The organism is Curvibacter sp. PAE-UM (genome assembly GCF_001432305.1).
In the GTDB taxonomy this organism is placed as follows: Bacteria; Pseudomonadota; Gammaproteobacteria; order Burkholderiales; family Burkholderiaceae_C; genus Hylemonella.
Window position 1 is genome coordinate 3,537,134 of record NZ_KQ483358.1, and the last position, 56,482, is coordinate 3,593,615.

A 56,482-nucleotide genomic window follows, 5' to 3' on the forward strand; every position below is an offset into this window, starting at 1 on the left:
GCATCAGGCTGGCCACGGCGGCCACGGCACCGGCGGTGCCTGCACCTGCAAAAAGGGTGCGTCGTGACAATTTCCCTTGGGATTGACTCATGCTGGGTCTCCTGAAAGGTTCCACTTAGGAACAGAACTACATAACGAAACTTGCTGGAATTTAGCAATGCCACGGTGTTTCAGCAAGCGAGGTCTCCCTTGGTGCGAGCCGACCCTCGCCACGATGCGCACAGGGGAGATTTTTTAATTCGCACATCACTGATATAGCCATGCACTCCTGGCACTCGAACGAATTTGCAGCACACCGCATGAATCAAGGGCTTGTGTACTTGCTGCACCGCAATAATCATCTGGTGGCACGACAAGCTGACGACAGGTTTGCGACAACTTGTCGCAAGTCAAATCACACAGATAAGAATGGTTCGCAAGCCTGCCACACGGCGCGCTGTTGTTAGCGCATCAAAACCTTGATACCCGACAAAATCACTCAGCTGTGATCGATAGAATTGCGCTACTTTCATCGCCTGACCGTGACCACAACGCCCCCCATTCCCGACGCAAACAAGCTGGCCGACGGCTGGCCCTACTGGTCCATCCTGGTCGTCGACGACGAGCCGGGCATGCGCAACTTTCTGGTCAAGACGCTGGCGCCGCGCTGCCAGACCGTGATGGAGGCGGGCAGTGCGGAAGAAGGCGCCGAGCTGCTGCGCGGCAACCACGTCGACCTCATCATCCTGGACATCGCCCTGCCCGGCATGAACGGCGTGGCCTGGCTCAAGGAACTGCGCGAGCACGGCTACACCGGCCAGGTGATCCTGATCACGGCCTTCGCCGACCTGGACACCGCCATCGAGGCGCTGCGCGCCGGCGCCTCGGACTTCATCCTCAAGCCCTTTCGCGTGCCGCAGATCCTCAACGCGGTGCGCCGCTGTTATGAGAGTGCCCGGTTGGCACGCGAGAACTTCGTGCTGCGCCACGCACTGTCGCGCAGCCAGTTCGCCGACAACGGCCTGGTGGGGCATACGCCGCAGATGACCGAACTCTCCGCCTCCGTACGCCGCATCGCCACGGTCAACAGCACCGTGCTGCTGCAGGGCGAATCGGGCACGGGCAAGGAGCTGGTGGCACGTGCCCTGCATGCCCTGAGCCCGCGCGCGCAAGGGCCCTTCGTGCCCGTCAACTGCGCCTCGGTCTCGCCCGAGCACATGGAGAGCGAGCTCTTCGGCCATGCCAAGGGCGCCTTTGCCGGCGCCACGCGCGCACGCGACGGCCTCTTCTATTACGCCCAGGGCGGCACGCTCTTCCTGGACGAGGTGGCCGAGCTGCCGCTGCCGCTGCAAGCCACGCTGCTGCGCGCGCTGGAAGACCTGAAGATCCGCCCGGTCGGCAGCCAGCAGCTGGTGACGATGAACGTGCGCATCATCGCCGCCACCAACCGCTCGCTGCAGCAGGCCGTGGCCGAGGGGCGCTTCCGCAAGGACCTGTACTACCGCCTGCAGGTGGTAGAACTGGCGCTCCCCGCCCTGCGCGAACACAAGGACGACATCCCCGACCTGGTACAGCACTTCATCGCCCGGCTCGCCCCCGTGCTGGGCGCCGCGCCGCTGCAGATCACACCGGCCGAGATGGACTACCTGATGCAGTACGACTGGCCCGGCAATGTGCGCGAGCTGCGCAACCTGATCGAACGCTCGCTGATCCTGGGCACGCTCAATGTCTCGGCGCTCTACACCATGGGCCAGCGCTCCGCTGCCGCGCCCGCCGACAGCGGCGCCGAGCGCGGCGTGACCGACCTGCACACGCTGGAGCAGCAGCACATCCGCGCGGTGCTCGATTCGGTGCACGGCGACAAGACGCAGGCCGCGCAGCTGCTGGGCATCTCGCGCCGCACGCTGGAGCGGCGCTGCGCCGAGTGGGCCCTGTCGTGAGATGGCTCGCCCGCTTGCCGGCCGCGCTGGCGCCGCGCTGGCTCACGCACTCCATCCGCAACAAGCTGCTGGCCATGGCGCTGCTGCCGCTGCTGGTGGTGCTGCCCCTGCTGGTCGGCGCGCTGCTGATCTGGGGCAATGCCGCCTACGACCGGCTGCTGATCACCAAGGTGCGCAGCGACCTGGCGGTGGCACGCGGCTACTTCGAGCAGGTGTTGTCCGAGGTGGGCTCCGGCACGCACGCGGTGGCGGCCTCGCACGCGCTCTACCAGCCCTTGCAGCGGCGCGACCTGCCGGCCGTGCAGGCCCTGTTGGCACGCGAGAGCCGGCGCCTGGGCTTCGACTTCATCAACCTTTACCAGCTTGACGGCCGGCTCATCACGGCCGACTGGCTGCCCTCGGCCACCCCGTCCACCGAGATGCGCACACCAGCGCATGGCGCAGGGGCCATCCACGCCCGCGTCAGCACCGACCAGGCCAACCTGGCGCGGCTGGAGCCGGCCGAACTGCTGGCGCTGGCCCCGCATCTGGCGCCGCGCATCCACATCCCGCTGATCCCGACACGCAGCGCCATTCCCACCACACGCAACGTGGAAGACCGCGCCCTGGTCATGCTGGCCACCACGCCCGTGCGCGGTGCCGACGGCAATATCGTGGCGCTGCTGCGCGGCGGCGTGCTGCTGAACCAGAACCTGCCCTTCATCGACCACATCAACCGCATCGTCTACCCCGAAGGCTCCCTGCCCTTCGGCAGCCACGGCACGGCGACGCTCTTCATGGACGACGTGCGCATCACCACCAATGTGCGCCTGTTCCAGGACGAGCGCGCCATCGGCACGCGCGTTTCGCAAGCCGTGCGCGAGGCCGTGCTCACGCATGGCGAAACCTGGCTGGACCGCGCCTTCGTCGTCAACGACTGGTACGTCTCGGCCTACGAGCCGCTGCTGGACGCCGCCGGCGAGCGCACGGGCATGCTCTACGTGGGTTACCTGGAAGAGCCCTTCCGCTACGTGAAGTACGGCATGCTGGCGCTGATCGTCGGCATCTTCCTGGTGGTGATGGTGCTGGCCGCGCTGTTTTCGCTGCGCTGGGCGCGCAGCATCTTCCGCCCGCTGGAGCAGATGAACCTGACCATGCAGCGCGTGGAGGACGGCGACACCGGCGCACGCGTGGGCCTGGTCACCGCGCGCGACGAGATCGGCGCGCTGGCCGGCCACCTGGACGAACTGCTGGACGTGATCGACGAGAAGACCCGCGCCCTGCAGCGCTGGGCCGAGGAGCTCGATGCCAAGGTGGTCGAGCGCACGCAGGAGCTGGCGCAGAGCAACGCCTCGCTGCAGCAGGCGCAGCAGCAGCTGGTCAAGTCGGAGAAGCTCGCCGCCATCGGCCAGCTCACCGCCAGCGTGGCGCACGAGATCAACAACCCCATCGCCGTGATCCAGGGCAACCTGGACCTGATGCGCGAGACCCTGGGCGCGCAGGCCACCCCGGTCAAGGCCGAACTCACCCTGCTGGACCAGCAGGTCGAACGCATGCGCCTGATCGTCACCCAGCTGCTGCAGTACGCACGGCCCACCGAATACGCGGGTTACGTGGAAGCGATGGACGTGAACCAGACGCTGGAGAACTCGCTGGTACTGGTGGCCCACCTGCTGGCGCGCACCCGCATCGACGTCGAGCGCGACCTGCTGGCCACGGCGCGCGCCGGCGTGAACCGCCAGGAACTGCAGCAGGTGGTGATCAACCTGATGATCAACGCCATCCAGGCCATGCCCGAGGGCGGACGCCTGCGCCTGCGCACGCGCAACCGGGAGGACGGCAAGACCGGCGTGCTGCTGGAGATCAGCGACAGCGGACCGGGTTTGAGCGAACGCGTCAAGGAGCGCCTGTTCCGCCCCTTCTTCACCACCAAGAACGACGGCAACGGCCTGGGCCTGTGGATCAGCGTGGGCCTGGTGGAACGCTACGGCGGCAGCATCGAAGGCCTGAACCGGCGCGAGCTCGGCGAGGCCGCCGATGGTGCGGTCTTCCGCGTCTGGCTGCTGACCGAGCCGCTGGTTCCGCAGGATGGTCCGACGGGCCCGATGGAAGCGCGGCGGGCCTGAACGGGAAGCCGGCTTTACGCCAGCATGTCGAAGCCCTGCATCTCGACGCTGAGGAAGGCGCGCGTGAAACCGGCCAGCGCCGCGTAGAAACGTGCCGAGGGGTTGCCCTCGATCGCGTCGCACATGGGGTTGACCCAGGGCTGCAGGTGCGCCGCAAAAAACTCGCGCTGTTTCGTCAGGTTGGCCACGGCCACGTCGTCGCCGGCGATCAGGTAGCGCATCACCTCGCAGAGGTAGGCGATGTGGTCCTCGGTCTCGGGCATGGTCTCGTCGCGCGCCAGGCCCAGGGCGGCCAAGTCATCGCGCAGCTTGGCCAGGGGCTTCTCGTTGAGGAAACCGCTGAGGTAGTGCGAGCCGAAGAGGTAGACCTCGGGTTTGCCGACGCCGCCGAACAGGGCGTTGTATTCCCTTGTGACCGTCTGCAAGTCCAGATCGCGCGCCGCACCCACCAGGGCACGCCAGGGTTCCTCCAGGAAACCACCCTCGGCCGGCGCTTCGGTGGCGGCCACCCGCAGTTGCTCCAGCAACTCTGCGCCCGGGGGGGCGTAATACAGCGCGGCCAGCAGGCCATAGACCTCGGCGCGGGCGGTCTCTTCGTCGAGCGTGCCGCCCTGGGCCAGCAGGGCGTCGTTGGATTCTGGTTGATTGCTCATGGTCGGCTCAAAGGTCGGTGATCCTGGATTCGTTCGGGTTGCTGTAGATGTCGATCACGCGGCAGTCGCCGCACATCTTCAGCCGCTCCAGCGCTTCGCCCTGGAACATGGAATGGCCGGCCAGCTTGCCCAGCATGGCCTCGATGCCCTTGAGCGTGCCGAAGGGCTTGCCGCAGCGCACGCAGGCGTAGGGCTGCATCTCGTTGATCACCACGGCTTCCTTGCGCTGCGGCGTCAGACGCAGCTGCGGAATGAGCGACAGCGCCTTTTCCGGGCAGGTCTTGACGCACAGGCCGCATTGCACACAGTTCTTCTCGATGAATTTCAGCTGCGGCGCGTTGGGGTTGTCCTGCAGCGCGCTGGCCGGGCAGGCGTTCACGCAGCTCAGGCACATCGTGCAGCTGTCCTTGTTGATGGCCAGCGCGCCCAGCGGGGAGCCCTGTGCCGGCAGCGGAATCAGCTCGGGTCTGGGTTCGGCCAGCGTGGCGTGCGTCAGCAGATGGTCCAGCGCCAGTTCCAGCGTCGCACGCTTGTCGGCCTGCACGGCAAAACCGGCGGGCTTGGCCACACCCTGCGCGGCCGCAAGCTGCAGGTCGGCGTCCAGCGCCGCCAGGTCGCGCGCATCCCGCGCATGCAGGATGCGGAAGTGTTCGCCCTTGTAGCCCAGGCCGGTGAGGATGGCCTGCGCCACGTCCATCTGGGCGCGCACGGCCTCCAGGTACTGGGGCGCTTCCTCGCCCGCCATCAGCACCCAGACATTCGTCGCACCATAGGCCACGGCCGAGAGCCAGACATCCAGGCCCAGGGAGGCGGTGTGCCAGACCGGCACGGGGATCACGCGCGCCGGCACGCCCAGCATGTCCGGGTCCACGCGTGCGGCGCGGCCCAGGTCACCGATCATCCGGGTCCCCGCCTGCTGGCTGTGCAGCAGCAGCGCGGGCTGTTTGCCGCCGGCGCGCAGGTAGGTGGAGAGCAGGGTCTTGAGCTTGACGCCCTGCTCGCCCGCACGCGGGTAGGCAAAGGTCAGCGCGCCGCTGGGGCAAACCGTGGTGCAGGCGCCGCAACCCACGCAGAGGTTGGGGCTCACCTTGATCTGCTGGTGTTCGTAGTCCGAACTGATGGCCGAGGCCGAGCAGACCTCGATGCAGGCGTTGCAGCCCACCTTCTCGTTGCGGCTGTGCGCGCAGAGCTTCTGCTTGTAGACAAAAAACTTGGGCTTCTCGAATTCGCCGACCAGACCGCGCAATTCGATGAGGGTGCGCTGGTTCTGGCCGTCCCACTGGAAATAACCCTGGGGCTTGGCGTGCTGGGTGAAGGCCGGCGTACTGCGCAGGTCCAGCACCAGGTCGTAGGTTTCGCTGTCGGCCTGCGGCTCGCGGGTGAAGTCGATGGCCCCGGCCACGCCGCAGGCCTTGACGCAGGCCCGGTGTGATTTGCACAGAGCGCTATCAATTTGATAGTCGAAGCCGATCGCGCCTTCCGGGCAGGCGTCGATGCAGGCATTGCAGCGTGTGCACAGGTCCAGGTCGATGGGGTTGTTGCGCTGCCACTTGAGTTCGAAGGCGCCCAGCCAGCCGGTGAGCGCCTCGATCCTGCCGGCCAGCACGGGATAACGGCGCTCCTGCAAACCGCCATCCGTCCCGGGGCCGGTGCTGAAGATGCTGACGTCCAGGGTGTCGGCCAGCAGCTCGGCGGCGCGCTCGGCGGCGTCCAGCGCGCCGATGATGAGCAGGCGCCCGGCGCTCTTGTAGGTGACGGTGGGCACGGGCTCGGGGTCGGGCAGGCGCGCGGCGGCCAGCAACGCGGCCATCTTCGGGCCGGCCTTGGCCGCGTCCTTGCTCCAGCCCCCGGTCTCGCGGATGTTGACGAAACGGATCGGCACCGACTTGGCGCCCTCGGTCTGCTCGGAGATCTCGCCGAAGAGGCGGGCTTCCTGCGTGCAGGCCACCACCACGTCCTCGCCCTGTCCCAGCGCCTGCTGGAAGGCGCCGGCCTCGCGCCGGCACAGGGTGCTGTGCAGCGTCAGGTTTTCATTGAGGACCGCGCCCAGACCCTTGGGGTCCAATGGCATGGTCTTGTTGCAGTCGCAAATCAGGGTCGACATGGTCTTGATCGTTCAGTTGGGCCGTGGCGGCAGGAGGCGGCAAACCGGTGTTCGCTGCCACCGTGGGTGGATTATCAGTTTGCGCAGCAGGCGCCGGGCTAGGGGTCAGCCCTGCCCCGGGCTTCTTGTCTTGCTCTTCCTCGTCATCGAAGAGGTTCAGGAATTTCGCACTGGCCATCTGGCGCAGCATCGATTCCGGCAGCGGGTCGGGGATGGAGTAGTCGTCGATGTAGACGTCCATGCGATCCATCACATTGAAGTGCGGATCGGTGAAGAGCTGCTTCATGGCCGCGTTCCTGACCTCGGGGTCCACGTCGGCGGCGACGAAACGCCTGAAGTCGGACTGCGGCGTCAAGGCCTGCGCGTCCTGCAGCGTGGGCGGTGGCGGCTCGACCACGGGCGCGGCCTGCGGTGCAGCGGCCACGGGCTCACTGCGCGCGGACACTGGAGGCACCGGCGTCGCGACGGGCACAACCGGCTCTGCGATGGGCTTGCCCTCGCGCACCGCCTGCTTGCGCTGCGCCCAGCGGCCCAGGAAGCCGTCAGCCATGCTCGCCCCCGCCGAATTTCTTCTCCGTGCTCACCGAGGCCGGGTTGCCGAAGCGGTCGGTCAGCGGCTTGAAGCTGTCAGGCCGCTTGCGCTTCTTGGGTTCGATCTTGTAGTGCTCGTCGGCAAAGGCCTGGAACCAGGCCACCACCTCGGGCGGCGCCGGCACCTGCTCCACCGTCTCCTGCGCGTCGAGCCAGCGGCCGGCATCGTGGTAACTCACCGACACGGCGGCCGGGCGGGGAATCGGTTCGTCGGACACCGTGGCTTCCTCGTCCATGCGCCAGAGCACGAACCAGCAGGGTGCCGGCGTGGTGGCGTTGAGGTAATAGCCCTCCGCATCGTCGCGGAAGAGTTCCACCGTGAAGTTCGGGTGCAACCAGTGCTCGCCGCTCTCATCCTGGCGCAGCCGGCGCGGTTCGGTGCCGAAGGCGGGCTCGTTCATCACCACGTCGGCCAGCTCCCAACGCCAGGTCTGCCAGCGGCTCATGGCGCCGGCTATGCGCACCTTGCGCATGATGACGGCGACTTGAAGAGTAGGCTGTTTCGTGTTCATGACAGCCGCCACTGTAGCGGATAGGAAAGACCCTGCATAAGAGTCCGTTGCGACAATTTGTCGCACGCCCTGCTCATCCGCGCCAGGAAGTAAAAGGGCCTTGCGGCATGCCGCAAGGCCCTTGTCTTGTCCCGCCGGAAGCGGGCATCACAGGACCGCTCAGCCCAGCATGGCCTGCGCCGCACCAAAGCCCTGCGTCTTGGCCGGCGTGCCGCCGCGGCGGATGGCCACCGCGCAGTACTTGAACTCCGGGATCTTGCCGAAAGGATCGAGCGCGGCGTTGGTGATCAGGTTGGCCGCCGCCTCGTAGTAGGCGAAGGGGATGAAAACGGCGCCGCGGGGCGTGCCGTCGTCACGGCGCAGGTGGATGGCCACCTGGCCGCGGCGCGAGGCCACGGTCACCACGTCGCCGGGCGACAGGCCCAGCTCGGTCATGTCGTCACCGCACATGGAGGCGGTGGCGATGGGCTCGATGGCGTCGAGCACGCCCGAACGGCGCGTCATGCTGCCGGTGTGCCAGTGTTCGAGCTGGCGGCCGGTGATGAGCACGAAGGGGAACTCGGCATCGGGGCGCTCGTTGGCCGGGATGATGTCGGCCGGCACCAGCTTGACCTTGCCGTCGGCCGTGGGGAAGTCCTCGATGAAGACGGTGGGCTGGCCCGGGTCTTCGGCACTCAGGCAGGGATAGGTCACGCTGGATTCCTTCTCCAGGCGCTCCCAGGTGATGCCCGAGATGACGGCGTGCATGGCCTGGCGCATCTCTTCGTAGACCGCGGCCACACCGGCGTGCTCACCCGGGTAGTTCCAGTCCTGGCCCATGCGCTTGGCAATCTGCTGGATGATCCAGAGATCCGGCTTGGCTTCGCCCGGCGGTGTGACGGCCTGCTTGCCCATCTGCACCATGCGGTCGGTGTTGCTCACCGTACCGGTCTTCTCGGGCCAGGCGGTGGCGGGCAGGATCACGTCGGCCAGCCAGGCGGTCTCGGTCATGAAGATGTCCTGCACCACCAGGTGCTTGAGTTCGGCCAGCGCGTGGCGGGCATGGTTCAGGTCCGGGTCGCTCATGGCGGGGTTCTCGCCCTCCACGTACATGCCATGGATCTTGTGCGGATCGCTGTCGTCGACCAGGGCCTTGTGCATGATCTCCACCACGGTGTAGCCGGGGCGGTTGTCGAGCTTGGTGTTCCAGAACTTCTCGAACCACTGGTGCACTTCCTTGTTGTCCACGCGCTGGTAGTTCGGGAACATCATGGGGATCAGGCCGGCGTCGCTGGCGCCCTGCACATTGTTCTGGCCGCGCAGCGGGTGCAGGCCGGAGCCGGGCTTGCCGATCTGGCCGGTCACCGCGCACAGGGCGATCAGGCAACGTGCGTTGTCGGTGCCGTGCACGTGCTGGCTCACGCCCATGCCCCACAGGATCATGGAGGCCTTGGAGGTGGCGAACTCGCGCGCCACTTCGCGCAGCTTTTGCGCCGGGATGCCGCAGATGGGCTCCATGGCCTCGGGGCTGTAGCCCTGTACGTTTTTCTTCAGGGCTTCAAAGTTGCTGGCGCGCTTCTTCACGAAGTCCTGGTCCACCAGGCCTTCTTCGATCACCGTGTAGATCATGGCATTGAGCATGGCCACGTCGGTGTCAGGCTTGAACTGCAGGGTGCGCCAGGCGTGTTTGCCGATGTCGGTGATGCGCGGGTCGGCCAGCACGATCTTGGCACCGGCCTTGGCGGCGTTTTTCATCCAGGTGGCCGCTACCGGGTGGTTGGCCGTGGGGTTGGAGCCGATCACGAAGATGAGACCGGAATGCTCCACGTCATTGACCTGGTTGGACACGGCACCCGAGCCCACGCCTTCGAGCAGGGCCGCCACGCTGGAGGCGTGGCACAGGCGGGTGCAATGGTCCACGTTGTTGCTGCCGAAACCCGTGCGCACCAGCTTCTGGAACAGGTAGGCCTCTTCGTTGCTGCCCTTGGCCGAGCCGAAACCGGCCAGGGCCTTGAGGCCGTACTTGTCGCGCAGGGCCTTGAGGCCGCCGCCGGCCAGGTCCAGCGCCTCGTCCCACGTGGCTTCGCGGAACATGGTACCGATGATGGACGGGTCCTCGCTCATCTGGCGGTTCAGCTCGTCGATGGCCTCCGGATCCTTGGGCACGCCGGCCTTGCGGATCAGGGGCTTGGTCAGGCGCTGCGGGTTGTGCGCGTAGTCGAAACCGAAACGGCCCTTGACGCACAGGCGGTTGTGGTTGGCCGGGCCGTCGCGCCCGTCCACGCTGATGATCTTGTTGTCCTTGACGTTGTAGGTGATCAGGCAACCGACACCGCAGAAGGGGCAGACCGAGTCGACCTTCTTGTCGACCTGCTGCGAACCGATGCGTGTCTTGGGCATGAGGGCGCCCGTGGGGCAGGCCTGCACGCACTCACCGCAGGCGACACAGGTGCTGTCACCCATGGGGTCGTTCAGGTCGAACACGATCTCGCTACTGGACCCGCGCATGGCGTAGCCGATCACGTCGTTCACCTGCTCTTCACGGCAGGCGCGCACGCAGCGGTTGCACTGGATGCAGGCATCGAGGTTCACGGCCATGGCCGGATGCGAGATGTCGGCCTTGGGCTGCTCGCGGCGCAGGGCCTTGAGTGCGGGGCGCACGGTCACACCCACCTGGTCGGCCCACTGCGACAGCTCGCCATGTTGCAGCGACTCGTCCTGCTCGTCCCACTTGTAGCCGGTATCGGGCATGTCGGACAGCAGCATTTCCAGCACCATCTTCTGGCTCTTGACGGCGCGTTCGCTCTTGCTCTGCACTTCCATGCCGGCGGTGGCGCTGCGGCAGCAGCTGGGGGCCAGGGTGCGTTCGCCCTTGACCTCGACCACACAGGCGCGGCAGTTGCCGTCGGCGCGCATGCCTTCCTTGTAGCAAAGGTGCGGGATCTCCATGCCCATGCGCTTGGCAACGGTCAGGATGGTTTCACCGGCGTAGGCCTGGGCCTTCTTGCCGTCGAGCGTGAACTCGACGACCTGGGGGGTGACTTCGTTGAGCTTGGCGGGTGCGTTCATGCTTGGGCTCCCAGTTCTTGCGGGAAGTATTTCTGGACACAGCGGATGGGGTTGGGCGCGGCCTGGCCCAGGCCGCAGATGGAGGCGTCGGCCATGACCTGGCACAGGTCTTCCAGCGTCTCGTTGTCCCACTGCTTGGCTTCCATCAGCTTGACGGCCTTGGCCGTGCCCACGCGGCAGGGCGTGCACTGGCCGCAGCTCTCGTCGGCGAAGAAACGCATCATGTTCACGGCGGCTTCGCGCGCCGTGTCCTTCTGGCTCAGCACGATGACCGCCGCAGAACCGATGAAACAGCCGTAGGGCTGCAGGGTGTCGAAGTCCAGCGGGATGTCGCCCATGCTGGCCGGCAGGATGCCGCCTGAGGCGCCACCCGGCAGGTAGGCATACAGCTCATGGCCATCGAGCATGCCGCCGCAATACTGGTCGACCAGTTCGCGGATGGTGATGCCGGCCGGCGCCAGCTTGACGCCCGGGTGCTTGACCCGGCCGCTGACGCTGAAGGAGCGTAGGCCCTTGCGGCCGTTGGCGCCGAAGCTGGAGAACCAGCTCGGGCCCTTCTGCACGATGTCGCGCACCCAGTAGAGCGTCTCGAAGTTGTGCTCCAGCGTGGGCCGGCCGAACAGGCCGACCTGGGCGATGTAGGGCGGGCGCATGCGGGGCTCGCCACGCTTGCCCTCGATGCTCTCGATCATGGCGGACTCTTCGCCGCAGATGTAGGCGCCGGCACCGCGGCGCAGCTCGATCAGCGGCAGCGGGCAGGGCGGGTTGGCCTGCAGGGCGGCCAGCTCGGCCTCCAGCAGGGCGCGCGCGCCGTGGTACTCGTCACGCAGGTAGATGTAGCAGGCGCCCACGCCCACGGCGTAGGCGGCGACCAGTAGGCCTTCGAGGAAACGGTGCGGGTCGCGCTCCAGGTAGGTGCGGTCCTTGAAGGTGCCGGGTTCGCCTTCGTCGATGTTCACGGCCATCAGCTTGGGCGCAGGCTGGTCACGCACGATGCGCCATTTGCGCCCGGCCGGGAAACCGGCGCCGCCCAGGCCGCGCAGGCCCGAGTCTTCCATGGCCTTGATGACGGCTTCCACGTCCTGCCGGCCAGCGAGCAGGTCGGCCGCCAACTGGTAGCCGCCCTTGGCCTTGTAGGCCTCAAAACCCACGAAGTCGGGCGAGACCTGCTGCTGGCTGGGTGCGGGGGAGATGGACTTGAGGGCCAGCGCTGCCGGCTCGAAAGCCGCCTTGCCGCTGGACTTGGGGTGCGTGCTGGCACCGGCCTTCACGGCCTTGGCCACGCTCTCGGGCGTGGCGCGCAGCACCGGGTTCTGGTGCACCACGGCCACCGGGGCCTGCTCGCAGCGGCCCACGCAAGGCGCGTGGAGTACGCGCACATCACCGCCCAGGGTGGTCTGCAGCTTGCTCATCAGGCTCTGGGCACCATGCATCTCGCAGCTCAGGCCGTCGCAGACGCGCACGGTCAGGCCGGGGGCTTTTTCGTCGCCCCTCACCACCTCGAAGTGGTGATAGAAGGTGGCCACTTCATAGACCTCGGCCATGGGGATGTTCATTTCCTTGGCCAGCGCCACCAGGTGGCGGTCGTGCAGGCAGCGGTAGGCGTCGTTGAGCTTGTGCAGGTGCTCGATCAGCAGGTCACGGCGGTGGCCGTTGGCCGGCCTGGCGCCGATCAGGGTGATGACTTCGGCCAGCGACTTGTCGTCGGCCTGGCGGCCCTTGAGCTTGCTCTTGCGGCGGATGCGTTCGCGCAGGTCGTCGACGGTGGCGACGGCCACGGCCTGGACTTCGCCTTTGCGGCCTGGATGGTTCATGGGGTTGTCCCTCGGTTCATAACTGTGGGCGCAGTGTCCGCCCGGCCCCTGCCGCGGTCAAATTGCATGGAGACATGTTGTCATTCAAAATATAAATGATGCAGCGCAGCAAATTGCATATGCGGTGATCAGGGCCGCCTCAAAGCGACCGCCCGAACTGTTTCAGGCGTGCAAGAGGCCGCTGTGCGCGGCCGCATGGCGCAACCAGGCCGCATCCTGCGCCAGGGTCAGGGCGGCTTCCAGCGGGCGCGAATGCCGCTCCGCCGTCTGGAACATGAAGCCGATGGAAGTGCGCACTTCGGGGCTGCTCAGAGGCTGCGCCTCCAGTTCGCGGTAGGCGCGCACCGCCCCCACCAGCGCGCCGGGCATGACGGCGCAGACCGAGCCGCCCACGGCACTGAGCGCCAGGGTCAGCAGGGAATTGGTTTCCAGCACCGGCTGGACCCTGACGCCGGCCTCGGCGAAAGCGCCGTCCACGATGTGGCGGTTGTACATCTCGGAGGTCATCAGGCACAGGGGCAGCGCGGCCGCCTCCTGCCAGGGCATGGGTGAACCAAAACGCATGCCCTGTGCGTTCGGCTCCGGTGGCAACGCGGCCTTGCGCACCAGGAAATAGTGCTCGGTGTACTGCAGCAGGGTCTGCAGCGCTCCGGCACCGGGGCGCACGCGCTCGATGAAACCCAGGCCCAGGTCCAGCGTGAGCTCCTCCAGCCCGGCCTCGATCTCCTGCGAACTCATGGAGCGCACCACCGGCCGGATGCCCGGGTGGCGCGCCTGCAGCATGGCGGCAAAACGCGCCGCCACCGGCTCGGCCGAAGGCACGACGCCGATGCCCAGACGCCCCTGCGGCTGGCCGCCCACGCTGCTCAGGTCCTGCTTGAGCAGCGTTTCCTCGCGCAGCATGCGACGCGCGCTTTCCAGCAGGCGCTCCCCCTCGGGCGTGAAACCGACGAAGGTGCGGCCGCGCTTCACGATGGACGAACCGAATTCTTCTTCCAGCGCGCGCAGGGCGTTGGACAGCGCGGGCTGCGTCACGAAGCAGGACTGGGCCGCGCGGGCGAAATGCTTGTGCTCGTCGAGAGCGACGAGGTAGCGCATGGAGACGAGGAGGTTCATGCACGCATCCTACAAGACCGGGGTATGAAATCGGGAGCATGTCTTGCCGCTTGGGGTATGGCTGTCTCTTGCTTCGCTTTTGTAACCCCCCACTCATCCCCCCGCCCTTCTCTACCCCCGCCGGGGTAGAGAAGGGAGCCTGGATTTGGCTTCTGGTGTTCTGGACAGGCTTCTACAGTACGTGACGCCGCCACCGTGGATGGTGGGCCGAGATTTCTGGCCTCCGGTCGTAGCAAACGGTGAGACTTGGGTGTGCCAACGACAGCGGCCGCTGCGCGGCCGGCTGTGGGCGAGACCGGAGAAGTGCGGCACGTTATTGAGCGCCTATCTCGTCACTGGCCGGCGCAGCCGCCAGCCGTGGAATGCAGATACGTACGAGTTCTCTACGACCGTAGGCGCACCAGTCTGGGAAAGTAGAAGCAGTGGTGCCCTCACACGCCGTAGAAGCGTAGCCGGTGCAAAGAAACCAAATCAAGGCTCCCCTCTTTGCCCCCGGCGGGGGGCAGAGAGGGGCTGGAGGTGAGTGGGGGGTTGTTAAATGCCCCGCAAGGGAAACGCTGCAGGATTAAACGCCTATCAGCGCCAAGCAAGAAAAGCGATCAAACCGCTCAGGTTTCCTTCGAGATCTTGATACTCGGAAACTTGTTCGAAAAGTCCCTGTTCTTGGCAGCTATCGCCAAGGCCACCTGCCGCGCCACGGCCTTGTAGATGCCAGCCACCTCACCGTCCGGGTCAGCCACCACCGTGGGTTTGCCGTTGTCGGCCTGCACGCGGATCTGCATGTTCAGCGGCAGCGCACCCAGGTAGGCCATGCCGTACTCGGCCGCCATCTTCTTGCCGCCGTCCACGCCGAAGATGTGCTCGACGTGGCCGCAGTTGCTGCAGATGTGCACCGCCATGTTCTCGACCAGGCCGAGGATGGGCACGCCCACTTTCTCGAACATCTTGATGCCCTTCTTGGCGTCGATCAGCGCGATGTCCTGCGGGGTGGTGACGATCACTGCGCCCGTCATGGGCACGCGCTGCGAGAGCGTGAGCTGGATGTCGCCGGTGCCCGGCGGCATGTCGACGATCAGGTAATCCAGGTCTTTCCAGTTGGTCTGGCGCAGCAGCTGCTCCAGCGCCTGGGTGGCCATGGGGCCGCGCCAGATCATGGCTTCGTCCTGCGCGACCAGGAAGCCGATGGACATGACCTGCACGCCGTAGTTCTCCAGCGGCTCCATGGTCTGGCCGTCCTCGCTCTCGGGGCGTCCGTCGATGCCCATCATCATGGGCTGGCTGGGGCCGTAGATGTCGGCATCCAGGATGCCCACGCTGGCGCCTTCGGCTGCCAGGGCCAGGGCCAGGTTGACGGCCGTGGTGCTCTTGCCCACGCCGCCCTTGCCCGAAGCCACGGCCACGATGTTCTTCACCTTGGGCAGCAGCGCCACGCCACGCTGCACGGCGTGCGCCACGATCTTGACGTTGATGTTGACCGAGACGTTGTTGACGCCAGCCACGCCCTTGGCAGCGGCAATCAGTGCCTTGCGGAAACCGGGGATCTGGCTCTTGGCCGGGTAACCCAGCTCGATGTCGAAGGCAACGTCGCCGTCCTGCACAGTCAGGTTCTTGACGGCCTTGCTGGAAACGAAATCCTTGCCCGTGTTCGGGTCCACCACGGTCTTGAGGGCCTCAAGCACCGTCTGTTCTGTCACTGCCATTTGGGGTTTACTCCTGAAGTGCGCATAGTCTAGCTGTGGCATCGATAACCCCGCCGCCGTGGGCAAATTGCACACCCCCGGGGTTTCCCGCACTGCTACGGGAGTACTCCCTGCACTCAAGCACCACATAATGACCGCATGGCTAGCACGGTCACCCCCGACACGAACCCGCCCCGCATCGGTCTGCTGCTGACCGGCGGCGGCGCACGCGCCGCCTACCAGGTGGGCGTGCTGCAGGCGCTGGCCCAACTGCGCCGCGCCCGCGTTCCCGGCGCGCCGGCCTCCAGCCCCTTCTCCATCATCACCGGCACCTCGGCCGGCGCCATCAACGCCGCCTCGCTCGCCTGCGGCGCCGACGACTTCGACCTGGCCGTGCAGCGCATCGTCTCGGTCTGGGAGAACTTCGAGGCCAGCCAGGTCTACGAGGCCGACCTGCTGAGCGTGCTGCGCAGCGGCGCGCGCTGGATGAGCCTGCTCTCGCTGGGCTGGCTCATCGCACGCTGGCGCCGCATCAAGCCGCGTTCGCTGCTGGACAACAGCCCGCTGGAAGAACTGCTGCGCACCATGGTGCCGCTGGAACGCCTGCCCGGCCTGATCGCCCAGGGCCACCTGCAGGCGCTGGCCATCACGGCCTCCAGCTACAGCTCGGGCCACCACGTCACCTTCTTCGAAGGCGGCGAGGAGTTGCAGCCCTGGGTGCGCTCGCAGCGACTGGCGGTGCGCGACCGCATCACGCACGAGCACCTGCTGGCCTCCTCCGCCATCCCCTTCGTCTTCCCGGCCAAGGCCCTGTCCATCAACGGCGGCACCGAATACTTCGGCGACGGCTCGATGCGCCAGACCGCGCCGGTGGCACCCGCCATCCACCTGGGGTCCGAGCGCATCCTGGTGGTGGGCGCCGGCCGCATGAGCGAGCCGCGCGACACCCTCCAGCGCGCCGCCCCAGGAACCTACCCCTCGCTGGCACAGATCGCCGGTCACGCCATGTCCAGCATCTTCCTGGACGCGCTGGCGGTGGACATCGAGCGCATCCGGCGCATCAACCAGACCCTCAACCTGATCCCGCGCGAGGCCCGCCAGGCCAGCGCCTTGAAGCCGGTGGAGCTGCTGGTGATCTCGCCTTCCGAGCGGCTGGACCAGATCGCCGCCAGGCATGCCGACGCGCTGCCGCACGCCGTGCGCAGCCTGCTGGGCGGGCTGGGGGTGTCCTCGAAGAAGGCCGACATCAAGGGCGGCGCCCTGACCAGCTACCTGCTGTTCGAAGCCGCCTACACGCGTGAACTCATGGCCCTGGGCCACGCCGACACCCTGCACCAGGAAGACGAGGTCTGCCGCTTCTTCGGCTGGGACCAGGTGCCGCCCCCGCCCGCCGCGCCGCGGGAAGAACGCCGGCGCGACCCGCTGCGGGTCTAGGGACCCTTTCCCGCCGGGCGACTAAAATTGCGGGTTCCCTCCGGAAGAACCCCATGCCCCGCAAACTCTTCGTCACCACCGCCCTGCCCTACGCCAACGGCAACTTCCACATCGGCCACATCATGGAGTACATCCAGGCCGATATCTGGGTGCGGCTGCAGCGCATGCTGGGCCATGAGGTGAACTTCGTCGGGGCCGACGACACCCACGGCGCGCCCATCATGATCGCCGCCGAAAAGGCCGGCAAGACACCGCAGCAGTTCGTGGCCGACATCGCCGCCGGCCGCGCGCAGTACCTCAACGGCTTTCACATCCAGTTCGACAACTGGAGCTCGACCGACAGCCCCGAGAACCACCAGCTGGCACAGCAGATCTACCTGGACCTCAAGGCCAACGGCCTGATCGCCAGCCAGGTGGTCGAGCAGTTCTTCGACCCTGAAAAGAACATGTTCCTGCCGGACCGTTTCATCAAGGGTGAGTGCCCCAAGTGCGGTGCGAAGGACCAGTACGGCGACAACTGCGAGGTCTGCGGCGCCGTCTACGCCCCCACTGATCTGAAGAACCCCTACTCGGCCCTGTCGGGCGCCAAGCCGGTGCTCAAAAGCTCCGAGCACTTCTTCTTCAAGCTGTCTGATCCGCGCTGCGTGGCCTTCCTCGAAGAGTGGACGCAGGACGGCCGGCTGCAGCCCGAAGTGGCCAACAAGGTCAGGGAATGGTTCACCGTGCGCACCAACCCGGACGGCAGCACCAGCGAAGGCCTGGGCGACTGGGACATCTCGCGCGACGCGCCCTACTTCGGCATCGAAATCCCCGGCGCGCCGGGCAAATACTTCTACGTGTGGCTGGACGCGCCCGTGGGCTACCTCGCCTCGCTCAAGAACCTGCTGGACAAACGCGGCCAGAGTTACGAGGCCTACATGGCCGACCCGGCGCTGGAGCAGTACCACTTCATCGGCAAGGACATCGTCACCTTCCACACCCTGTTCTGGCCCGCCATGCTGAAGTTCAGCGGCCGCAAGACGCCGGACAAGGTCTTCGTTCACGGCTTCCTCACCGTGAACAACGGCGAGAAGATGAGCAAGAGCCGCGGCACCGGCCTGGACCCGCTCAAGTACCTGGCCCTGGGCATGAACCCCGAGTGGCTGCGTTATTACCTGGCCGCCAAGCTCAGCGGGCGCAATGAAGACATCGACTTCAACGCCGATGACTTCATGGCGCGCGCCAACAGCGACCTCGTGGGCAAGTACATCAACATCGCCTCGCGCGCAGCCGGTTTCCTGAGCAAACGTTTCGGCGGCAAGCTGGGCAGCGACATCTCGGGTGACGGTGACGCCCTGCTGCAGCACCTGCGCGACGGCGCCGCCAACCTGGCCGAGCTGTATGCCGAGCGTGAATACGGCAAGGCCCTGCGCGAGATCATGCTGCTGGCCGACCGCGTCAACGCCTACGTGGACCAGAACAAACCCTGGGAGCTGGCCAAGCAGGAGGGCATGGACAGCCACCTGCACGATGTCTGCACCGTCTGCATCGAAGCCTTCCGCCTGCTGACGATTTACCTCAAGCCGGTGCTGCCGGCGCTGGCCACGCAGGTCGAGGCCTTCCTCCAGGTCCAGCCCCTGATGTGGAGCGACGCGTCGCGCACGCTGGGCGCCGGCCACGTCATCGGCGAGTACAAGCACCTGATGCAGCGAGTGGACATCAAGCAGCTGGAAGCGCTGTTTGAAGCACCCGCCGCACCCGAGCCCGAGAAAGTGCTGCCCGGCGGGGAAGAGCTCGCACCGACGATCAGCATCGACGACTTCGCCAAGATCGACCTGCGCATCGCCAAGATCGTCAACTGCGAGCCGGTCGAAGGCTCCACCAAGCTGCTGCGCCTCACGCTGGACGTGGGCGAAGGCAAAACCCGCAACGTCTTCTCCGGCATTGCTTCCGCCTACAAACCCGAAGACCTGGTGGGCAAGCTCACCGTGATGGTGGCCAACCTGGCCCCGCGCAAGATGAAGTTTGGCATCAGCGAAGGCATGGTGCTCGCCGCCAGCCACGCCGATGAGAAAGCCGAACCCGGCATCTACGTGCTCAACCCCTGGCCGGGCGCGCAGCCGGGCATGCGGGTGCGCTAAGGCACTTCGTTCGCTGAACTGGGCTAGAGGGGGTGGTTATCTCCGCGCGCCGACAGTGATACCGTACACCGTGAACTCCTGCCTCAAAGGTCGCGGCATGGCAACGCACTTGTCAGTTTGGTGGCCTGAGGAAAAAGGCAAAACCTGACGCTTTTGCCTGACCTGTTTGTATTTTATTTTTGCCATGTTCACTTCCCATTTAGTTGTAAGAGCTGTTGTCTTGTTGGAAGCGAACGAGGTGGTTTCAGCACAACCATGATGAAGCCCTGTGTGCTTGCGTTTACCAAGCGTGGAGGCCCAGCAGGGCAAGGTATTCCAGCAGCCCACGCCATCTTGACTTGCGGTCCTGTTGCGCGATAGAAGTCCGTTCGCTCTGCGAGAATTTCTTTGGTTTTCAAGTCAATGATTCTCAACCTGCCGCCGCCAATCCAGCGCTTACGAAGTTCAGGGGTAGTAAGGTCTTCGGTGGTGTAACCGTAACGACTGTGCAGACTGTTGACGGAGAACTGGTTGGCCGTTAGCAACGGTTCGTCCAGATGTTCTCCATATGGATATTTGTCTCGCACTTTCATACCTGAATCCACCCATATTTTTCTACGAAATGGAGGGCCATCACCTTGCCCGAAAATCGGCTGCTGCTCGATAAACCAGTACCCTTTTCCATGAAGCCCCAGCTCTAATGCACTTGTGTCTCGATCACCAAACGCTAACGCCCACGGCTCCACCATCCCATACTGATCCGCCCATTGAAAATCTCCATCAGGGTTGCGTGCCTTCATCTGGAACACCCCCTGAACGTCGTCCACAGTCCGGTAAATCTTGTCGCCACTATGCTTGGCACAAAGCTCTTTTAGGTATGCGACATCCTCTTCATAGGTGCTTTGAGCACGCTTGTCTCTGAAATGCACATACCCGTACAAAGCAGGAGGACCGCCAAAGAAAACAAGTGCGGCCATGACAGCGGCTTGCGGGCGCTTTGATCTCCACAGTAGCCAAGTGCAAATCAGCAATCCGATTAGGCCGGACAGCAATGCGTAGACGAATAGCGGTATCAGTGCTTTCATAAATGCTCCCAGCTGCCATTTTGACGCCGCTAGCCACACCGCCGTGAAGGCAAACCAGACATGCGGGCAGGTTAACAAACCCGTCGGTCAAAGCAAAACTTGCGAAGAAACCGTAGCGAGCAGCCCTCAGGCAAGGCGGACGGAGCGCAGGAACCGGAACGTACTTCCTGTACGTGAGGATTCCGAGCACCGCCCAACGCAGCATCAGGGCTGCGCAGTAGGTTTATTCGCAAGTTTCAGGCGGGGCAGGGGGCGACGATGTAATGCGCCCGCCCATTGCTCTTGACCCGGTACAGCGCCTCGTCGGCGCAACGCACCAGGCTCTCGGCCACCAGGTCCTGCACGGCCACCACGGTGGCCACGCCGATGCTCACCGTCAGGTATTCCGCCACGGGTGAGTCCTCGTGCGCAATGCAGGCCCGGGCGATCTCGTCCATGCAGCGCTGCGCCACCGTCATGGCCGCTTCGGCATCGGCCCCGGGCAGCAGCAGGGCGAACTCCTCGCCACCGTAGCGCGCCACCAGTTCACCCGAGCGCTGGGCGCAGTCGTAGAGGATGCCGGCCACCTGGCGCAGGCAGGCGTCACCGGCCAGATGCCCGTAGCGGTCGTTGTAGCGCTTGAAGTGGTCGATATCGAGCAGCAGCAGGGAAATCGGCTGACTGCTGCGCATGCTGCGCTGCCACTCCGAAAAAAGGTGCTGGTCGAACTGGCGGCGATTGGCCAGGCCGGTCAGGCCGTCGGTGGCCGACAGCAGCTCCAGCTGCTGGTTGCTGCGCTCCAGCGCCATGCTCTTTTGCACCAGCTCGGTCACGTCCAGGCGCGCCATCACCAGGCAACCCGAGGGCGTGCTGATTTCGTACAGGTGCATCCAGCGCCCGTCGGAGCGCGAACGCAGGAGCGGCCGGTTGAGTTGGCCACGGCCGGCCAGGCGCTCGCGCAACCAGTCTTCCTCGCGGCCCAGGGCCTCGGGGATGGCGCCGTTCTCCAGCGCACGGCGGATCATGGATTCGAAAGTCTGGCCGATCAGCTCGCCACCATAGCGGTAGGGCGCCATCTCGGCCGCCGAGGGGTTGAAGAGCACCAGCCGGTCATGCTGGTCATAGATGGCCACGCCCAGGGGCAGCGCCTCGATGGCTTCCTGCAGGCACTGGTGGCTCATTTCCAGGGATTGGCGCTCGTATTCGTCGTTGAGCACATGGCGCACGACCGCGCGGCCCAGCAGCAGCAGGCCCGACACCAGCACCCCGCCCAGCACGGCCGCCAGGGCGGTCGGCAGGCCGGATGGGGCCAGCAGGACCAGGCCGCCGCTCAGGCCGATCGCCACCAGGAGCACAAACACGCCCAGCACCGTCAGCCAGCGATGGCTCTTCATGCCTACGAAATCTGCCAGATGCATCAACGGAGAACCTGATGGAATGGAGGAGTCGAGCGGGCCTGCCTGCCTGAGCAGGCAGAAAAAAGGGGGCACACCGGCGCTCCTCTTGCCGGTGTGCCCCTTTTCCCTTTTGCCTGATGGCTGTGACAGCAGCCCCTGAACTTTAGGCAAGCCGCCGTGATCTGCCTATCCCCCAAAAGGGTCATAGGGCAACACATTCCATCCCGCCAGGCGAAAGGGCGGAGCGGATGCTGCCGCTAAACTGGACACATGCCCAGCCCCCGGCCGCCCTCCCACCCCCACTGGTGGACCGATGTCCACCGTTCCCCGCTCGCCAACCTGCGGCTGGGCATCTGCCTGAGTTTCATCGCCGGGGCCACCAACGCCGGCGGTTTCCTGGCCGTGGGCCAGTACACCTCGCACATGACGGGGCTGCTGTCGGCGGTGGCCGACCACCTGGTGCTGGGCCAGTTCGCCCTGGTGGCGGCCAGCCTGGCGGCCATCGCCGCCTTCGTGGGCGGCGCCATGACCACCGCCCTGATGGTCAACTGGGGCCAAAGGCGCCAGCTGCGCAGCGCCTTTGCCCGGCCGCTGGCCCTGGAGACCGCGCTGTTGCTGGTGTTCGGCCTGTTCGGGGCGGCCATCAACCTGCACGCCGAGCTGTTCGCGCCGCTGACCGTGCTGCTGCTCTGTTACATCATGGGCCTGCAGAACGCGGTGATCACCAAGGTCTCCAACGCCGAGATCCGCACCACCCACGTGACCGGCCTGGTGACCGACATCGGCATCGAACTGGGCAAGCTGATCTATTTCAACCGCTCGCCCGCCCCGGTCAAGGTGCAGGCGAACCGGCGCAAGCTGCGCATCCACCTTTCGCTGGTCGCCGCCTTCTTTGCCGGCGGCGTGCTGGGCGCGCTGGGCTTCAAGCTCTGGGGTTACGTCACCACCGTGCCGCTGGCGGTGTTGCTCGGCCTGCTGGTTTCGGGCCCGCTGCTGTATGACCTGCGCAACGGCCGGCTGGCGCCGCCCGCGACACCCGGCTAAGAAAACGGCGAGGACCGACAGGCCAGGCGTACACTGATTCGCCATGCCCGCTGCCGAATCCGCCCGCACACTGGCCGCTTTCCGCCCCAAGCTGCTGGACACGCTGCCCGGCTACACGCGGGCCCACTTCAGCCGGGACCTGGGCGCCGGCCTCACGGTCGGGGTGGTGGCCCTGCCGCTGGCCATGGCCTTTGCCATCGCCTCCGGCCTCAAGCCCGAGGCCGGGCTGTTCACCGCCATCATTGCCGGCTTCCTGATCTCCGCCCTGGGCGGCAGCCGCGTCCAGATCGGCGGGCCGGCCGGCGCCTTCATCGTCATCGTCTACGGCATCCTGGAGCGCTACGGCCTGGCCAACCTGATCATCGCCACCGCCATGTCGGGCGTGCTGCTCTTCCTCATGGGCCTGTTCCGCCTGGGCACGCTGATCCGCTTCATCCCCATCGCCGTAGTGATCGGTTTCACCAACGGCATCGCCGTGCTCATCATGCTGTCGCAGGTCCGGGATTTCCTGGGCCTGGAACTGGCCAGCATGCCGGCCAGCTTCTTCGCCATGCTGCAGGCCCTGGGCGGTGCGCTGCACACCCTGAACCCGGCGGCCCTGGCCCTGGCGCTGGGCACGCTGGCCCTGCTGATCGCCTGGCAGCAGGCCATGCCGCGCCTGGGCCCGCAAAAACTGCCTTTCTCGGGCAAGCTCAGCGTCGTGCCCGGCACCATCGTGGCGCTGGCGGCAGCCACCGCCGCCAGCCTGCTGCTGGACCTGCCGGTGGAGACCATAGGCAGCCGCTTCGGCGGCATCCCGGCCAGCCTGCCGGCCTTTGTCTGGCCCGAATTCAGCTGGAGCACCGTGCGCTTCCTGCTGATGCCGGCGCTCACGCTGGCCCTGCTGGGCGCCATCGAATCCCTGCTGTGCGCACGCATCGCCGACGGCCTGACCGAAGACCGCCACGACCCCAACCAGGAACTGATGGCCCAGGGTATCGCCAACTTCGTCACGCCCTTCTTCGGCGGCATGCCCGCCACCGGCACCATCGCGCGCACCGTCACCAACGCCAAAAGCGGCGCCTTCAGCCCGGTGGCGGGCATGGTGCACGCGCTGACCCTGCTGGCGGTCGTGCTGGTGGCCGCCCCGCTGGCCCGGCACATCCCCCTGGCGGCCCTGGCCGCCATCCTGGTCTACGTGGCCTGGAACATGGGCGAATGGCGCGAATTCGTGCAGTTGCGCCAGTACCGCCTGCCCTACCGCATCACCCTGCTGGCCGTTTTTGGCCTGACCGTGATCGTGGACCTGACGGTGGCCGTGGAGGTGGGCCTGATCGCCGCCTGCCTGACCTTCATCTACCGCATCTCCAGCCTGACCCGCGCCGAGGCCGTCAGCGCGCAGGACCAGCCCCTGCTGGCCGGCCAGGACGGGCAGGTGCGGGCCTGGCGGCTCTACGGCGCCCTTTTCTTCGGCGCCGTCAAGCTGGTGGAGGACATGGAGCAGCAGTTGCCCGCCCGGGCCCTGGTGCTGGACCTCAAGAACCTGATCTACGTGGATTCCTCGGGCGCCGACACCCTGCTGGACCTGGCACGCGGCTGCCAGAAACACGGCGTGCGCCTGATCCTCTGCGGCCTGCAGCACCAGCCGCTGGACATCGCCCGGCGCAGCGGCCTGCTGGCTGCGCTGCCGGCGTCCGATGTCTGTCCAGACCTGAGCCGGGGGCTCGCGGCAGCTTCAGCGTCCTGAACCCGGGGGCGCCGGCTCCGAGTGGCTAAAATGGCCGGTTCCTGTTGCGTTCCGGTCCCACCAGAAGGTTTAGCCCCATGCATCTCTTCCGCCGCCCTGACTACCAGTCCGACGCCACCTTGTTTCTGAACCAGCTCAAGACCGAGAAGCCCGACCTGGAAGCCCGCCAGCGCCAGGGCCGCGAACTGCTGTGGGACACGTCCGTGGACCGCCAGGCGCAGGAGGGCTACCGGTCCGCCCGCGTGCAGCAGCAGCCCTACGTCTACCAGACCAGCGGCACCAAGTGATCGCCGGGCCACGCCCGCCACAAGACACGCGATGAGCGACTCCCACGACAGCGCCGGCCGGCAAGCCGCCGAGGCCCCGCACGCCGCGGCCATGCCCCAGGTGGTGGACCACGTGGCCGTGGCACGCCTGTATGGCGAGCCGCTGTTCACGATGCCGCAGGACCTGTACATCCCGCCGGATGCGCTGGAGGTCTTTCTCGAAGCCTTCGAAGGCCCGCTGGACCTGCTGCTCTACCTGATCCGCAAGCAGAACTTCAACATCCTCGACATCCCCATGGCGGCGGTCACGCGCCAGTACCTGACCTACGTGGACCAGGTCCGCGACCGCAATCTGGAACTGGCGGCCGAATACCTGCTGATGGCGGCCATGCTGATCGAGATCAAGTCGCGCATGCTGCTGCCGCCCAAGAAGGCGGCCGAAGGCGAGGAGGCCGAAGACCCGCGCGCCGAACTCGTGCGCCGCCTGCTGGAATACGAGCAGATCAAGCTGGTTGCCGCCGGCCTGGGCAACCACCCGCAGTACGGCCGCGACTTCCTGAAGGCGCAGGTCTATATCGAGCAGTCGCTGCAACCGCGTTTTCCCGACGTCCACGTGGTGGACCTGCAGGAAGCCTGGGCCGACATCCTCAAGCGCGCCCGGCTCGTGCAGCACCACAAGATCTCGCGCGAGGAGCTCTCGGTGCGCGAGCACATGAGCATCGTGCTGCGCCAGCTGCAGGGCCAGAAGTTCGTCGAATTCGAGAACCTGTTCGACCCCGCCAAGGGCGTGCCCGTGCTGGTGGTGACCTTCATCGCCCTGCTGGAGCTGGCCAAGGAAAGCCTGATCGACATCACCCAGGCCGAGGTCTTCGCCCCCATCTACGTGCGGCTGGCGTATTCGCCCGCCTGATATCCCCTTTCACCCCCTCTGAACACCCGTGTCGCCGGCCTCCCACTCCTTTGACGTCCTCATCGTCGGCAGCGGCCTGGCGGGCCTGAGCGCCGCCCTGCACCTGGCGGCCACGCACCGCGTGGCGGTGATCACCAAACGCGAACTCAACGACGGCTCCAGCCGCTGGGCCCAGGGTGGCATCGCCGCCGTCATGGGCGAAGGCGACACGCTGGCCTCGCACGTGCAGGACACCCTGGTGGCCGGCGCCGGCCTGTGCGACCCGGCGGCCACGCGCTTCGTCGTGGAAAACGCCCCCGAGAGCATCCGCTGGCTGCAAGGCCTGGGCGTGCCCTTCTCGCAGGAGCACGGCCACCTGCACCTCACGCGCGAGGGTGGCCACAGCGAACGCCGCATCGTGCACGTGACCGACGCCACCGGCGCGGCCGTGCAGGACACGCTGATGGCCCGGGTGCGCGCCACCCCCAACATCACCCTGTTCGAACACCACATGCTGGTGGACCTGATCACCGCGCCCAAGCTCGGCCTGAGCGGCCAGCGCTGCCTGGGCCTGTACGCGCTGAACGAGGCCACCGACGTGGTGGACACCTTCAGCGCGCCGCACACCATCCTGGCCACGGGCGGCGCGGGCAAGGTCTACGTCTACACCACCAACCCCGACACCGCCACCGGCGACGGCATTGCCGCGGCCTGGCGCGCCGGCTGCCGCGTGGGCAATATGGAATTCATCCAGTTCCATCCCACCTGCCTGTACCACCCGCAGGCCAAGTCCTTCCTCATCAGCGAAGCGGTTCGCGGTGAAGGCGGCAAACTCCTGCTGCCGGCATCGGCGGGAGGCACCCGCTTCATGCCCGCGCATGACGCGCGCGAGGAGCTCGCCCCGCGCGACGTGGTGGCCCGAGCGATCGACTTCGAGATGAAAAAGCACGGCCTGGACTGTGTCTACCTCGACATCTCGCACCAGCCCAAGGAATTCCTGCTGGAGCATTTCCCCAACATCTACGCGCGCTGCCTGGAACTGGGCATCGACATGGCGAAACAACCCATCCCCGTGGTGCCGGCCGCGCACTACACCTGCGGCGGCGTGGTGACGGACCTGGACGGCCGCACCGATCTGCCCGGCCTGTACGCCGTGGGCGAGACCGCCTACACCGGCCTGCACGGCGCCAACCGCCTGGCCAGCAACTCGCTGGTGGAGTGCATGGTCTACGCGCGTGCCGCGGCCCAGGCCATCAGCCAGGAACAAGCCGCCGCCGTGCCCCCCCTGCCGGCCTGGGACGACAGCCGCGTGACCGACGCCGACGAGGCCGTGGTGATCTCGCACAACTGGGACGAGCTGCGCCGTTTCATGTGGGACTACGTGGGCATAGTACGCACCAACAAGCGCCTGGAGCGCGCCGCCCACCGCATCGAGCTGCTGCGCTCGGAGATCCAGGAGTACTACGCCAGCTTCCACGTCACGCGCGACCTGCTGGAACTGCGCAACCTGGTCCAGGTTGCCGACCTGATCGTGCGCAGCGCACAATCGCGCCATGAGAGCCGCGGCCTGCATTTCAGCCGCGATTACCCGCAGACCGACGCCACTGCCCAACCCACCATCCTGGTGCCGCCCGCGCACTGAGGAGATTGCCGCCATGTACCGTACCCTGCTCAAATCCAAGATCCACCGCGCCACCGTCACCGACTGCGAGCTGCACTACGAAGGCTCCTGCGCCATCGACGAGAACCTGCTGGAAGCCGCCAACATGATGGAGAACGAACAGGTTCACATCTGGAACATCAACAACGGCGAACGTTTCATCACCTACGCCATCCGCGGCGAACGCGGCTCGGGCATCATCTCCGTCAACGGCTCCGCCCCGCGCCCCGCCGCCGTGGGCGACCTGCTGATCATCGCGGCCTTCGCCCAGGTGCCGGAAGCACAGTGCAAGGGCTTCGAACCCAAGCTGGTCTTCGTCAATGACCAGAACCGCATCAAGGAAGAACGCAGCCACATCCCGGTGCAGGAAGCCTCGCATGTACCTGTGCACGCCGATCACCACGGCGGCGACAGCGCCTGAAGCAAGGAGTCCGACATGAGCATGACCACCGAACAAACCATCACCCTGCACCGCCCCAAGGCGGCCGCGCCCACGGCATCCAAGGCCGAACGCTGGAGCGTGGACGCCATCGAGGCCCTCTTCAAGCTGCCCTTCCCCGAGCTGCTGTTCCGCGCGCAGACCGTGCACCGCGAGCACTTCGACCCGACGCAGGTCGAATTCGCCACCCTGCTGTCCGTCAAGACCGGCGGCTGCTCCGAAGACTGCGGCTACTGCCCGCAATCGGCCTCTTTCGAGACCGGCGTGAAAGCCTCCAAGCTCATGGAGCTGGAGGAAGTGCTGTTCGCCGCCCAGCGCGCCAAGGACGCCGGCGCCACACGCTTCTGCATGGGCGCGGCCTGGCGCGAGCCCAAGGACCGCGACATCGAAAAGGTGGCCGAGCTGGTGCGCGGCGTGAAGGACCTGGGCCTGGAGACCTGCGCCACCCTGGGCATGCTCAACGAAGGCCACGCCGAGCAGTTGGCCGAGGCCGGCCTGGACTTCTACAACCACAACCTGGACACCGCGCCTGATTTCTACGGCGACATCATCACCACACGCGTCTACCAGGACCGCCTGGACACGCTGGCGCGCGTGCGCGGCGCCGGTGTCAAGGTCTGCTCCGGCGGCATCGTCGGCATGGGCGAGAACCACCGCCAGCGCGCCGGCCTGATCGCCGAGCTGGCCAACCTCAACCCCTATCCCGAATCCGTGCCCATCAACAACCTGGTGCGCGTGGAAGGCACGCCCCTGGCGAACCAGGCCCCGCTCGATCCCTTCGAGTTCGTGCGCATGATCGCCGTGGCCCGCATCACCATGCCCAAGGCACGCGTGCGCCTGTCGGCCGGCCGCCAGCAGATGGGCGAGGCCATCCAGGCACTTTGTTTCCTGGCCGGCGCCAATTCCATCTTCTACGGCGACAAGCTGCTGGTGACCGGCAATCCGGACACCGAGGCCGACGTGCAGCTGCTGCAGCGCCTGGGCATGAGCCCGGCCCAGCAGCCGCCCGGCAAGACCTGACCCCACCCCGCGACTTCTGGAGACCACCGTGAGCGACCCGACCTCCACCCCCAACAGCGGCGCCTCCCCCTACGGCACCCTGCCGCCGGCCTCGGCGCCGGCCACACGCAAGCCCATCAGCCTGCCGCGCCTGCTGGAAATGCATGCGCGCGGCGAGAAGATCACCATGCTCACGGCCTACGACGCCACCTTCGCGGCCACGGCCGACGCGGCCGGCGTGGAGTGCATCCTGATCGGCGACTCGCTGGGCATGGTCTGCCAGGGCCTGAGCAGCACCGTGGGCGTGTCGCTGGAGACCATGCGCTACCACGTGGAGAGCGTCACGCGCGGCGTGCGCCGTGTGCAGGGCACGGCCTGGATCATCGGCGACATGCCCTACGGCACCTTCCATGAATCGAAGGAACAGGCCTTCCGCAACGCCGCCGTGCTCATGCAGGCCGGCGCCCACATGGTCAAGATCGAAGGCGGCGGCTGGACGGCCGAGATCGTGCGCTTCCTGGTGGAACGCGGCATTCCCGTCTGCGCCCACCTGGGCCTGACACCGCAGACCGTGCACGCCCTGGGCGGTTACCGTGTGCAGGGCCGCGGCGACGAAGCCGCCGCCACGCTCAAGCGCCACGCGCTGGAGTTGCAGGACGCCGGCGCCAGCCTGCTGGTGCTGGAGATGGTGCCTGCGGCCCTCTCGGCCGACATCACGAAGGCCATGCCCCACTGCGCCACCATCGGCATCGGCGCCGGTGTGGACTGCGCGGGCCAGGTGCTGGTGCTGCACGACATGCTGGGCATGAACCTGGGCAAGATGGCCAAGTTCGTGCACAACTTCATGGCCGATGCCGGCAGTGTGCGCGGCGCCATGGAGGCCTATGTCAAAGCTGTGAAGGAAGGCACCTTCCCCGTGAACGCACAACACGCCTGGTGAAGACGCAGCGATGAAAGTCATCCACACCATCACTGAGCTGCGCGCGCACCTCGCCAATTTCAAGCGCCCGGCCTTCGTGCCCACCATGGGCAACCTGCACGAGGGCCACATCGCCCTGGTCAAGCAGGCCAAGCCCCTGGGCGATGTCACGGTGGTCAGCATCTTCGTGAACCGCCTGCAGTTCCTGCCGCACGAGGACTTCGGCACCTACCCGCGCACGCTGGAGGCCGATTGCGCCAAGCTCGAAGCCGCCGGCTGCGACGTGGTCTTCGCCCCCAGCGAGGCCGAGCTCTACCCCGAGCCGCAGGGCTACAAGGTGACACCGCCCACGGAACTCGCCGACATCCTGGAAGGCCACTTCCGCCCCGGCTTCTTCACCGGCGTGTGCACCGTGGTGCTCAAGCTCTTCAACATCGTGCAGCCGCGCGTGGCCCTGTTCGGCGCCAAGGACTACCAGCAGCAGATGGTGATCCGCCGCATGGTGGCCCAGCTGGCCCTGCCCATCGAGATCGTGACCGGGGCGACGCTGCGCGCCGAGGACGGCCTGGCCCTGTCCTCGCGCAACGGCTACCTGAGCGCATCGGAACGCGCCGAGGCCGTGCAGCTCTCGCGCACCCTCAAGAGCATGATCGCGATGCTGCGCGCGGGCGAACACAACATCGCCGCCATCGAACAGCATGCCATGCACACCCTGGCCGACCGCCACTGGAAACCCGACTACCTGACCGTGCGCCGCCGCCACGACCTGCAGCCACCGCAGGCCAGCGATCTGGTTCACCCCGACACCCTCGTCGTCCTAGGCGCCGCCCGCCTGGGCACCACCCGGCTCATTGACAATTTCGAGGTGTGAGCATCGAGCTTTCGGCACAGGATGTGTGAAAGCCGGGATGCAAGCGTGCGGCTTGTCCTGTTCGAAAAAACGGCTTTGAGTTTGCCTCGTCCCTATAATCGCCGGCACTACGGCAAGGGATATGGCATGCATCGTCTCGAAGGTTCTTTGATGGTCTTCGGCAACAGTCATGCCGAGGCTACACGCGCCCCTGGGCGAAGCCAGGGTTCATCTCCCTGGTTCTTGCACATCTTCCTGTGCGCCATCCTTTTACTTGCGTTCGCCGTGTCTGCGCCACTGAATGTGCAGGCGCAGACAAGATCTGCCGAAGAGGATAAAGCCGCCGGTCCAGGCAATCGCGGCCGGATCGGAATGAAACAAATGAAACGCGCCTCCAGGGACTTCGACCATATCGATGAGGATAACGACGGAAAAATCAGCCTGGGTGAGTGGCGGCGGCGTGGCAACTTTGAATCGCTCGACAAAGATGGGGATGGCTACCTCTCGGAAGATGAAATGAGCCGCATCTATTTTGCGGGGCGACGAGGCAAGCTACTGCAACCCATTGTGCCGGGCGCGACGCCTGAAATGGACAGTTCCGTACAAACCGACCGGGTTGCAGTGTCAAAGCTGGACAGCGAAACCTATTGCAGCGTTACACGCGAACCGAGATGCGGCGTGGTGGCATCAGCCGATCGGGGGCTTCGGGAGACAGGAATCGGCCCCATGTTCCCGAAACATGCCAACTGCCTCGGCATTGATGATTACTATGCGATGAGTTACTCGCACAAGCGGAACAGTGCCACCGTGGTTCACGGTGGAATGGACATCCCTGCACCGCAGGGAACCCCGATCCTCGCAGTCGCCGCTGGTACGGTCGTTGGTAAATTCCCAGGCAAGAATTCTCAGCGCGGCATCGAAATCGTCCTGCGCCACAGCCCCGAAGACACGGGCCGCCCCTTCTGGATATACACCCAATACGCACACCTGTCTGAAATGCCGGTTCATGTGGTTGGGCAGCGCGTGCGAAGAGGCGAGGTCATTGGATTGACTGGCAGCACCGGTATCGATGCGTCTTCAAAAGCCGAAAGCACACATAGAAGACCAGCGATCCACTTTGCGGCCTGGTTCAGCCTTCGACGCGAATTCGCCGAAGAAGATGGTGTGATCATCCCCGTCGAAAGCCAATGGATGGATCCCAACGCCATGTACCGCAATGGCCTTCCCTATGATTCAAGATCGCTGAGCGCATTGCCCGAAGGAGAAAAATTCGTCTCCATACCGGTCATGTTCATTGACGGGACGACGCAACCGGCTGATACAAAATTGATATGGCCCTACACCTGTGCGCGACAATGATCCTGCTGACTTGCATCAAACACAGTTGCTTCGAGCGCGTATCGAAAAGCAAATAAGCCGCATCATGCAGATCGGCGTCCCAAAAGAAATCAAGAACCACGAATACCGCGTCGGCCTGACGCCGGCCAGCGTGCGCGAGCTGTGCGCGCACGGGCACAGCGTGCTGGTGCAGAGCGGCGCCGGGGCGGCCATCGGCCTCGCCGACGCGGACTACCGCGCCGCCGGCGCCACGCTGGCCCCCGACGCCGCCACGGTGTTTGCGCAGGCGGAGATGATCGTCAAGGTCAAGGAGCCGCAGCCTTCCGAAGTGGCCCTGCTGCGCCCGGAGCAGATCCTCTACACCTACCTGCACCTGGCGCCGGACCCGGCGCTGGCTGCCGCCCTCATCAAGACCGGCGCGATCTGCATCGCCTACGAGACCATCACCGGCCCGGGCCACACCCTGCCCCTGCTGGCCCCCATGAGCGAGGTGGCCGGACGCATGGCGGTGCAAGTCGGCGCCCACTGGCTGGAGAAGTCGCAGGGCGGCATGGGCGTGCTGCTGGGCGGCGTGCCGGGCGTGGCGGCGGCGCACGTGGTGATCCTCGGGGCCGGCACGGTGGGCGCCAACGCCGTGCAGATCGCCGTGGGTATGGGCGCGCGTGTCACCGTGCTCAACCGCAGCGTGGACAAGCTGCGCGCGCTGGACCACCAGTACGGCAACCGCATCCACACCCTGCTGGCCAGCACGCACAACATCGAACAGGCCGTGCTGGACGCCGACCTCGTCATCGGCAGCGCGCTGGTGGCTGGTGCATCCGCACCGAAGCTGGTGAGTCGGGCGCTGGTGAGCCGCATGAAAAAGGGCTCGGTGGTCGTGGACGTGGCCATCGACCAGGGCGGCTGCTTCGAGACCTCACACCCCACCACACACGCCGAGCCGACCTACCTGGTGGACGGCGTGGTGCACTACTGCGTGGCGAATATGCCGGGCAATGTGGCGCGCACCTCCACCTTCGCGCTCAACAACGCCACGCTGCCGCATGCGCTGGCCCTGGCGAAGCAGGGCTGGCAGCAGGCCATGCGGGCCGACCCGCACCTGCGCCACGGCCTGAACGTGGCCCGGGGCCAGCTCACGCACGCCGCCGTGGCCCAGGCGTTGGGCCTGGCCTGCGTGCCGGCCGAACAGTTGCTGGGCTGAGCCCCCTCCTCAGGGCTTGCCGCCGGCAGCAGCTTCCTGCAGGAACGTGCGCACCGGAACCAGCGTGGCCGCCGGGTCTTCCTCCTGCGGCACGTGGCCTAGTTGCTCGAACATCACCAGCTTGGCGCCAGCGATGTCGGCCGCAAAACGCTGCGCATAGGCCGGCGGGATCAGCCGGTCCTGCCCGCCCCAGAGGATGAGCGTGGGCAGCTTCAGGGTCTTGATGTCCCGCTCGCGCCCCGAGTCCATCTGGGCCAGGCGCTGTTGCAGCGCCGCGCCCAGCGCCTGCCGGTTGCCCGTGCGTCGCGCCATGTCGGTGTACAGGGCGACCAGCTCGGGTTGGACGCGCGAGGGATCGCCATAGACATTGCGTATCGAATGCGCCATCAGACCCGGCGGCAGGATGTTGGCCATGATGCTGCGCAGCGCCGGTGTGCCGGCGATGCGGAAACCCAGCGGCACCGACCGGGATGCGATGGGGTAACCCGCCGAGTCCACCAGAATCAGTCGGTCCACGCGTTGCGGGTGGGCATGGGCCACCGTCCAGGCCACATCGCCGCCCAGGGAATTGCCGCCGATGACAAAACGCTGCACGCCCAGCTTGTCCATCAGCGCGCCGACGAAACGCACGTAGACGTCCCGCGTGTAGTCGTTGTTGGCGTTCGGCCCGGTCAGGCCGAAACCCGGCAGGTCGAAGCGGATCACACGACGCGTCTTCTTCAACTCGCTGGCCCAACCCTCCCAGGTGTGCAGGCTCGCCGAAGTGCCGTGCACCAGCACGATGGGCAGCGGGTCTGCACGCGGGCCTTCGTCGCGCACATGCACCTGCAGGCTGTCCACATCGATGAACTGCGAAGGCGGCGGGGCCCAGCGGGCCTTGAGTTGCTCCACAGGAATATCCGGCGCCCAGGACCAGGCGATGAAGGCCCCCACCAGCAGGGCGAAGGCCAGGACGATGTAAGCCAGGATGCGCAGGATGAGTTTCATGGGGAGTGTCGAGGTAGTGGGCTGGGGGCAGTCTAGCCCCCGCGCGCCCTCCCCGCTGTCAAGCACCGGACAGGTTCTTGAAGATATGCCGCGCCAGCGCCCGCCAGAAATCAGCCCCCGAGTGCTCGCTGGCCAGGCGCGACACATCCCCATAGCCCTTGTGCAGGATGATGCCGATGATCAGCACCAGCAGCGCGATGGCCACGATCTGCAGCACGGTCTTGAAGATCGCGTCGGCGCGTGCGCTCATGGTGCCACCCGCGCGCCGTGTTCAGCCAGCAGCTCGCGCAGCACCGAGCGGTGGCAGTGCGCCTCGTCCTCGCAATAACAGCCCACCGAGAAATGGCTCTGCTGCGAGAGCGTGGCCAGCAGGCTCAGCGCGTGGCTGGCCTCGGGTGCGGCCATCTCCTTGCGGTAACGCTGGGTGAAGGCCTTCCACTGCGCAGGGGTCTCGGCCTCCTGCCCCAGCTTCATGGTCTCCACGCTGGGTGCCAGATTGGGGAACCAGACGTCGTACCAGTTCTGGCGCGCGAACTCGGCCTTGGGCACACCCCGTGGCGGGCGGCGCACCGTGCCGATGCGTGTGCCTTCATCGGGCAAGCGCGGGTTGCCTAGGCGGACGATGTGGACGGTCATGACTTGGCTCCTTCCATGATTCCTTGCAACAGGTACAGCGCAGGCATTCGATCAACCGCAGGATGGAGTTGCAGTGAGTCGTCGTGCAGACCTTCGTCGCGCCGGCAAGCCTGGGGACCCTCGACATGCACAAAGCGAGAAGGCGGCCCTGGCTACTGCAGATGTTCAGCAGCCGCTTGTATTGATTGGCGCACCGGTGACGCAGATTCCATGTCGGCACGGGACTACACAGATCCCACCTCAGATGCCGGATATACGACTGCAGGCGCTTTACCCAATGGTCCCCACTCGATCAGTTTCTTGCGCTTGAGGGGGAGTCCATATATGAAAGGTTAGGTGTCATTGCCCCTATCGCGAATGCGGCTGCAAGTAATATGTGCGCCGAATAGTCTCAACCTCCATGCACGCAATCGCATGAAACGAATTTAAGCCAGTCCCTTGGGCCATTTTTTCGCCAGCGTACGTGCAATGAGCATCTCTGAACTGAATCCAAGCACGCTGTGCTCTGACGAGATTCTGTTCTTCATGCAATTGACCATGCGACTTCAACTGCTTCCTTGCGGCGCTATAAACAACGTTCAATTGATCGTCCGCAAGCTTATAGAACTCGCTTGCGCACTGAACAGCTGTAGCCTCGGGACACACCCTAACCGGAATCGGTGCGTCTCGAATGTCACGCAACAACTCCGGTGGGAAAGCGAGCGGCTCTCCGGCCGCCAACACACCGGCACTGAGACTGACCGATATCAAGAACACTGCGGCTCGCAAAACGTCGGAAACTGACATGTGACACCTAACGTCGGAGCGCACTGGACGCCGCAAGCGCGAAGCGCTGGAGGCGGTCCGCGTGCCGCGAAATGTTAGAGCGCATTGCCGATAGCAACATCGCCAGGCTGGAGGGAAACAATTCAACTAAAGGGACCCACATAGCCGTCATTTGGACGCTCCTGGAACGAAGCCACCCCAACCGGTTTGAACAATTGAAAACTCAATTGTTCTCGTTTGATCTGGCAATACAACATCGGCAACCAACATCCAGTTTTTTCCAGAGATCTCCGGCCGATTCACAACGCGAATGGAATATGTGTGTCCGTCAGGCCCCTGAAAAGTCGGCAACGTTGCGACCATGTGCGCCAGCGCCTTTGCGGCGATTTCACCGACGGCTATGAGTTCTTCTTCGGGAGTCATGACAATGCCCTCTAACTAGATATAGACCGCAAAAGTGCGGAATAACATGGCCGAGTGTTCATCGTGTGCGCATCCCCTGATGCAGCTAAGTGCTTGTTTTGCAAGAGCATTATCCATGCGGGCAGGCAGCCGGCAAGCCATTAACAAACCGTGAAACCCGGCAAAACCGCGGAATAACATGGCAGCGCCACGGAGCCTGCGGCGTCAGCGGCACTGCAAGTTCTTGATTTCATTCGGTGTTTTCGTGGATCTGCTGCTGCGGGCGCATGAACAGATCCGACCAACCCCGCAAGCAGGCTAAAAGGAATGCAGCTTCAGCTGCGTTGCAGCAGATGCGCGTGCACCGCACCGGCCTTCAGATGCCGGTACAGCGTTAGCCCCAGCGGCGCCAGCTGCTCTTCGTTCCAGGCACTCGGCGCTTCAAGATAGATGTAGCCCTCTGGCGCCAAGGCGCGCGCGGCAGCCTGCAAGGCCGGCTCGAACAGGTTCGCGTCAAAGGGCGGATCGAGGAAGACCAGGTCGGCACTGGCGGCCGGCCAAGCCTTCAGCGCCGCGATGCCTTCGCCGCGCTGCACCTGCACGGCGCCCGCCTGCAGTTGCTCCTTGCTCTTGCGGAGTTGCGCCACCAGGGTGCTGTCCTGCTCCACCAGCGTCACTTCCTTGGCACCGCGCGAGGCGGCTTCGAAACCGAGAGCGCCGGTGCCGGCGAAGACGTCCAAGCAGCGCCAGCCCGTGAGGTCCTGGCCCAACCAGTTGAAGAGGGTTTCTCGCACGCGGTCGGGTGTGGGGCGCAGGCCGGGTTTGTCGGCCACGGGCAGCTTGCTGCGTTTCCACTGGCCACCGATGATGCGCACCTCGCCGGCAGGTTGGCCCGTGAGCGGGCGACCCGCGGTTTTTTTCGCGGCTGGGGATTTGGCAGTCGCAGCGCGAGCGGAAGGCGCGGCAGTCTTGGAGGCGGCCCGCATCAGGAATGCGCCGTTTCTGCGTGCAGCTTGATACCGAGCGCCGACATGACTTTAAGGATGGTGGCAAAGCTGGGATTGCCCTCGCCGGAGAGTGCCTTGTACAGGCTCTCGCGGCCCAGACCGGTGTCGTGCGCCAGTTGCGTCATGCCTTTGGCACGGGCGATGGTGCCCAGGGCCTTGGCGATGAAAGCCGCGTCATCGCCAGCCTCGTCCAGACAGGCCTGCAGATAGTCGACCATGTCTTCGTCGGTCTTGAGGTGTTCGGCGCTGTCCCATTTGCGCAGTTTGAGGCTGGCCATGAATCGATGCTCCTAAAGTTGCCGCGCCAGTGCCAGCGCGGTCTTGATGTCAGCGGCCTGCGTGGACTTGTCGCCACCGGCCAGCAGGATCACCAGCTCCACACCGCGCTGGGTGAAATACACGCGGTAACCCGGTCCATGGTGTATGCGCATTTCCGAGACTCCTTCGCCCACGGGCGCGCAATCGCCGAAGTTGCCGTCTTCGGCCCGGTCGATGCGCACCTGCACCCGGCGCGCGGCCTGCCGGTCCTTCAGGCCGGCGAACCACGCATCGAAGACCTCGGTGGTGTGGATGGTCTTCACGGAACAGGATTGTATATTTTGGGATACACACCGTCAAGGCCGTTCAAGGCTGACCGCCGACCACCACCGTCACCATCCGGTCCGGCTGCAGCTTGCGCGCGAAGGCCGCGCGGATGTCGGCCACCGTCACCTTGGCCACCTGCTGGGTCCAGGTGTCCAGGTAATCGAGCGGCAGGCCGTGGGCGGCGATGTTGGCCACGTTGTCCAGCAGCTTGCGGTTGTTGTCGATGCGCAGGGCGAAGCCGCCCACCAGGTTGTCCTTGGCGGCTTTCAGCTCGGCTTCTGTGGGGCCGTCGGCCACGAAACGGCGCAGCACCTCGCGCGCCACCTGCACGGCCTGCGCGGCCTGGTCGGGCCGCGTCTGCAGGCCGATGGTGAAGGCGCCGGCGTGCAGGCCGGGAGCGAAGTAGCTGTAGACGCTGTAGCTCAGACCGCGCTTCTCCCGCACCTCTTCCGTGAGGCGCGAGACGAAGCCGCCGCCCCCCAGGATGTAGTTGCCCACGGTCAGGGTGAAGAAATCCGGGTCGTCGCGTTTGAAGCCGGGCTGGCCGATCAGCACATGGGCCTGCGCAGAATCGAAGGGGATGTGCTTTTCCACCGCGGCGCTCAGCGGCTGCACCTCGGCCACCGGGGGCAGCGCTTCGCAGGCAGCCGCGGGCAGGCGCGCGAGCAACTGCGTAACCAGTGCGTCGGCCTGCGCGCGCGTGACGGCGCCCACGATGCTCACCCTGGCGCGGCAGGGCTTGAGGTAACGCGCGTGCCAGGCCTGCATATCGGCCACGCTGATGCGCGCCAGGGTCTGCTCGTTGGTGTCGTGGCCATAGGGATGGTTGCCGTACACGGCCTGGTTGAAGGTGCGGCCGGCGATGGTGGCCGGGCGGGTGTTGGCTTCGCGCAGTGCGGCCACCGTGCGCTCGCGCTCACGCGTCCACACGGCTTCGGGGTAGGCGGGTTCGGCCAGCTGGCGTGCCGCCAGGGCGGCAGCGCGGGCCAGCAGGTCGGGGTAGGTCAGCGAGCGCAGGGAGAAGCTCACGCGGTCGCCGCCATCGCTGCCGCCGAAGGACGCGCCGAGGTCGGCCCAGGCCTCGCCCAGGGCGTTCTCGTCCAGCGCCGGATCATTTCCTTTCGCGCGGATGCCCTTGCTCATCAAGCCCACGCTCGCCCCCGTCAGGCCGGCCTGGGCGGCCGGGTCGCGGCGGCCGCCGGCGTCGAACTCGATGCGCACGTCCACCATGGGCACGGTCGGGCTCTCCACCAGCCAGACGCCGGCGCCGCTGGCCTGGGTCCAGTGCTGGATGGGGATGCCGGCCTGGGCCAGACCGGCCAGACCGAAGAGCAAGGCACAAGCTACGTTTTTGATAGCAATCATCTTGACTTTCATGGCCGTCCTTTAATGGCGGCTGCCGGCGGCTGGCTGGCGGCGCGGACGGTTGGGGTCGGGTGGCTGCGGCAGCAGATGCGCCACGGTGAGTTGGTCCTCACCGAAATAACGGGCGGCCACGGACTGCACCTGGGCTGCGGTGACACCGCGCAGGCGCGCCAGCAGCTGGTCGTTGGTGTCCAGCGGAAGGCCCAGCACCCAGTAGGTGCCGATCTCGCGCGCCTGGTTGAAGAGCGAGTCGCGTTTGTAGACCTCGCTGGCGATCCACTGGGTCTTCACGCGCTCCAGCTCGGCCGCGCTGATGCCTTCACGGGCCACGCGCGCCACCTGCTCGCGCAATGCGGCTTCCACCTGGGCGGCCGTCTTGCCCGGGGCGGGCACACCGTCGAGCACGAACATCTGCGGGCCACGGCCCAGCAGGCCGTTGCTGGCGCCCGCGCTGTCGGCCACGCGGTCGCTGCCCTGGGTGAGTGCGCGCTCCAGGCGCGCGCCGCTGTAACCGTCGAGCACGGCGGCCAGCACGGTGAGGGCCAGGGCATCGTCGTTGGCCGGGTCGCTCTCGCTCAGCGAGCGCAGGCCCGGCACCTTGAAGGCCAGGCTCACATAGGCCTGGTCGGCCGGCGCCTTCACCGCCACGCGGCGCAGGCCGGCCTGCAGCGGCTCGGTGCGCGGCTTGCGTGCGGGCACGGCACGCGGTGCGATGCGGCCATAGTGCTTGTCCGCCAGGCGCTTGACCTGGGCGGCGTCCACGTCGCCCACCACCACCACCACGGCGTTGGCCGGCACGTACCACTTGCGGTAGAACTCGCGTGCGTCGTCGGGGGTCATGCTCTCCAGATCACTCATCCAGCCCACGATGGGTCGGCGGTAGGGCGAGGCCGTGTAGGCCGTGGCGTTGAGCGTTTCATACAGCAGGGCGCGCGGGTTGTCTTCGGTGCGCATGCGGCGCTCTTCCTTGACCACCTCGATTTCCTTCTTGAACTCGGCATCGGCCCAGCGGTTGTTGGCAAAACGGTCGGCCTCCAGCTTCATCACGTCTTCCAGGCGGGTGGCCGGGATCTGCTGGAAATAACCGGTGTAGTCCGTGCTGGTGAAGGCGTTCTCTCGCCCGCCCAGCGCCGCCACACGGCGCGAGAACTCGCCGGCCTTGAGCGTGCGCGTGCCCTTGAACAGCATGTGCTCCAGCACGTGGGCCACACCGCTGCTGCCGTCCACCTCGTCCATGGAGCCCACCCGCAACCAGACCATGTGCACGGCTGTAGGGGCGCGCCGGTCGGGCTGGACGATGAGCGTCATGCCGTTTTCGAGGGTGTATTGCTGGGCACGTGGCTGCGCCAGGACCGGGGCCGCCAGCAGGGCAAAGAAGGCCAGAAGGAGGGGGGTGTAGCGTTTCATAGAATGCTCTGATTCTAAGAACGCCCCATATGTTCAGTTTTTTCAAGAAAAAAGCCCCTGCTGAAGCCACTGCCAGCCCCACGGAACCAGCACGCCAGGGCTGGCTGGGCAAGCTGCGCGCCGGCCTGCGCAAGACCGGCGCCAGCATCAGCACCGTTTTCACGGGCACGCAGATCGACGACGCGCTCTACGAGCAGCTGGAAGAGGCCCTGCTGATGGCGGACGCTGGTGTGGCGGCGACGCAGTTCCTGCTGGACGACCTCAAGCGCCGCGTCAAGGAGAGCAAGACCACCGAACCGGCGGCCGTCAAGGGTCTGCTGGTCGATGCCCTGGCCGATCTGCTGGCGCCGCTGGAAAAGCCGCTGGCCATCGGCGCGCACCAGCCCACGGTGATCATGGTGGCCGGCGTCAACGGCGCGGGCAAGACCACCTCCATCGGCAAGCTCACGCACCACCTCTCCAACGACGGGGCCACGGTGCTGCTGGCGGCGGCCGACACCTTCCGCGCTGCCGCGCGCGAGCAGCTCATGGTCTGGGCCGAACGCAACACGGTGGAGATCGTGCACCAGGCCGGCGGCGACCCGGCCTCGGTCTGCTTCGATGCGGTGAGCGCCGGCAAGGCCCGCGGCAAGGACGTGGTGCTGGTGGACACAGCGGGCCGCCTGCCCACGCAGCTGCACCTGATGGAAGAGCTGCGCAAGATCAGGCGCGTGGTGCAGAAGGCCGACGCGACCGCACCGCACGAGGTGCTGCTGGTGATCGACGGCAACACCGGCCAGAACGCGCTGGCCCAGGTGCGCGCCTTCGACGAGGCCCTGGGCCTGACCGGGCTGATCGTCACCAAGCTCGACGGCACGGCCAAGGGTGGTGTGCTGGCCGCGATTGCGCGCGAGCGGCCGGTGCCGGTGTATTTCATCGGCGTGGGCGAGCAGCTCGACGAGCTGGAGACCTTCAAGGCGCGCGAGTTCGCACAGGCGCTGCTGGACTGAGCATTTCTTCACGCTTGGCGCACGTACGCAGCGCCAGCTGACGCAGAACGGCCTGTCCATGCCTCAATGAGGGGTGGCAAACCTTGTAGGATGGAGACGCGAGGCCGAAAATTTTCAAGCCATCTCCTATTGATCGCCCCGCGCAGGAGTTTGTCACCGACCGGATGTCCTGGCAGCCGACGCTGACCTTCCTGCACTACGCGATTGTCACGATCCTCTCGGGCAGTCTTTGCTTCGGGGCGGTCATCTTCATCCTGCTGCCGCAGTACAGCACCCTGGCCTGGGGTCAGCTGGTGATGTCCGCGGTGGCGCTGGTGGGGGCCTGGCTGCTGGGGCGCAAGCAGTACCAGGCCGCCGTGATCTGGATGGCCAGCGGCGTGTGGGCCACGATCACCGGCATCGCCCTGTTCCACGACGGCGTGCGCACGCCGATCTACTTCGCCCACCCCATCGTGGTCATCTTCCTGGGCTGGGTGGTCAGCACGCGCGCCGCCATCATCACGGTCGTGCTGACCTCGGCCACCACCATCGGCTTCATCATGGCCGACACCCTGGGCTGGCGGCCGGTCTCGGCGCCAACGCCGGCCCTCCTGCACGGCATCGTGCAGGTCTTCGTGCTCCTGCTCTCCGCGGCCCTGGTCATCTATCTGGTACAGGCCTACCGCGAGCGGCTGGAGCAGATGCAACGTGCCAGCGGCGAGATCGCGCGCGCCAACGAGGTGCTGCGGCAGTCCGAGCTGAAGTTCGCCACGGCCTTTGCCTCCAGCCCGGTGGCAGCCTCCATCGTGACGGTCGAGGATGGGCAGATCCTCGCCGTCAACGACAATTTCCAGCGTGATTTCGGCTGGACCCGGACCGAGATGGAAGGGCACCGGGTGGAAGAGGCCGGGCTCTGGCTGGACCTGCAGTTGCGCCAGCAGTGGGCCGAGTTGCTGCGCCGGCAGGGCCGCACGCTGAACTTCGAGACCATGTGGCGACACAAGAACGGTGCGCTGCGCAACGTCAGCATCGCGGGCGAGATCATCGATCTCGATGGCGTGGCCTGCGTGCTGGCCTACACCACGGACATCACGGCACGCAAGGCCGCCGAGGAGCAGATCCAGCGCCTGGCCTTCTTCGATCCGCTGACCAGCCTGCCCAACCGGCGCCTGCTGATGGACCGCCTGGAGCAGGCCATGACCGCCTGCACCCGCCACCAGCGCCAGGGCGCGCTGCTTTTCATCGACCTGGACAACTTCAAGACCCTCAACGACAGCTACGGTCACGACAAGGGCGACCTGCTGCTGCAGCAGGTGGGCGCGCGCCTGGTCGAGGGCGTGCGCGACGGCGACACCGTGGCACGGCTGGGCGGTGACGAGTTCGTGGTGATGCTGGAAGACCTCAGCGGCAATGCGATGGAAGCGGCCACCCAGGCCGAAACCGTGGGCCGCAAGATCATGTCTGCACTCAATGAGAGCTACGACATCCAGCCGCTCAGCGTCCACAGCACGCCCAGCATCGGCATCACGCTGTTCGGCGCGCAGCACGAGAACATCGAGGAGCCGATCAAGCGCGCCGACCTCGCCATGTACCAGGCCAAGTCGGCCGGCCGCAACACCATCCGCTTCTACGACCCGCGCATGCAGGCCATGGTGGCAGCACGCGCAGCGCTGGAGCGCGACCTGCGCCTGGCCCTGCAGCTGGAGCAGTTCGTGCTGCACTACCAGCCCCAGGTGCAGCGTGGCGGCCTGGTCTCGGGGGTGGAAGCGCTGCTGCGCTGGCATCAGCCAGAGCGCGGGCTGGTGCCGCCGGGTGAGTTCATTGCGCTGGCCGAAGAAACCGGTCTCATCGTCCCGCTGGGGGAACACATCCTGGACCTGGCCTGCGAACAGCTGGCACGCTGGGCTGTGCAGCCGGGCATGGCCCACCTGACGCTGTCGGTCAACGTAAGCCCGCGTCAGTTCCAGCAGGACAACTTCGTGCAGCAGGTGCTGGACGCGCTGGCGCGCACCAGCGCACCGCCGCAACGCCTCAAGCTCGAAATCACCGAGAACCTGCTGATCACCAATGTGGACGAGGTGATCGCGAAGATGACGTTGCTCAAGGCGCGCGGCGTCGGTTTTTCGCTGGACGATTTCGGCACCGGCTATTCCTCGCTGTCCTACCTCAAGCGCCTGCCGCTGGACCAGCTCAAGATCGACCAGGGTTTCGTGCGCGACATCCTGGTCGATGCGAACGACGCGGCCATCGCACGCATGGTGATCGTGCTGGCCGAAAGCCTGGGACTGGAGGTGATGGCCGAAGGGGTGGAGACGATCGAACAGCAGCAGGCCCTGCAGGCCCAGGGCTGCCACGCCTACCAGGGTTATCTGTACAGCCGCCCGCTGCCGCTGCAGGACTTCGAGCAGCTGGCGCAGCGACCGGGCTGGCCGGTCATCACGCCGGCCGCCTGATCCGCGTCAGCGAACCACCAGGCGCCCCGGCGCCTCGCCCGTGATCTCGCCGATCTCGGCCGCGGCCTCGAAGCCATGCTGGCGGAAGATGGCCAGCACCTGCGCTACCGTCTCTGGCGTGCAGCTCACCAGCAGGCCGCCGCTGGTCTGCGGGTCGGTCAGCAGGGCCTGGTCCACCTCTGCAAAACCGGGCGGCAGCGTGACCGAGCTGCCATAACCGGCCCAGTTGCGGCCCGAAGCGCCGGTGACCATGCCCTGGGTCGCCAGCTCGCGCACACCATTCAGCAGCGGCACACGCGCCCAGTCGATCTTGACCGTGCAGTGGGCGCCGCGCGCCAGCTCCAGGCCGTGGCCGGCCAGGCCGAAACCGGTGACGTCGGTCAGGGCGTGCACGCCGGCCAGCTCGGCCAGCTCGGGGCCCGGGGTGTTGAGTTTGGTGGTGGTGGCGATCATCTGCGCGTAACCGGCAGCGTCCAGCGCCTCCTTCTTCAGCGCGGCCGAGAGCACGCCCACGCCCAGCGGCTTGCCAAGGATGAGGCGATCGCCCACGCGCGCATCGGCATTGCGCTTGACGCGTTTCGGGTGCACCAGGCCCATGGCCACCAGGCCGTAGATGGGCTCCACGGAATCGATGGTATGGCCGCCGGCGATCGGGATGCCGGCTGCGCGGCACACCGCCTGGCCGCCGGCCAGGATCTTGCCGATGGTGTCGGTGGACAGCACGCTGATGGGCATGCCCACCAGGGCCAGCGCCATGATGGGCTTGCCGCCCATGGCGTACACATCCGAGATGGCGTTGGTGGCGGCGATGCGGCCAAAGTCGTAGGGGTCGTCGACGATGGGCATGAAGAAGTCGGTGGTGGCGATCAGCGCCTGCTCGTCATTGATCTGGTAGACGGCCGCGTCGTCGGCGGTCTCGATGCCCACCAGCAGTTCGGCCGGCACCGGCATGCCGCTGCCGCTCTTGAGGATTTCGGAGAGCACGCCGGGGGCGATCTTGCAGCCGCAACCGCCGCCGTGCGAGAGCGAGGTCAGGCGGGGTTCGGGCTTGGGAAGGGTCATGTTGTTCATGTGAGATCCTGGAGCAGCGCCAGCAGGGCTGCACGTTCGGCAGCCGGCGCAAACAGCGGCGCGCGAAGGCGACATTTTGCCTGCAAGCCGGCGATCCTGCTCGACGCCTGCCCCATGTCCGCACGACACGCCTGCAGCAGTTCCGCAAGCGCCGCCGCATCCCCCCAGGGGAAATAAGCCGGGTAGTCGGCGCCCAGCATGCCCACGTTGCCCGGAATGCGCGAGGCCAGCACCGGCGTGCCACTGCAGACAGCCTCCATCAGCACATGCGCGCCACCCTCCATGCGGCTGGCGTGGATCAGCAGATGGGCACGCTGGATGTGCCGGCGGGTGGCCTCGTGCGCCAGGCCGCCGAGCCAGCGGTAATGGGGGCAGGCGGCCATGGTCGCGCGCGCCTGTTGTCCCAGCACCGGATCGAGCGCCTCGCCGATGTGGTCGATGTGGATGTCGTGCCGCTCGCGCAGCAGGCGCGCCGCCTCGAACAGGGTCTGCGGCGACTTCTCCTCGCGCAGATGGCCCACCATGACGGCGCGCAGGTGGCGACCGGTCTTCTCCAGCGGCCGGCGCGCCGTGGTGGACTGGAAGATCACGCGCGTCTTGCCGCGGTACCCGGCAGGCAAGGCCTGCGGCCCCTGGTCCTGCAGCACGACCAGCCGCTGCGCCAGTGCCAGCGAGCGCCGCGCGGACACCTCTTCATGGATGTCGCGGTAGAGGTCGGTGCCCGTCAGCACCACGGCCAGGCCGCGGCCCGGCTGCGCCTGTGCCCAGGCCGCGATGGACGCCGCGCTGCGGCGTGCGTGCAGTGCCAGCAGGGCGACGGCCCCGGGGTGCTCATCGGGCTGCCATGCCTTGACGATCCGGGTGCGGTAGTGGCCGGCCAGCAGGCGCGACCAGCGCCAGGCGGTCTGCCAGTTGCCATTGTTGGCATCGGCCAGCGCCGGGCTGACGATGATGACCAGCGGCAGTGTCATGGTCCAGGCCACCCGCCGGGCCGCCCCAGGAGGCAGCGTACGCAGTGCGCGTGGGGGAGCTTCATCCTTGCGCCCAGTACATGGCAAACCAGCCGCGCTCGTCCGTCCAGGCCTGCACGCGCGCAAAACCGGCCGCGGCCAGCAGGGCCTGGAAATCGGCCAGGGCGTATTTGCAGGAGTTCTCGGTGTGGATGCGCTCGCCCTGCGCAAAACGGCGTTCGCCGCCGGGCCAGCGCACGGTGATTTCGCGCCGGGCCTGCAGGTGCATCTCGATGCGCGAGGCCGCCGCGTTGAAAAAAGCCACGTGCGACCAGTCGTGCACGGCAAAGTCGCTGCCCAGCACGCGGTTGATGTGCAGCAGCAGGTTCTTGTTGAAGGCGGCCGTCACGCCCAGCGCGTCGTCGTAGGCTGCTTGCAGCACGTCCGTCGGCTTGACCAGGTCCACCCCGATCAGCAGGCCGCCACCCTGCGCCTGCGCGCGCACCTGGCGCAGGAAGACCAGCGCCTCCTCGGGGGTGAAATTGCCGATGCTCGAGCCCGGATAGAACAGCAGGCGCGGGCCCTCGCCCACCTCGGGTGGCAGCGCCAGCTGCGAGGAAAAATCCAGCCCCACGCCCAGCATGTCCAGCGCGGGGAACTGGCGCTGCAGGCACTGCAAGGCGTTGTTCAGGTAGTCCACCGAAATGTCCACCGCCACGTAACGCGCCGGCTGCAGCAGGCCGAACAGGCGCGCCGCCTTCTCGCAGTTGCCGGCGCCCAGGTCCACCAGGGTGGCGCCCTTGGGCACCTCAGCGGCGATGGCCGCCCCATGCGCGACCAGCAAAGCGGCCTCGGTGCGCGTGGGGTAGTACTCGGGCAGCTCGGTGATGGCGTCGAACAGGCGCGAACCCAGCGGATCGTAAAGATACTTGGGCGAGGTCCGCGCCGGCGTGGCCAGCAGGCCCCCGGCCAGCTCCTGGCGCAGCGCCGCGCGGTCTTCGTGGTAGAGCTGGATGAAACGCGGCTGGCGCAGCCCGGTGAGTGACATGCGGCCAATATAGCAGCCGCCCCGTCCCGCAACAGGCGCCCCGGGCATTGTGGTTTCCACGGCTGGCGGCCCTGGTCATCCTGGCGCACAATGCCCGGTCAAGATGTTTACACTAGCAATCAAAGTGTAGACAATTCGAGCCTGGTGAACCTGAACCACGCACTGCATTCATAAAAGGAGACCTTCATGAAACGTCGTACCCTGCTGGGCGCCAGCCCCCTGTTGCTGGCCCCGACCCTGCTGCACGCACAAAGCTACCCCGTCAAACCGATCCGCTACATCGTGCCCGTGGCCGCCGGCGGCGGCAGCGACATGGTGGGCCGCACCGTGACCGAGCGCTGGGGCAAGGCACTGGGCCAGACTTTCGTGGTCGACAACCAGGGCGGCGGCGGCGGTGTCATCGCCAGCCAGAACACGGCCAAGGCCGCACCCGACGGCTACACCCTGATGCAGGGTTATGTGGCCACGCACGGCACCAGCCCGGCCACGCGCAAGCTGCCCTACGACCCGATCAAGGACTTCACGCCCATCGGCATGATCGGCGGCACGCCCAATGTGCTGGTGGTCAATGCGGCCATTCCCGCCAAGGACGTGAAGGAGTTCGTGGCCTACCTGCGCGCCAACCTGGGCAAGGTCAGCTACGGCTCGGCCGGCGCGGGCTCGCTCACCCACCTGACCATGGAGCTGTTCAAGCAGCAGATCGACTCCTTCATGGTGCACATCCCCTACCGCGGCGTGGCCCCGGCCTTCACCGACCTGATCGGCGGCCAGACCCAGGCCATGTTCCCCGGGCTGGCGGCGGCGCTGCCGCACATCCGCTCGGGCCGTGTGCGCGCCCTGGCCGTGACCGGCGCGCAGCGCCATCCGCAACTCAAGGACACCCCCACGCTGGACGAACTGGGCTACAAGGGTTTCGACGCCATGCAGTGGTATGGCGTGGTGGGCCCGGCCCAGATGCCGGCGGCCATCGTCAAGCAGCTCAACGACACGCTCAACGCCGTGCTCAAGGCACCGGACATGCGCGAGAAGCTCTCGATCGAGGCCATCGAGCCCATGCCCATGAGCGCGGACGCCTTCGGCAAGTTCATGCGCGAGGACATCGCACGCTGGACCCGGCTGGCCAAGGACCGCAACATCCAGCTCGACAGCTAAACTTCAATCCGACCGCGACCCGGCAGCCGCCGGGTCGCTCCTTTTTTCATAGCAAACGAAGATTTCCCATGGCCCGCAATACCCAGGTCACCGCCGACCACAACGCCCCCGCCGTCACCCAGACCCTGGCCCGTTTTGTGGCCACGCATCCTTCACGCGGCTGGAGCGACGCGGTGGACCACGAAGCCCACCGCACTTTCATGAACTGGCTGGGTTGCGCCGTGGGCGCTGCGCAGCACGAGTCCGCGCACGCCGCGCTCGGGGCTGTCGCCATGCTGCAACCGGCGCAGCAGGCCAGCGTGCTGGGTCGCGCCGACAAGGTGGACATGGCCAGCGCCGCGCTGGTCAACGGCATCACCTCGCACACCTTCGACTTCGACGACACGCACCTGAAGACCATCATCCACCCGGCCGGCCCCGTGGCCTCGGCCGTGCTGGCGCTGGCCGAGCACAAGGGTCTGAGCGGCCGCGCCGTGATCGACGCGCTGGTGCTGGGCATCGACGTCTCCTGCCGCGTGGGCAACACCATGTACCCCGAGCACTACGACCGCGGCTGGCACATCACCGGCTCCACCGGCATGCTGGGCGCGGCCGCGGGCTGCGCGCGCCTGCTGGGCCTGGACGAACAGAAGACCGCCATGGCGCTGGGCATCGCCGCCTCGCAGCCCATCGGCATGCGCGAGCAGTTCGGCACCATGACCAAACCCTTCCATCCGGGTGGTGCGGCACGTGCCGGCCTGATGTCGGCGCTGCTGGCCAGCCAGGGCTTCACGGCCAGCCCCAAGGCGCTGGAAGCCCCGCGCGGCATGATCCAGACCATCTCCACCAAATACGCCTGGAACGAGATCACGGATGAGCTGGGCCAACGCTTCGAGATCTCCTTCAACAGCTACAAGCCCTTTGCCTGCGGCATCGTGATCCACCCCAGCATCGACGCCTGCAGCCAGCTGCGCGCGCAGGGCGTGAAGGCAGACGATGTGGAGCGCATCGAGCTCAAGGTGCACTCGCTGGTGCTCGAGCTCACGGGCAAGAAGGAACCGGCCGACGGCCTGCAGGGCAAGTTCAGCGTCTACCACGGCTGCGCCTGCGGCCTGATCTTCGGCAAGGCCGGTGAAGACCAGTACGCCGACGACATCGTCAACCGCCCCGACATGGTGGCGCTGCGCCGCAAGGTGGTGGCCACGGTGGACGACAGCATCGACGAGGCCAGCGCCGACGTGACCGCCGCGCTCAAAGACGGCCGCCGCGTGCATGTGTTCGTCAAGCACGCCATCGGCTCGCTGGAAAACCCCATGACCGACACCATGCTGGAGACCAAGTTCCACGACCTGAGCGACCCGGTCATCAGCAAGGCCAAGACCAGCGAACTGATCGCCGCCTGCTGGAAGCTGGGCAGCATCGGTGACGTGCGCCAGCTCACGGCCCTCGCCCGGCCTTGATCGCCCAAACTTGATCTGCATCAAATCCAGGCCCGGCCTGGTTTGACAGTCCCGGGGGGCCTGCTTATAAGAGAGCCTTGCACACTGCAAGGCTGTCATGTCACTGATCGAAGCGAGCGCGGTCTCCAAAATCTACCGCTCCGGCGATGTCGAGTTCTACGCGCTGCGTGATATCTCGCTCACCATCGACGTGCGCGAATTCGTCGCCTTCGTCGGTCCGTCCGGCAGCGGCAAGTCCACCCTGCTCAACCTGATCGGCTGTCTCGACCACCCCAGCAGCGGCCGGCTGACCGTGATGGGAACGGACGTGGCGGCGCTGGACCGCAAGGCGTCCGCCCACTTTCGCGGCGAGAACCTGGGTTTCGTGTTCCAGGAGTTCAACCTGGTGCCCGTGCTGTCGGCCTACGAGAACGTCGAGTACCCGCTGCTGATGGTGCGCGGCTGGGCGCCTGAAAAACGGCACGCGCAGGTCATGAAGCTGCTGGACGCGGTGGGCATGGCGGCACAGGCCCACAAGCGGCCCGACCAGCTCTCCGGTGGCCAGAAGCAGCGCGTCGCGGTGGCGCGGGCCCTGGTGTCCGAACCCAAGCTGGTGCTGGCCGACGAGCCCACGGCCAACCTCGACCATGAAACCGCCCACAAGGTGATCGCCCTCATGAAACAGATGCGCGACGACTACGGCACCACCTTCGTGTTTTCCACCCACGACCCCAAGATCATGCAGGCGGCCGAACGCACGCTGATGCTGGAAGACGGACGCCTGGTCAAGGAGGTACAAGCATGATCGCCGTTCTTCGCCTCTCGGCGCGCAACCTGATGCGCTACCACCGCCGCACCTGGCTCACCGCTGGCCTGATCACGCTGGGCGTGCTCGCCATGCTGCTCTTCGTCTCGGCGGCCGGCTCCTTCAAGCAGGTCATGATCGGCCAGATCACCGACAGCCTGCTGGGCCACCTGCAGGTGCACCGCAGGGGCTACGTGGCCTCAGTGGACAACCTGCCGCTCAACCTCAACCTCTCGCCGCAGCTGATCGCCAAGGTCAAGGCCGAACTCGATGGCGAGCCCGCCGTTGCCGCCTATTCGGTGCGCCTGAAGCTGGGCGCCATGTTCAGCAACTTCAACGAGACCACCAGCATCCGCCTCAACGGCATCGACCCGGTGGCCGAGGACGCCGCCGCGCCGGGCCTGCGCACCCGCATCATCGAAGGCGGTCGCGAAGGCCCCCTGCTGGCGCCCGGCGAACTGCTGATCCCCGAGCTGCTGGCGCGCGGCATGAAGGTCAAGGTCGGCGACTCGGTGGTGCTGGTGGCGACCAACCGCGAGGGTTCGGTCAACGGCAAGAACTTCAAGGTGCGCGGCGTGCTCGAACCCGTGACCGGCCCGGGCGGGCGCGACGCCTACCTGCACACGGACGACGCGCGCGAGCTGCTGCGCATGGACGAGGCCGAGGCCATGGAAATCGTGGTCCGGCTCAAGGACCTGGGCAAGCTCGACAAGGTCACGGCCTCGCTGGGTGCCCGGCTGGAGCAGTTGACCAATCCGCAGGGCCGGCCCGTGCTGGAGCTGCACGACTGGAAGGGGCTCTCGCCCTTTGCCAACATCGCCAGCATGATCGACCTCATGACCCTGTTCATCCGCGTGATGCTGGTGGCCATCGTGCTGACCAGCGTCATGAACGTGATGCTGATGGCCGTGTACGAGCGCATCCGCGAGATCGGCACCCTGGCGGCCATCGGCACGCCGCCGAGCCGCATCCTCGGCCTCTACGTGGGTGAAGGCCTGCTGCTGGGCCTGCTGGGCGCCATCGTCGGCGTGGCCCTGAGCGCGGCCGTGGTGGGCCTGCTGAACCTCTACCCCCTGCAGTTCCCCTTCGGCCGGCAGATGATCACCCTGCACCCCACGCTCTCGGCAGGCGAGATGCTCTCCGTCGCCCTGCTGGTGGTGGGCATGGCCGTCATCGCCAGCCTGCAGCCGGCCTGGCGCGCCTCGCGCATGGACCCGATCCAGGCACTGCGCCATGTTTGAAAGTCCCCGCATGAAACTGAAGAACATCCTCGCCCTGGCCTGCCTCTGCCTGCCCGCCGCCGTGCTGGCCCTCGACGGCAAAGCCCTGCTCGAAAAGGTCGACCGTAATCTCGAACCCGAGGCCTACGAGATGACGCGCAAGCTCATCAACGAGGAGCCCGACGGCAAGCGCAAGGAGTTCATCCTCTACTCGGTCAAGAAGGGCCGCGACAAGGTGGCCGCCCTGTTCCTGGCGCCGGCCAGCGACAAGGGCCGCAGCACGCTGCGCCAGGGCGACAATATGTGGCTCTACATCCCCAACGTGGGCAAGCCGGTGCGCATCACCAGCCTGCAGTCGGTGACCGGCGGCGTCTTCAACAACGCCGACATCCTGCGCGTGGACTATTCCGAGGAATACGACGTCACCAGCGCCAGCGAAGAAGGCGCCAACTACCTGCTCGACCTCAAGGCCAAGACCGGCGCCGTGGCCTACGACCGCCTGAAACTCACGGTGGACAAAAAGACCGTGCTGCCCACCCGCATCGAAGCCTACGCCGCCAGCGGCATGCTGGTGAAGACCCTGCACTTCAAGGACGTCAAGGACTTCGGCGGCGGCATCCGCCGCCCGGCCACGGTGGAGACCGACAGCCCGCTGTACAAGGGCTACAAGTCCGTCATGCTCTACGCGGCCGTGAAGAAACGCAACGTGGCCGACGAAGTCTTCACGCTGAACTTCATGTCGCGCCTGGACGAGTTGCGCAAGTGAGCCGCAGCGCCGTCACGGCCTGCCTGCTGGCCGCCGCCGTGGCCAGCGCCCATGCCGCCGGCTACAGCTTCGATCTCTCGGAAATCGAGCGTTCCCCCTGGGAGTTGAATGGCTTCGTCGAAGCCAAGGCCGAGCACTTCAACCTGCGGCCCGGCAGCGCGCTGTACCCGCTGAACTTTCCCGGCACCGCCCCGCGCAGCGAACTGGACCGCCAGAGCGCCGGCTACGAACTCGCCGGCAAATACCAGCGCGACACCCTCACGCTGTACGGGCGGCTGGCGGGCACCGCCGCGCATGACGCGCTGGCGACCAGCAGCAACTCCACCTGGCTCGAAGCCGGCCTGCGCCTGAGCCCGGCCACCGGCCTGTCCTTCGATGCCGGCAAGCAACTGCAGCGCTGGGGCAAGGGCTACGCCTGGAACCCGGTGGGTTTCTTCGAGCGCCCCAAGGACCCGAGCGACCCCACGCTGTCGCGCGAAGGTTATGTGATGGCCAGCGCCGACTGGGTCAAGAGCCTGCCGGGGACGCTGGCGACGGTGGGCTTCATGCCCGTGCTGATGCCGGTCAACCGCGACCTCAACAGCGACTACGGCACGCCGGACAAGCTCAATGCCGGCGCCAAACTCTATCTGCTGTGGGCCGACACCGACATCGACCTGCTGTGGGCCGGCGAAGGCAGCCGCCCCGAGCGCATCGGCCTGGACTTCTCGCGCAACCTCGGCAGCCAGCTGGAACTGCACGGTGAATGGGCACGCAGCATCAGTACCACGCAGCGCGTGGTGAACACCGACGGCAGCGTCGGCACGCGGAACGGCCATGCCGACAGCTGGCTGCTGGGCCTGCGCTACCTGACAGAGAACGAAGCCACCTGGATCCTGGAGTTCTATCGCAATGGCTCGGGTTATGCCCAGGACGAGCTTCGCTCCTTCTATCAACTGGTCGGCGAGGCCTTTGCACCCGGCGGCACACCCGCCGAACAGACGCTGGCCCGCTCACTGGCGCAATCCGGTTATGCGCGCCCCACGGCAGGCAGCCACTATGTCTATCTGCGCGTCAGCGTCAAGGACCCCTTCGACTGGCTGTACGTCACACCGGCGCTGACCATCATTGCCAATGCGAACGACCGCAGCTGGCAGGCAGCGCCCGAACTCAGCTACACCGGCTGGCAGAACGTCGAACTGCGCGTGCGCGCCATCCTGCTGGACGGCGCTGCCGGCACCGAGTTCGGCGAGAAGGCCACGGGGCGGCGCCTCGAGCTGCTCGCCCGGCTCTATTTCTGAGACCTGCGCCTGGTACTGCGACCCGGCTCACGCAGCAGGTGGAGATGCCGGGGTCAGCCCCCGAGCGCTGCCATCGAATACGCCAGGTTCTCGCGCGCCCGGCTTTCGATTTCTTCACGTATCGATGGCGTGTTGTAGATCGGCTGGCGCGCCAGGAACTCCTTGAGGATCTCGCGGCGCTTGCGCCGGAACAGGAAACCCGGCACCCATGCGTACTCGGCACGCACCTGCTCCTCGTATTCGAGGAAACGGGGCTTGGGCGCGCCCAGGATGGACAGGTCGATATCGACCAGCAGTTGCTGGTCGCCCCCTGTGGGGAGAACTGCATGACGGGTGGCCATGATGTGCCCGGCGATGCGGGCGATGGCTGCAGCGCCAACCCCTGCCGCCTTCAGATCAGCCTGCGCCCACGCCGCACTGCGGGCTTCGTTGTCCTTGCCCCGCACGTCGTACACCGCGTCGTGGAACCAGAGCGCCAGTTCCACTTCCGCCGGCTGCTCTGCCAGTTGACGGTACCCGTCGAACAGCGCAAGACACTCACCGAGATGCTGGAGCGTGTGGTACCGGCGCTGTGGCTCAGCCCAGGCGGCCAGCAGGCGATCCATCAGGACCATGCCATCACCGGCAGCACCCAGTGTTGACCAGCAGCGGGTCCAGGACGCCTGCAAGCTGCTTCGATTTGACAGTTCCTGCATGGGGCTCAACTCCGGGCCGGCAGCTTACTGTGCGCGCCGCTGCTCGCGCAGCATGAAGAGGTACAGGCCCTCCACCTTCTCGCGCGCCCAGGGCGTCTTGCGCAGGAACTTCAGGCTGGAGCCGATGCTGGGGTCCACGCTGAAGCAGCGCACCGGGATGCGCTCGGCCAGGCCGGACCAGCCGTAATGCGCCACCAGCGCCGTGACGATGGCCTCCAGCGTCAGGCCGTGCAGCGGGTTGCGCGGCTGGGCGGGAGGGGCAGGCGTGGACACGGGCAGCCCGTCGGGGTTCAGGTCGCGGCAGCGCTGGCCTGGGCGCGCCGTTTGCAGGCCAGCGCCGACTTGATGACGTCGCGCTCCTGCACGCCATACATCTCGGCGAACTCACGCGGGTTCTTGCCGCTGGCCTCGAAGGCCTTGTTCAGGGCCTCCTGGCGGGCGATCCTCCCCGTGCTTTCGCTCAGCGCTTCGTCCAGCACGGCGGCGATCGCTTCGTCGGCGGGCTGCACGCGTTCCCGATAGTCCTGGGGGCTCAGGCCCGAAGCTTCGAAGGCGGCGGACAGCTGGGCGCGCAGCTTCGGGGACAGATCGTCCTGGGTGCGGGCCTGGCGACGGCGGTGCAGCTCCACCACGGCCTGGTACACATGCTCGGGCGCCACCTCTTCCACGGCCACGCCGTCCAGGTCATGCCGGGCCTTGGCCGCGGCCACGCATTGCAGGTAAGGCGTGGAGCGCGCGTGCACGGCCAGCGCGGCCTTCAGGCTGTCGCGCTGGAACACCTCGGGGTGCCGCGCCAGCAGGTCCTGGAAGATGCCGCGCTTGAGCGGCAGGAACTCGGCCCCGAAGAGATGGGGATACAAGCCGAAGAGCTGCTCCAGCACGGGCAGCGCCGACTGCTTGCGCTCGGCCAGCTTGGCCTTGCCCTCGGGTTTGGCGGCGGGGGAGGCAGAAGCGGCGGGCGTTTCGGCCGGGACTGCGGTAGACAGGGAAGGGCTGGTCGTCATGGGTTTCAATTTTCGAGGAAGCCCCGATTGTCCGTCACCCGGGCGGACCCCGCGCATCCCCCATTAGACTTGCGGCATGACCTGGCACGCCTCGCTGCAACTCGATGTCACCCGCGACGGCGCGCGCAGCGTGGCGCACTACCGCCATGAGGGCCCGCTGCGCATCCTGCAAAGCCTCTACCCCGAAGGCGACAGCATCTGCCACAACGTGCTGGTGCACCCGCCCGGCGGCCTGGTGGGCGGCGACACGCTGGACATCCGGCTCACGGTCGGCTCCGGCGCGCACGGCCTGGTCACCACCCCCGGCGCCACACGCTTCTACCGCAGCAACGGTGAGGTTGCGCGCCAGCTGGTGCATGCGCGCCTGGAAACCGGTGCACGCCTGGAATGGCTGCCGCTGGAGGCGCTGGCCTACAACCAGTGCCGCGCCGAGAACCGGGCCGTGTTCGAACTGGCGCCCGGCGCCGAGCTCATGGGCTGGGACGTGACCGCCCTGGGCCTGCCGGCGGCGGACCTGCCTTTCACCGAGGGCACGTTCGCGCAACACCTGGAGGTACCGGGCGTCTGGCTGGAGCAGGGCCGCATCGCCGCCAGCGACGCGCGCCTGATGGACGGCCCGCTGGGCCTGGCCGGCCAGCGCTGCATGGCCACGCTGTTTTTCGTGGCGGGCGAACCCATCACGCGCACGCGGCGCGAAGCCGCGCTGGAGGTGGTGCGCGAACTGATCGACGCGCACGCCCTGCGCGCCACCGCCGGCGCCACCAGCCCGCACCCCCAGGTGCTGGTGGTGCGCGTGCTGGCCCCGCTGGTGGAGCCGGCCATGGGACTGCTCAAGCCCTTGCGCGCCGCCTGGCGCCAGCAACTCTGGCAGCTGGAAGCCGTGCCGCCACGCATCTGGGCGATGTAAAGAACTGAAGGACTAAATGCGTCCGGCCTGCGCAAAGGCCGTGCCCAGGAACTCCACCATGGCGCGCACCTTGTGCGACAGGTGGTGCCGGCTGGGGTAGACCACGCTGATGTCCAGTTCCGGCCCCGCGTACTGCGGCAGGATTTCCACCAGACGGCCGGCCTTGAGGTCCTCACCCACCAGGAAGCTGGGCTGGAACACGATGCCCTGGTCGGCCAGCGCGGCGGCGCGGCAGGTGTCACCACTGTTGCTGCGCAGGCGTGGGTGCACCTCGATGCTGCGCGCGCCCTGCGGACCGCTGAAGTGCCACTGCTCGCCGGTGGCCAGATAGGTGTAGGCGATCACGTCGTGGCTGGCGATGTCGTCCAGGTCCTGGATGGGCGCCGCCTGCTGCAGGTAACGCGGCGAGGCGCACAGCACCAGGCGTGTGCCGCTGATGCGCCGCGCGATCAGCGAGGAACTGGCCAGCTGGCCGATGCGCACGGCCAGATCGTAGCCCTCCTCGATCAGGTCCACCACGCGGTCGTTGAGGTTCACCTCCAGCTCCACGCGCGGGTGGATGCGCAGGAACTCGCCCCACAGCGGCGCCAGGTGGCGGATGCCGAAGGTCAGCGGCGCGGTGACCTTGAGCAGGCCCTGCGCCTGCACGGCCGTGGCGCTGACGGCGGCATTGGCATCGTGCAGCTCACCGAGGATCTGCACACAACGCTGCAGGTAGTCGGCCC

At 66.5% G+C, this 56,482-nt stretch carries 51 protein-coding genes and 1 other RNA gene (1 of these 52 only partly in view); 24 read left to right on the forward strand and 28 right to left on the reverse strand.

Features of this window, described 5'->3' with window-relative positions; all coding sequences use genetic code 11:
- Positions 1–521 precede the first annotated feature (521 nt).
- Together AO057_RS16895 and AO057_RS16900 are read left to right on the forward strand one after the other, a co-directional pair.
- The gene (locus tag AO057_RS16895) at positions 522–1,919 is read left to right on the forward strand and encodes a sigma-54-dependent transcriptional regulator (RefSeq protein WP_057677355.1); all 1,398 of its coding nucleotides are present in this window, start codon (positions 522–524) and stop codon (positions 1,917–1,919) included.
- On the forward strand, positions 1,916–4,024 hold the full coding sequence (locus AO057_RS16900; RefSeq protein ID WP_240480802.1) for a sensor histidine kinase: 2,109 nt from the start codon (positions 1,916–1,918) through the stop codon (positions 4,022–4,024). The genes AO057_RS16895 and AO057_RS16900 overlap by 4 nt, the downstream gene beginning before the upstream one ends.
- Positions 4,025–4,038: 14 nt before the next feature.
- Here AO057_RS16900 and AO057_RS16905 read toward each other — a convergent pair whose 3' ends face one another.
- The 8 genes from AO057_RS16905 to apbC all read right to left on the reverse strand — a co-directional run bounded on the left by AO057_RS16905 (position 4,039) and on the right by apbC (position 15,562).
- Positions 4,039–4,677: a TorD/DmsD family molecular chaperone gene (locus tag AO057_RS16905; protein WP_057677041.1), complete on the reverse strand. Its 639-nt coding sequence runs from the start codon at positions 4,675–4,677 to the stop codon at positions 4,039–4,041.
- Positions 4,678–4,684: 7 nt separating this feature from the next.
- On the reverse strand, positions 4,685–6,781 hold the full coding sequence (locus AO057_RS16910) for a 4Fe-4S binding protein (RefSeq protein ID WP_156404600.1): 2,097 nt from the start codon (positions 6,779–6,781) through the stop codon (positions 4,685–4,687).
- Complete coding sequence (locus AO057_RS16915; protein ID WP_057677043.1) at positions 6,708–7,331, reverse strand: DUF3306 domain-containing protein; 624 nt, start codon at positions 7,329–7,331, stop codon at positions 6,708–6,710. Before AO057_RS16915 ends, AO057_RS16910 begins: the two co-directional genes overlap by 74 nt.
- Positions 7,324–7,884, reverse strand: a complete 561-nt coding sequence (locus tag AO057_RS16920; RefSeq protein ID WP_057677044.1) for a DUF3305 domain-containing protein — start codon at positions 7,882–7,884, stop codon at positions 7,324–7,326. The genes AO057_RS16915 and AO057_RS16920 overlap by 8 nt, the downstream gene beginning before the upstream one ends.
- A gap of 159 nt (positions 7,885–8,043) precedes the next feature.
- Positions 8,044–10,932 carry a formate dehydrogenase subunit alpha gene (fdhF, locus tag AO057_RS16925; protein ID WP_057677045.1) on the reverse strand — a complete coding sequence of 963 codons (2,889 nt, stop codon included), beginning with the start codon at positions 10,930–10,932 and terminating at the stop codon, positions 8,044–8,046.
- Complete coding sequence (locus tag AO057_RS16930) at positions 10,929–12,746, reverse strand: NAD(P)H-dependent oxidoreductase subunit E (RefSeq protein ID WP_057677046.1); 1,818 nt, start codon at positions 12,744–12,746, stop codon at positions 10,929–10,931. Before AO057_RS16930 ends, fdhF begins: the two co-directional genes overlap by 4 nt.
- A gap of 162 nt (positions 12,747–12,908) precedes the next feature.
- Positions 12,909–13,862 carry a LysR family transcriptional regulator gene (locus tag AO057_RS16935; protein ID WP_057677047.1) on the reverse strand — a complete coding sequence of 318 codons (954 nt, stop codon included), beginning with the start codon at positions 13,860–13,862 and terminating at the stop codon, positions 12,909–12,911.
- 608 nt (positions 13,863–14,470) lie between these two features.
- Complete coding sequence (gene apbC / locus AO057_RS16940) at positions 14,471–15,562, reverse strand: iron-sulfur cluster carrier protein ApbC (protein WP_057677048.1); 1,092 nt, start codon at positions 15,560–15,562, stop codon at positions 14,471–14,473.
- Positions 15,563–15,700: 138 nt separating this feature from the next.
- Between apbC and AO057_RS16945 the strand changes: the two genes are divergently transcribed.
- Together AO057_RS16945 and metG are read left to right on the forward strand one after the other, a co-directional pair.
- Positions 15,701–16,975, forward strand: coding sequence for a patatin-like phospholipase family protein (locus AO057_RS16945; protein WP_057677049.1), 1,275 nt, complete (start codon positions 15,701–15,703; stop codon positions 16,973–16,975).
- Between the two features lie 53 nt (positions 16,976–17,028).
- A complete protein-coding gene (gene metG / locus AO057_RS16950; protein WP_057677050.1) occupies positions 17,029–19,095 on the forward strand; it encodes a methionine--tRNA ligase in 2,067 nt (688 codons plus the stop codon).
- A gap of 188 nt (positions 19,096–19,283) precedes the next feature.
- Here metG and AO057_RS17950 read toward each other — a convergent pair whose 3' ends face one another.
- The 3 genes from AO057_RS17950 to AO057_RS16955 all read right to left on the reverse strand — a co-directional run bounded on the left by AO057_RS17950 (position 19,284) and on the right by AO057_RS16955 (position 21,532).
- Positions 19,284–20,159 carry a hypothetical protein gene (locus AO057_RS17950; RefSeq protein WP_156404601.1) on the reverse strand — a complete coding sequence of 292 codons (876 nt, stop codon included), beginning with the start codon at positions 20,157–20,159 and terminating at the stop codon, positions 19,284–19,286.
- A 100-nt stretch (positions 20,160–20,259) separates the two neighbouring features.
- Positions 20,260–20,334: non-coding RNA, sX9 sRNA (locus AO057_RS17625), on the reverse strand.
- 61 nt (positions 20,335–20,395) lie between these two features.
- Positions 20,396–21,532: a GGDEF domain-containing protein gene (locus tag AO057_RS16955; RefSeq protein ID WP_156404602.1), complete on the reverse strand. Its 1,137-nt coding sequence runs from the start codon at positions 21,530–21,532 to the stop codon at positions 20,396–20,398.
- A gap of 273 nt (positions 21,533–21,805) precedes the next feature.
- On the opposite strand from AO057_RS16955, the gene AO057_RS16960 reads away from it, so the two are divergent.
- From AO057_RS16960 to ald, 11 genes are all read left to right on the forward strand, one after another.
- Positions 21,806–22,579 carry a YoaK family protein gene (locus AO057_RS16960; RefSeq protein WP_057677052.1) on the forward strand — a complete coding sequence of 258 codons (774 nt, stop codon included), beginning with the start codon at positions 21,806–21,808 and terminating at the stop codon, positions 22,577–22,579.
- Between the two features lie 43 nt (positions 22,580–22,622).
- Complete coding sequence (locus AO057_RS16965) at positions 22,623–24,305, forward strand: SulP family inorganic anion transporter (RefSeq protein WP_057677053.1); 1,683 nt, start codon at positions 22,623–22,625, stop codon at positions 24,303–24,305.
- A gap of 77 nt (positions 24,306–24,382) precedes the next feature.
- The gene (locus AO057_RS16970) at positions 24,383–24,592 is read left to right on the forward strand and encodes a DUF3460 family protein (protein WP_057677054.1); all 210 of its coding nucleotides are present in this window, start codon (positions 24,383–24,385) and stop codon (positions 24,590–24,592) included.
- A 31-nt stretch (positions 24,593–24,623) separates the two neighbouring features.
- A complete protein-coding gene (locus AO057_RS16975; RefSeq protein WP_057677055.1) occupies positions 24,624–25,481 on the forward strand; it encodes a segregation and condensation protein A in 858 nt (285 codons plus the stop codon).
- A gap of 28 nt (positions 25,482–25,509) precedes the next feature.
- On the forward strand, positions 25,510–27,102 hold the full coding sequence (gene nadB / locus AO057_RS16980) for an L-aspartate oxidase (protein WP_057677056.1): 1,593 nt from the start codon (positions 25,510–25,512) through the stop codon (positions 27,100–27,102).
- 13 nt (positions 27,103–27,115) lie between these two features.
- A complete protein-coding gene (gene panD / locus AO057_RS16985; protein WP_057677057.1) occupies positions 27,116–27,541 on the forward strand; it encodes an aspartate 1-decarboxylase in 426 nt (141 codons plus the stop codon).
- A gap of 15 nt (positions 27,542–27,556) precedes the next feature.
- Positions 27,557–28,579 carry a biotin synthase BioB gene (gene bioB / locus AO057_RS16990; RefSeq protein ID WP_082605606.1) on the forward strand — a complete coding sequence of 341 codons (1,023 nt, stop codon included), beginning with the start codon at positions 27,557–27,559 and terminating at the stop codon, positions 28,577–28,579.
- Between the two features lie 28 nt (positions 28,580–28,607).
- Entirely contained in the window at positions 28,608–29,498 is an 891-nt protein-coding gene (gene panB, locus AO057_RS16995; RefSeq protein WP_057677058.1) for a 3-methyl-2-oxobutanoate hydroxymethyltransferase, read from the forward strand.
- Positions 29,499–29,508: 10 nt separating this feature from the next.
- A complete protein-coding gene (gene panC / locus AO057_RS17000; RefSeq protein ID WP_057677059.1) occupies positions 29,509–30,348 on the forward strand; it encodes a pantoate--beta-alanine ligase in 840 nt (279 codons plus the stop codon).
- A gap of 126 nt (positions 30,349–30,474) precedes the next feature.
- The gene (locus AO057_RS17005) at positions 30,475–31,686 is read left to right on the forward strand and encodes a peptidoglycan DD-metalloendopeptidase family protein (protein ID WP_168163381.1); all 1,212 of its coding nucleotides are present in this window, start codon (positions 30,475–30,477) and stop codon (positions 31,684–31,686) included.
- A gap of 64 nt (positions 31,687–31,750) precedes the next feature.
- A complete protein-coding gene (gene ald / locus AO057_RS17010) occupies positions 31,751–32,866 on the forward strand; it encodes an alanine dehydrogenase (protein WP_057677061.1) in 1,116 nt (371 codons plus the stop codon).
- A 9-nt stretch (positions 32,867–32,875) separates the two neighbouring features.
- Here the strand turns inward: ald and AO057_RS17015 are convergent, their stop codons facing one another.
- The 10 genes from AO057_RS17015 to AO057_RS17050 all read right to left on the reverse strand — a co-directional run bounded on the left by AO057_RS17015 (position 32,876) and on the right by AO057_RS17050 (position 40,020).
- Entirely contained in the window at positions 32,876–33,853 is a 978-nt protein-coding gene (locus AO057_RS17015; protein ID WP_057677062.1) for an alpha/beta fold hydrolase, read from the reverse strand.
- Positions 33,854–33,911: 58 nt separating this feature from the next.
- On the reverse strand, positions 33,912–34,103 hold the full coding sequence (locus tag AO057_RS17020) for a hypothetical protein (protein ID WP_057677063.1): 192 nt from the start codon (positions 34,101–34,103) through the stop codon (positions 33,912–33,914).
- Positions 34,100–34,489, reverse strand: coding sequence for a DUF488 domain-containing protein (locus AO057_RS17025; protein WP_057677064.1), 390 nt, complete (start codon positions 34,487–34,489; stop codon positions 34,100–34,102). Before AO057_RS17025 ends, AO057_RS17020 begins: the two co-directional genes overlap by 4 nt.
- 348 nt (positions 34,490–34,837) lie before the next feature.
- The gene (locus tag AO057_RS18530) at positions 34,838–35,275 is read right to left on the reverse strand and encodes a lysozyme inhibitor LprI family protein (protein ID WP_082605608.1); all 438 of its coding nucleotides are present in this window, start codon (positions 35,273–35,275) and stop codon (positions 34,838–34,840) included.
- A gap of 147 nt (positions 35,276–35,422) precedes the next feature.
- Positions 35,423–35,677, reverse strand: coding sequence for a hypothetical protein (locus AO057_RS17955; RefSeq protein ID WP_156404603.1), 255 nt, complete (start codon positions 35,675–35,677; stop codon positions 35,423–35,425).
- 314 nt (positions 35,678–35,991) lie between these two features.
- The gene (rsmD, locus tag AO057_RS17030; protein ID WP_057677065.1) at positions 35,992–36,642 is read right to left on the reverse strand and encodes a 16S rRNA (guanine(966)-N(2))-methyltransferase RsmD; all 651 of its coding nucleotides are present in this window, start codon (positions 36,640–36,642) and stop codon (positions 35,992–35,994) included.
- Positions 36,642–36,941, reverse strand: coding sequence for an addiction module antidote protein (locus tag AO057_RS17035; RefSeq protein ID WP_057677066.1), 300 nt, complete (start codon positions 36,939–36,941; stop codon positions 36,642–36,644). Before AO057_RS17035 ends, rsmD begins: the two co-directional genes overlap by 1 nt.
- A gap of 12 nt (positions 36,942–36,953) precedes the next feature.
- The gene (locus tag AO057_RS17040; protein WP_057677067.1) at positions 36,954–37,244 is read right to left on the reverse strand and encodes a type II toxin-antitoxin system RelE/ParE family toxin; all 291 of its coding nucleotides are present in this window, start codon (positions 37,242–37,244) and stop codon (positions 36,954–36,956) included.
- 43 nt (positions 37,245–37,287) lie between these two features.
- Positions 37,288–38,613 carry a M16 family metallopeptidase gene (locus AO057_RS17045; RefSeq protein ID WP_057677068.1) on the reverse strand — a complete coding sequence of 442 codons (1,326 nt, stop codon included), beginning with the start codon at positions 38,611–38,613 and terminating at the stop codon, positions 37,288–37,290.
- A gap of 21 nt (positions 38,614–38,634) precedes the next feature.
- Positions 38,635–40,020 carry a M16 family metallopeptidase gene (locus AO057_RS17050; protein WP_057677069.1) on the reverse strand — a complete coding sequence of 462 codons (1,386 nt, stop codon included), beginning with the start codon at positions 40,018–40,020 and terminating at the stop codon, positions 38,635–38,637.
- A 29-nt stretch (positions 40,021–40,049) separates the two neighbouring features.
- Between AO057_RS17050 and ftsY the strand changes: the two genes are divergently transcribed.
- Together ftsY and AO057_RS17060 are read left to right on the forward strand one after the other, a co-directional pair.
- Positions 40,050–41,009: a signal recognition particle-docking protein FtsY gene (gene ftsY / locus AO057_RS17055; protein ID WP_057677070.1), complete on the forward strand. Its 960-nt coding sequence runs from the start codon at positions 40,050–40,052 to the stop codon at positions 41,007–41,009.
- Between the two features lie 164 nt (positions 41,010–41,173).
- Positions 41,174–43,441 (forward strand): putative bifunctional diguanylate cyclase/phosphodiesterase, encoded by a 2,268-nt coding sequence (locus tag AO057_RS17060; RefSeq protein ID WP_057677071.1) that lies wholly within the window; start codon positions 41,174–41,176, stop codon positions 43,439–43,441.
- A 6-nt stretch (positions 43,442–43,447) separates the two neighbouring features.
- On the opposite strand, the gene selD is transcribed toward AO057_RS17060, so the two are convergent.
- The 3 genes from selD to egtD form a co-directional block, all read right to left on the reverse strand.
- Positions 43,448–44,512: a selenide, water dikinase SelD gene (gene selD, locus AO057_RS17065; protein ID WP_205630049.1), complete on the reverse strand. Its 1,065-nt coding sequence runs from the start codon at positions 44,510–44,512 to the stop codon at positions 43,448–43,450.
- Positions 44,509–45,483, reverse strand: a complete 975-nt coding sequence (gene senB, locus AO057_RS17070) for a selenoneine biosynthesis selenosugar synthase SenB (RefSeq protein WP_057677072.1) — start codon at positions 45,481–45,483, stop codon at positions 44,509–44,511. The genes selD and senB overlap by 4 nt, the downstream gene beginning before the upstream one ends.
- A gap of 61 nt (positions 45,484–45,544) precedes the next feature.
- Complete coding sequence (gene egtD, locus AO057_RS17075; RefSeq protein ID WP_057677073.1) at positions 45,545–46,510, reverse strand: L-histidine N(alpha)-methyltransferase; 966 nt, start codon at positions 46,508–46,510, stop codon at positions 45,545–45,547.
- 186 nt (positions 46,511–46,696) lie between these two features.
- Here egtD and AO057_RS17080 point away from each other — a divergent pair, with 186 nt between their 5' ends.
- From AO057_RS17080 to AO057_RS17105, 6 genes are all read left to right on the forward strand, one after another.
- A complete protein-coding gene (locus AO057_RS17080) occupies positions 46,697–47,662 on the forward strand; it encodes a Bug family tripartite tricarboxylate transporter substrate binding protein (RefSeq protein WP_057677074.1) in 966 nt (321 codons plus the stop codon).
- A 68-nt stretch (positions 47,663–47,730) separates the two neighbouring features.
- Positions 47,731–49,101, forward strand: a complete 1,371-nt coding sequence (locus AO057_RS17085; protein WP_057677075.1) for an MmgE/PrpD family protein — start codon at positions 47,731–47,733, stop codon at positions 49,099–49,101.
- A gap of 97 nt (positions 49,102–49,198) precedes the next feature.
- Positions 49,199–49,885 carry an ABC transporter ATP-binding protein gene (locus AO057_RS17090; RefSeq protein WP_057677076.1) on the forward strand — a complete coding sequence of 229 codons (687 nt, stop codon included), beginning with the start codon at positions 49,199–49,201 and terminating at the stop codon, positions 49,883–49,885.
- Positions 49,882–51,126, forward strand: coding sequence for an ABC transporter permease (locus tag AO057_RS17095; protein ID WP_057677077.1), 1,245 nt, complete (start codon positions 49,882–49,884; stop codon positions 51,124–51,126). Before AO057_RS17090 ends, AO057_RS17095 begins: the two co-directional genes overlap by 4 nt.
- Positions 51,119–51,871 (forward strand): outer membrane lipoprotein-sorting protein, encoded by a 753-nt coding sequence (locus AO057_RS17100; RefSeq protein WP_205630050.1) that lies wholly within the window; start codon positions 51,119–51,121, stop codon positions 51,869–51,871. The genes AO057_RS17095 and AO057_RS17100 overlap by 8 nt, the downstream gene beginning before the upstream one ends.
- A complete protein-coding gene (locus tag AO057_RS17105) occupies positions 51,868–53,151 on the forward strand; it encodes a hypothetical protein (protein WP_057677079.1) in 1,284 nt (427 codons plus the stop codon). Before AO057_RS17100 ends, AO057_RS17105 begins: the two co-directional genes overlap by 4 nt.
- Before the next feature lie 53 nt (positions 53,152–53,204).
- On the opposite strand, the gene AO057_RS17110 is transcribed toward AO057_RS17105, so the two are convergent.
- From AO057_RS17110 to AO057_RS17120, 3 genes are read right to left on the reverse strand one after another with little or no spacing between them, the layout of a single operon-like run.
- On the reverse strand, positions 53,205–53,846 hold the full coding sequence (locus AO057_RS17110; protein ID WP_057677080.1) for an HD domain-containing protein: 642 nt from the start codon (positions 53,844–53,846) through the stop codon (positions 53,205–53,207).
- Between the two features lie 24 nt (positions 53,847–53,870).
- Entirely contained in the window at positions 53,871–54,119 is a 249-nt protein-coding gene (locus AO057_RS17115) for a VF530 family protein (RefSeq protein WP_082605609.1), read from the reverse strand.
- Between the two features lie 17 nt (positions 54,120–54,136).
- Positions 54,137–54,850, reverse strand: a complete 714-nt coding sequence (locus tag AO057_RS17120) for a ProQ/FINO family protein (RefSeq protein ID WP_057677082.1) — start codon at positions 54,848–54,850, stop codon at positions 54,137–54,139.
- Between the two features lie 76 nt (positions 54,851–54,926).
- Here AO057_RS17120 and AO057_RS17125 point away from each other — a divergent pair, with 76 nt between their 5' ends.
- On the forward strand, positions 54,927–55,757 hold the full coding sequence (locus AO057_RS17125; RefSeq protein WP_057677083.1) for an urease accessory protein UreD: 831 nt from the start codon (positions 54,927–54,929) through the stop codon (positions 55,755–55,757).
- A 12-nt stretch (positions 55,758–55,769) separates the two neighbouring features.
- On the opposite strand, the gene AO057_RS17130 is transcribed toward AO057_RS17125, so the two are convergent.
- Positions 55,770–56,482, reverse strand: partial view of a LysR family transcriptional regulator gene (locus tag AO057_RS17130; protein WP_057677084.1) — the 3' portion only. The gene runs 184 nt beyond the window's last position; 713 of the gene's 897 nt are visible here — the last part of the coding sequence; the start codon falls outside the window, past its right edge; the stop codon is at positions 55,770–55,772.

Excerpts from the sequence above, each read along its gene's own strand:
- AO057_RS16905 (WP_057677041.1), bottom strand. The coding sequence starts at position 4,677 with ATGAGCAATCAACCAGAATCCAACGACGCCCTGCTGGCCCAGGGCGGC.
- AO057_RS16910 (WP_156404600.1), bottom strand. The coding sequence starts at position 6,781 with ATGTCGACCCTGATTTGCGACTGCAACAAGACCATGCCATTGGACCCC.
- AO057_RS16915 (WP_057677043.1), bottom strand. The coding sequence starts at position 7,331 with ATGGCTGACGGCTTCCTGGGCCGCTGGGCGCAGCGCAAGCAGGCGGTG.
- AO057_RS16920 (WP_057677044.1), bottom strand. The coding sequence starts at position 7,884 with ATGAACACGAAACAGCCTACTCTTCAAGTCGCCGTCATCATGCGCAAG.
- fdhF (WP_057677045.1), bottom strand. The coding sequence starts at position 10,932 with ATGAACGCACCCGCCAAGCTCAACGAAGTCACCCCCCAGGTCGTCGAG.
- AO057_RS16930 (WP_057677046.1), bottom strand. The coding sequence starts at position 12,746 with ATGAACCATCCAGGCCGCAAAGGCGAAGTCCAGGCCGTGGCCGTCGCC.
- AO057_RS16935 (WP_057677047.1), bottom strand. The coding sequence starts at position 13,862 with ATGAACCTCCTCGTCTCCATGCGCTACCTCGTCGCTCTCGACGAGCAC.
- apbC (WP_057677048.1), bottom strand. The coding sequence starts at position 15,562 with ATGGCAGTGACAGAACAGACGGTGCTTGAGGCCCTCAAGACCGTGGTG.
- AO057_RS16945 (WP_057677049.1), top strand. The coding sequence starts at position 15,701 with ATGGCTAGCACGGTCACCCCCGACACGAACCCGCCCCGCATCGGTCTG.
- metG (WP_057677050.1), top strand. The coding sequence starts at position 17,029 with ATGCCCCGCAAACTCTTCGTCACCACCGCCCTGCCCTACGCCAACGGC.
- AO057_RS17950 (WP_156404601.1), bottom strand. The coding sequence starts at position 20,159 with ATGAAAGCACTGATACCGCTATTCGTCTACGCATTGCTGTCCGGCCTA.
- AO057_RS16955 (WP_156404602.1), bottom strand. The coding sequence starts at position 21,532 with ATGAAGAGCCATCGCTGGCTGACGGTGCTGGGCGTGTTTGTGCTCCTG.
- AO057_RS16960 (WP_057677052.1), top strand. The coding sequence starts at position 21,806 with ATGCCCAGCCCCCGGCCGCCCTCCCACCCCCACTGGTGGACCGATGTC.
- AO057_RS16965 (WP_057677053.1), top strand. The coding sequence starts at position 22,623 with ATGCCCGCTGCCGAATCCGCCCGCACACTGGCCGCTTTCCGCCCCAAG.
- AO057_RS16970 (WP_057677054.1), top strand. The coding sequence starts at position 24,383 with ATGCATCTCTTCCGCCGCCCTGACTACCAGTCCGACGCCACCTTGTTT.
- AO057_RS16975 (WP_057677055.1), top strand. The coding sequence starts at position 24,624 with ATGAGCGACTCCCACGACAGCGCCGGCCGGCAAGCCGCCGAGGCCCCG.
- panD (WP_057677057.1), top strand. The coding sequence starts at position 27,116 with ATGTACCGTACCCTGCTCAAATCCAAGATCCACCGCGCCACCGTCACC.
- bioB (WP_082605606.1), top strand. The coding sequence starts at position 27,557 with ATGAGCATGACCACCGAACAAACCATCACCCTGCACCGCCCCAAGGCG.
- panC (WP_057677059.1), top strand. The coding sequence starts at position 29,509 with ATGAAAGTCATCCACACCATCACTGAGCTGCGCGCGCACCTCGCCAAT.
- AO057_RS17005 (WP_168163381.1), top strand. The coding sequence starts at position 30,475 with ATGCATCGTCTCGAAGGTTCTTTGATGGTCTTCGGCAACAGTCATGCC.
- ald (WP_057677061.1), top strand. The coding sequence starts at position 31,751 with ATGCAGATCGGCGTCCCAAAAGAAATCAAGAACCACGAATACCGCGTC.
- AO057_RS17015 (WP_057677062.1), bottom strand. The coding sequence starts at position 33,853 with ATGAAACTCATCCTGCGCATCCTGGCTTACATCGTCCTGGCCTTCGCC.
- AO057_RS17020 (WP_057677063.1), bottom strand. The coding sequence starts at position 34,103 with ATGAGCGCACGCGCCGACGCGATCTTCAAGACCGTGCTGCAGATCGTG.
- AO057_RS17025 (WP_057677064.1), bottom strand. The coding sequence starts at position 34,489 with ATGACCGTCCACATCGTCCGCCTAGGCAACCCGCGCTTGCCCGATGAA.
- AO057_RS18530 (WP_082605608.1), bottom strand. The coding sequence starts at position 35,275 with ATGTCAGTTTCCGACGTTTTGCGAGCCGCAGTGTTCTTGATATCGGTC.
- AO057_RS17955 (WP_156404603.1), bottom strand. The coding sequence starts at position 35,677 with ATGACTCCCGAAGAAGAACTCATAGCCGTCGGTGAAATCGCCGCAAAG.
- rsmD (WP_057677065.1), bottom strand. The coding sequence starts at position 36,642 with ATGCGGGCCGCCTCCAAGACTGCCGCGCCTTCCGCTCGCGCTGCGACT.
- AO057_RS17035 (WP_057677066.1), bottom strand. The coding sequence starts at position 36,941 with ATGGCCAGCCTCAAACTGCGCAAATGGGACAGCGCCGAACACCTCAAG.
- AO057_RS17045 (WP_057677068.1), bottom strand. The coding sequence starts at position 38,613 with ATGATTGCTATCAAAAACGTAGCTTGTGCCTTGCTCTTCGGTCTGGCC.
- AO057_RS17050 (WP_057677069.1), bottom strand. The coding sequence starts at position 40,020 with ATGAAACGCTACACCCCCCTCCTTCTGGCCTTCTTTGCCCTGCTGGCG.
- ftsY (WP_057677070.1), top strand. The coding sequence starts at position 40,050 with ATGTTCAGTTTTTTCAAGAAAAAAGCCCCTGCTGAAGCCACTGCCAGC.
- AO057_RS17060 (WP_057677071.1), top strand. The coding sequence starts at position 41,174 with ATGTCCTGGCAGCCGACGCTGACCTTCCTGCACTACGCGATTGTCACG.
- selD (WP_205630049.1), bottom strand. The coding sequence starts at position 44,512 with ATGAACAACATGACCCTTCCCAAGCCCGAACCCCGCCTGACCTCGCTC.
- senB (WP_057677072.1), bottom strand. The coding sequence starts at position 45,483 with ATGACACTGCCGCTGGTCATCATCGTCAGCCCGGCGCTGGCCGATGCC.
- egtD (WP_057677073.1), bottom strand. The coding sequence starts at position 46,510 with ATGTCACTCACCGGGCTGCGCCAGCCGCGTTTCATCCAGCTCTACCAC.
- AO057_RS17080 (WP_057677074.1), top strand. The coding sequence starts at position 46,697 with ATGAAACGTCGTACCCTGCTGGGCGCCAGCCCCCTGTTGCTGGCCCCG.
- AO057_RS17085 (WP_057677075.1), top strand. The coding sequence starts at position 47,731 with ATGGCCCGCAATACCCAGGTCACCGCCGACCACAACGCCCCCGCCGTC.
- AO057_RS17090 (WP_057677076.1), top strand. The coding sequence starts at position 49,199 with ATGTCACTGATCGAAGCGAGCGCGGTCTCCAAAATCTACCGCTCCGGC.
- AO057_RS17095 (WP_057677077.1), top strand. The coding sequence starts at position 49,882 with ATGATCGCCGTTCTTCGCCTCTCGGCGCGCAACCTGATGCGCTACCAC.
- AO057_RS17100 (WP_205630050.1), top strand. The coding sequence starts at position 51,119 with ATGTTTGAAAGTCCCCGCATGAAACTGAAGAACATCCTCGCCCTGGCC.
- AO057_RS17110 (WP_057677080.1), bottom strand. The coding sequence starts at position 53,846 with ATGCAGGAACTGTCAAATCGAAGCAGCTTGCAGGCGTCCTGGACCCGC.
- AO057_RS17120 (WP_057677082.1), bottom strand. The coding sequence starts at position 54,850 with ATGACGACCAGCCCTTCCCTGTCTACCGCAGTCCCGGCCGAAACGCCC.
- AO057_RS17125 (WP_057677083.1), top strand. The coding sequence starts at position 54,927 with ATGACCTGGCACGCCTCGCTGCAACTCGATGTCACCCGCGACGGCGCG.